Origin of the sequence: Rhizobium sp. CF122, from assembly GCF_000282035.1 — a bacterium.
Classification (GTDB): Bacteria; Pseudomonadota; Alphaproteobacteria; order Rhizobiales; family Rhizobiaceae; genus Rhizobium.
On record NZ_AKKA01000068.1, the window covers coordinates 1 to 53,817 of the forward strand.

Genomic DNA, 53,817 nt, shown 5'->3' on the forward strand with positions numbered 1-53,817 from the left:
GGGCAGGTCGTGAAAAGCCGGTGTATTGGCTGGCCGGACGGCGCCGGAAATGTGGGAGATCCCCGACATTGCCACCGAGCACTATAGAATGATGCTCGAATTTTACGGCGAGGCAGTCGCGGTTCGCCATGCAAGGAAGCACCTTGGTTGGTATCTCGATCGCTTTGCGCCTGATATCGCGCCGCAGGAGAAGGCTGCGATCATGACCGCGCGGGAGCCCGACGACGTTGCTGCAAGGTTTTATGGTGCATTGATGGCTGCGGCATCGGACACGCAGACCCGGGAGGCTGCATGACGAATGATGTGCCATCGTCGATCGACAACGGCGGTAGCGCAGTTGCGATCGCTGTGCTCAACGCGATCCAGAATCCCGTTGTTATGGTCAACGAGGCCGGGCTCGTCGCTTTCGCCAATTGGGAGGCGGAGGCCTTCTTTGGTGCCAGCGCCGCCCACCTTGCTCGGTACAAGATCTCGACCTTTATCCCGTTCGGCAGTCCGCTACTGGCCTTGATCGATCAGGTTCGCGAAAGGCGGGCGCCGATCAACGAGTATCGAGTCGACTTGAGCTCGCCTCGCCTCGGACAGGACAAGCTCGTCGACTTATACGTTGCGCCTGTGGTCAGCGATCCGGGTTCGGTCGTGATCGTCTTCCAGGAGCGGTCGATGGCGGACAAGATTGATCGCCAGTTGACGCATCGTGCGGCCGCCCGCTCGGTCACTGGACTTGCTTCCATGCTGGCGCATGAGATCAAGAATCCGCTTTCCGGGATTCGCGGTGCAGCACAGCTGCTGGAGCAATCGGTCGTCGACGACGACCGCGCTTTGACACGGCTGATTTGCGATGAAACCGACCGCATAGTCTCGCTCGTGGATCGCATGGAGGTCTTCTCGGACGAGCGGCCGGTTGATCGGATGCCCGTCAACATCCACTCCGTTCTCGACCACGTGAAGGCTGTGGCAAAGGCGGGCTTTGCGCGGCACCTCCGCATCACCGAGAACTACGACCCGTCATTGCCGTCGGTCTACGCAAACCGCGATCAGCTTGTTCAGGTGTTCCTCAATCTCGTGAAGAATGCCGCCGAAGCGGTAGGCGATCGCCCGGATGGCGAGATCGTTTTGACGACGGCTTATCGCTCGGGCATTCGTTTGTCGGTCGCCGGTACGCGCGAAAAGATTTCGCTGCCGCTGGAGTTTTGTGTTCAGGACAACGGCCCAGGTGTGCCGGTCGACCTGCTACCGCACCTGTTTGATCCGTTCATCACGACGAAGACGAACGGTAGCGGCCTCGGGCTCGCGCTCGTCGCCAAGATCATCGGTGACCACGGCGGCATTATTGAATGCGACAGCCAGAACAACCGCACGACATTCCGCGTCTTGATGCCGGCCTCCAAGGACGCATCCATGGAAGACGCAACGACCATAACTCCCACAGGACCTACTCGATGACAGCAACGATCCTCGTCGCGGATGATGATGCGGCAATTCGTACCGTGCTTAATCAGGCTCTGAGCCGCGCCGGCTATGACGTGCGAATTACCTCCAACGCGGCCACGCTCTGGCGTTGGGTGTCGGCAGGCGAGGGCGATCTTGTCGTAACCGATGTCGTGATGCCGGATGAAAACGCGTTTGACCTGCTACCGCGCATTAAGAAAGCGCGCCCGGATCTGCCCGTGCTTGTCATGAGCGCCCAGAACACGTTCATGACGGCGATCAAGGCTTCCGAGAAGGGCGCCTACGATTATCTGCCGAAGCCGTTCGACCTGACGGAACTAATCGGCATCATCGGTCGTGCGCTCGCCGAGCCGAAGCGCAGGCCCGCCAAGCTCGACGAGGACATGCAGGACGGAATGCCGCTTGTGGGCCGTTCAGCAGCGATGCAGGAAATCTATCGCGTCCTTGCGCGCCTGATGCAGACCGATCTGACGCTCATGATCACCGGCGAGTCGGGAACAGGCAAGGAACTCGTGGCGCGAGCGCTGCATGACTACGGCAAGCGCCGCAACGGGCCGTTCGTTGCCATTAACATGGCGGCAATACCGCGTGACCTGATCGAATCCGAGCTTTTTGGCCACGAGAAGGGCGCGTTCACGGGCGCCCAGACTCGCTCCACTGGACGTTTCGAGCAGGCCGAAGGCGGCACGCTGTTTCTTGATGAAATCGGCGACATGCCGATGGACGCTCAGACGCGCCTTCTGCGCGTACTGCAGCAGGGCGAATACACCACAGTCGGCGGTCGCACGCCGATCCGCACCGATGTTCGCATCGTCGCCGCGACCAACAAGGATTTGAAGCAGGCAATCAACCAGGGTCTCTTCCGCGAGGACCTTTACTATCGTCTGAATGTCGTTCCGCTGCGGCTGCCTCCTCTGCGCGATCGCGCCGAGGATATTCCTGATCTGGTGCGCCACTTCGTCCAGCAGGCGGAAAAGGAAGGGCTCGGCTCCAAGCGCTTCGATCAGGAAGCACTCGATCTGATGAAGGCCTACGCGTGGCCGGGGAACGTGCGCGAGCTAGAGAACCTCATTCGCCGGCTGATGGCACTTTATCCACAGGATGTGATCACCCGCGAAATCATCGAAGCCGAGCTTCGGTCGGATGTTCCGGACAGCCCGATCGATAAAGGGCCGATCCGCACGGGCAACATGACGATTGCCCAGGCTGTCGAGGAAAACATGCGCGCATACTTCGCTGGTTTCGGCGAGGGCCTGCCGCCGCCGGGGCTGTACGATCGTGTGCTGACGGAAATGGAGTATCCGCTGATTCTTGCCGCCCTTACGGCCACGCGTGGTAATCAGATAAAAGCAGCTGATCTTTTGGGTCTGAACCGCAATACGCTGCGTAAGAAGATCAGAGAGCTTGGCGTATCGGTGTACAGAAGCTCCCGCACTGCTTGACAATGTGACTGGCGACGTTGCATTTTCGCCACAATGCGTTGCTTAGAAGTCACGCATGGGGTCCGGGTTTTCGCAGCTGTCTAAGAGCGTAGTGGCACTTGTTGTCGCATCGTGCAGGCGGGCTGGCGGTTTCCGCCCCTGTCGGCGGGGAGCGGCGGAGGCGATGGTCTGCCGCCAGGAGAATTAAGCGAATGGAACAGGATGCGATGCCGCCTGCGGCGGAAGGCGAAGCTGTCACGGCCGTGACCGATCGCCGCGCCCTGTTTGCGCTGCCGGGGCTGATCCTTGCTGGCGGTGCGCTTCTCTGCGCCACACTGACGCTTTTTGTGCTGCTTGGGCTGACCCCGATCGCACCGACCTACCACGTCGTCGTCACCTCGGTTGTCGTGAACTCGTTCTTCGTGCTCGGTTTGATGGCCCTCATCGCACGTGAGGTCTCTCGCCTGTTAAAGGCACGCAAACGCGGGCGCGCGGCGGCGCGGCTTCATATCCGTATCGTTGTGCTTTTCTCGATCGTCGCTATCACGCCGGCGATCCTAGTCGCCATTTTCGCCAGTATCACGCTGAACGCCGGCCTCGACCGATGGTTTGCCCTTCGTACGCAGTCGATCATCAGTTCCTCCCGCAACATCGGGCAGGCCTACATGATGGAGAATGCGAGCTATCTGCAGGGCCAGACCGTATCGATGGCGAATGACCTCGAACGCAACAGAGCGCTGTTCAATCTCGATCGCACGGGTTTTTCCGATTTGATGACACGACAGGCGCGGGGCCGCGGGCTGCTGGGCGCCTTTCTCGTCCAGCCTGACGGCTCGGTGATTACCCAGGCTGATATCAAGACCGAGAAGCCGTTGCCGGCAATTCCTCAGGACGCCTTGGACAAGGCCGCTGCCGGGCAGCCCACCTTGATCCCGCCGGGTGTAACGAATTTGGTCGGTGCCATCATCAAGCTCGATGCGATCGACGGAGCGTTCCTCTACACGGTCCGCGCGGTGGATCCCAAGGTCATGGGCGCGATGCGCCTCATGGAGGAGAATGCGACCGAATACAAATCCATGGAGGCTGGGCGCTTCTCGTTGCAGATTGCCTTCGCGGTTCTTTACATCGGCTTCGCCCTGATCGTTCTGCTGGCTGCCATCTGGACGGCGATCGCCGTTGCCGACCGTATCGTGCGCCCAATCCGCCTGCTGATTACGGCGGCGGATAGTGTGGCTTCGGGCAATATGGATATTGTCGTGCCCGTCCATGCGGTTGACGGCGACGTTGCAAACCTGTCGCGCACCTTCAACAAGATGATCTCGGAAATCCGCACGCAACGTGACGAGATCCTGGAAGCAAAGGACGAGGTGGACGACCGTCGTCGTTTCATCGAAGCCGTTCTTTCCGGCGTGACTGCCGCGGTCATCGGTGTCGAGCACGACCGCAGGATCACCATCGTCAACAGTTCGGCGGAAGTGCTGATGGCATTGCCAGCGTCGGACATGGTCGGCAAACAACTCTCCGCGATTGCGCCCGAGGTGGATCAGGTTTTGACCGAAGCTGCCTCCCGCTATCGCGGCGATTTCCGCAAGCAGATTGCGCTTGTGCGGGCAGGGACCGTACGGACCCTCAGCGTCCAGGTGACGCGTGAGGAGGTTCGCGACATGAGCGAATCCTATGTCATCACGCTCGACGACATCACCGATCTCGTGATTGCACAGCGCTCGACGGCATGGGGCGACGTCGCTCGTCGTATCGCTCACGAAATCAAGAATCCGCTGACGCCGATCCAGCTGTCGGCGGAGCGCATCCAGCGCCGCTATGGGAAACAGATCGACCAGAACGACCGGGGTGTCTTCGACCAGTGCACGGAGACCATCATCCGACAGGTGGGCGATATCGGCCGCATGGTCGACGAGTTCTCGTCATTCGCTCGGATGCCAAAGCCGATCAAGGAGCCGAGCGATCTCCGGAAGATCCTGCACGACGCGGTGTTCCTGCGCGAGATGGGCAACAGCCACGTTAGCTTCCAGCAGGAACTGGGCGATCAGCCGCTGGAAGGACAATTTGATAGTCGCATGCTCGGTCAGGCATTCGGCAATCTGATCAAGAACGCGGTGGAAGCGATCGAAGCCGTGCCGAGCGGTGAGCGCGACCAACGCAAGATCCTGGTTCGTGCTTCGCTCGATCCGGTACGCGACCGCTTTACTGTCGATGTGATCGACAACGGTCGCGGCCTGCCGGTCGAGAACCGCCATAGCATTCTCGAACCGTATACGACGATGCGCGAGAAGGGCACTGGACTTGGTCTGGCGATCGTCAAGAAAATTATTGAGGAACATGGCGGGCAGCTCGAATTGCATGACGCGCCCGCTGATTTCGACCAGGGAAGAGGGGCCATGATCCGCGTGCACCTGCCACGTCTGGAAACCGTACCTTCTGCCCCGGCCGCAAGTGACAAGGAAAGTGTTTATGGCCTCTGATATTCTGGTCGTCGATGACGAGCACGACATCCGCGAGATCGTCTCCGGTATCCTGTCTGATGAGGGACATGAGACCCGCACGGCACACGACAGCGACAGCGCTTTGGCTGCGATCTCCGATCGTGCGCCGCGGTTGATCTTCCTCGACATCTGGATGCAGGGGAGCAAGCTCGACGGCCTATCGCTGCTCGACGAGGTCAAGACGCGCCACCCGGATATCCCCGTTGTCATGATTTCCGGTCACGGCAACATCGAGACGGCTGTGTCCGCCATCAAGCGCGGTGCATTCGATTTCATCGAGAAGCCGTTCAAGGCCGACCGGCTGATCCTCATCGCCGAACGCGCGCTCGAGAATTCGAAGCTGAAGCGCGAAGTATCGGAACTCAAGCGCAAGGCTGGCGATCCGGTCGAACTCATCGGCACGTCGGTCGCGGTCTCGCAACTGCGCCAGACGATTGAAAAGGTTTCGCCCACCAACAGCCGTATCATGATCTTCGGCTCGTCGGGTTCCGGCAAGGAGCTCGTCGCCCGGATGATCCACAAAAAGTCGGCGCGGGCGAACGGCCCCTTCGTGGCGCTGAATGCCGCCAATATCACGCCGGACCGTATGGAGATCGCGCTATTCGGCACAGAAGGTTCGCCCGGCCAGGCGCGCAAGATTGGCGCGCTGGAAGAGGCGCACCGAGGTATCCTCTATCTCGACGAAGTCGGGGAAATGCCGCGCGAGACGCAGAACAAGATCCTGCGTGTTCTTGTCGATCAGCAGTTCGAGCGCGTTGGCGGCTCCAAGCGGGTGAAGGTCGATGTCCGCATTATCTCGTCGACGGCCTACAATCTCGAGAACCGCATCGCCGAGGGTTGGTTCCGCGAAGATCTCTACCATCGTCTAGCCGTGGTACCGGTGCGCGTGCCGGCGCTTGCGGAACGCCGCGAAGACATCCCGTTTCTGGTCGATCAACTGATGCGGCAGATCTCCGAGCAGGCCGGCATCCGCCCACGCCGCATCGGCGACGATGCGATGGCAGTGCTCCAGGCGCATGATTGGCCGGGCAACATCCGCCAGTTGCGCAACAATATCGAACGGCTAATGATCCTTGCTCGCTCCGATGGCCCGGACGCGCCGATCACGGCCGAAATGCTGCCGACTGATCTCGGCGACATGCTGCCGAAGGTTTCCGCGAAGAACGATTACCACATCATGACGCTGCCGCTCCGGGAGGCGCGCGAAATGTTCGAGAAGGACTATCTGATTGCGCAGATCAATCGCTTTGGCGGCAATATCTCGCGCACGGCGGAGTTCGTCGGCATGGAGCGTTCAGCGCTGCACCGCAAGCTGAAGTCGCTCGGCGTCTGATACAAGGGGCGGTGCGGTGCGCCGTCCATCATCTCCCGCTTATTCCCCACGCACAGGTTCTCCATGCCCAGAATAGCCTATGTGAACGGCCGCTATATCACGCACTCGAACGCGATGGTCCACATCGAGGATCGAGGCTATCAGTTCGCGGATGGCGTCTACGAGGTTTGTGAAGTCCGCCATGGCTATATCGTCGATCTTACGCGTCACCTGAACAGGCTGGACCGCTCGCTTGGCGAGTTGCGCATCGCCTGGCCGATGAGCCGCAATGCGCTGGCCCGCGTCATTCGCGAAACGCTGCGACGCAATCGAGTCCGCAACGGTCTCTTCTACCTGCAGATCACGCGCGGCGTTGCCCGTCGCGATCATGTATTTCCGGCAGAGGGAACGCCGCCCTCCCTGGTCGTCACCGCCAAGAGCACCGATCCTTCGATCATCGCCAAGAAGAACGCGACAGGCATCAAGGCGATCACCGTTCCCGATAATCGCTGGGATCGCGTCGATATCAAGTCCGTTGGTCTCCTGCCAAACGCTATGGCGCGCCAGCAGGCAAAAGAAGCTGGCGCCCAGGAAGCGATCTACGTGGACGCCGAAGGCATGGTGAAGGAGGGGGCCGCCACCAATGTCTGGATCGTTGATCGCAACGGCACGCTTATCACGCGCCCGGCCGAACATGGCATTCTCCGCGGCATTACCCGCACGACGCTGATCGATGTCGGAGCCAAGCTGGGGCTGAAGATCGAAGAGCGAAAGTTCTCGGTCGCAGAGATGCTTGCTGCACGCGAAGTCTTTATCACGGCCGCCACGAGTATCTGCTTTCCGGTTGTGTCGATCGATGGTCAGACGATCGCTAACGGCCATCCGGGCAGCGTCTCCCAGAAAATTCGGGAAGCCTTTTTCGACGTTGCGGAAAAGATTGCGATTTGATACCAAGGCTTTCTGGGCAGAGGGGATGAGGGTTGTCAGCTGCCTGCAGGCGAGGTTCATTAGTATTCCACCGGCAAAACAAAGCCGGCAATAAAGAAAGAAGCGGCGCGATGGCGGAACGTTCTCAGAATCTGCAGGACTTATTTCTCAATACTGTTCGCAAGCAAAAGATTTCACTGACAATTTTTCTGATTAACGGCGTTAAGCTGACGGGCGTAGTGACGTCCTTCGACAACTTCTGTGTTTTGCTTCGCCGTGACGGCCATTCGCAACTCGTGTATAAACACGCAATCTCGACCATCATGCCCGGCCAGCCGATGCAGATGTTCGAAAGCGAAGAAGCCGCTTCCTAACAGGACCTGCAACTATTTCGACACGCGATACCAAGAACGATTCGATCATCCCGGAAGCAGCAAAGCACCGGGATGATATGCGTGCGACCGTCGTCGTGCCTGTGCTCAAGCAGGCACGTGCCGCACGCGGAGCGGGTGATGCTGCGCCGCTGGTTACCCGCACGCCCGAGAGTCGTCTGGAAGAGGCAACCGGTCTCGCGCAGGCAATCGACCTCGACGTGGTGAACGGCACCGTCGTTACCGTCAACGCTCCGCGGCCCGCGACGCTGATGGGCACCGGCAAAATCGACGAGATCAAGGCGACGCTGGATGCGAACGACTCCGGTCTCGTCATCGTCGACCATCCGCTGACGCCGGTGCAACAGCGCAATCTCGAGAAGGAATGGAACGCCAAGGTCATTGACCGCACGGGCCTCATACTCGAGATCTTTGGCCGCCGCGCTTCCACCAAGGAAGGTACGCTGCAGGTCGATCTCGCGCATCTCAATTACCAGAAGGGCCGTCTGGTCCGCAGCTGGACGCACTTGGAGCGTCAGCGCGGTGGCGGCGGTTTCATGGGCGGTCCTGGTGAGACCCAGATCGAAGCCGACCGTCGCATGCTGCAGGACCGCATCATCAAGCTCGAGCGCGAGCTGGAGCAGGTCGTGCGAACCCGCCAACTCCATCGCGCCAAGCGCAAGAAAGTACCGCACCCGATCGTGGCGCTGGTCGGCTATACCAATGCCGGCAAGTCGACGCTGTTCAACCGTATCACCGGCGCCGGCGTGCTCGCGGAAGACATGCTCTTTGCGACGCTCGATCCGACGCTTCGCCGGATGAAGCTACCGCATGGCCGCACCGTGATCCTTTCCGATACCGTTGGGTTCATTTCGGACCTTCCGACCCATCTCGTGGCGGCTTTTCGCGCCACGTTGGAAGAAGTTTTGGAGGCCGACCTGATCCTCCATGTCCGCGATATGTCCGACGTCGACAACCAGGCGCAGAGCGTAGATGTGCTCCGTATCTTGAAGGACCTCGGCATTGACGAGGAAGAGGGCGACAAGCGGATCATCGAGGTCTGGAACAAGATCGATCGCCTTGAGCGGGAAGCACACGATGCCATCGTGCAGAAGGCAAGCGGTGCCGAGAACGTGGTCGCGCTATCTGCAATCAGCGGCGAGGGTATCGATACGCTGATGGGAGAGATCAGCCGCAGGCTTTCTGGCGTGCTGACCGAAGCGACCGTGCGCCTGCCTGTCGACAAGTTGGCGCTGCTGCCTTGGCTCTATGACCACGCGATTGTCGACAACCGCGAAGACAACGAAGACGGCTCGATCACGCTCGACGTGCGCCTCTCTGAAACCGAAGCGGTTGAACTGGAGCGCCGTCTCGGCAACGGACCGAAATCAGGCAAAGAGGACTGGGAGCGCTAAGGGCGCTCTTCTGCAACGGGCGTTTTGTCTGACGCGCGCAATTGCGCTTCCAGCAAGGTGAGGTTCAGCTATCGGCTCAACCCAGTTGCCGCTCGATTGCCTTTGCCGCCTGCCAGATTTCCTCCATCCGCTCCAGGCTCGCCGCTTCCAGCGTTTCGCCTTCCGCATCAAGAACAGCTTCGATATGATTGAAGCGTCTACGAAACTTCGTATTCGTTCCGCGCAGAGAATCTTCTGGATCGGCCTTCACATGCCTGCCGATGTTGACGACGGCGAAGATAAGGTCGCCGAGCTCATCGCTGACCTTCGCGTGATCGCCTTCGGCCAACGCAACGCGCAGTTCACCGATCTCTTCCTCGATCTTGTCGAGGATCGGCTCGGGTGCTGACCAGTCGAAGCCCACCTTTGCAGCACGCTCCTGCAGCTTCAATGCTTCCGTCAGGGCGGGGAAGCTCCGCTGAACCGATCCCAGGAAACCGGCCTTGAAATCCTCGCTGACACCGCGCTTGGCTCGCCGTTCGGCGCGCTCACGCGTTTCGGCGTGCTTGATGTCGTCCCACTGCTTCTTCACCGCGTCGGGCGTATCGGCGTCTGAACGCGCAAAAACGTGCGGATGGCGGCGGATCATCTTGCGGGTAATCGCCTCGACGACATCGCCAAAGGAGAATTCACCGGCTTCCTCCGCCATTCGTGCGTGGAACACGACCTGCAGCAGCAGGTCGCCCAACTCATCGCAGAGGTCGTCCATGTCGTGGCGCTCGATCGCGTCGGAAACCTCGTAGGCCTCCTCGATCGTGTAGGGCTTGATCGTTTCGAAGGTCTGGACGATGTCCCAGGGGCAGCCGGTTTGCGGATTGCGCAGCGCGGCCATGATCTCGATCAGGCGCGAAATGTCTTTAGAGGCTTCCATGGTCACTCAGTTCAGTGGAATGTCGTTGTCGCTCTTGGATGCCTGATAGCTGTCCGAGAGCGTGTCGTAACGCGCCTTGATGCGCGCCGTCTGCGCCTTCAACTCAGCCTTCAAATGCTCGTCCTCTGTCTCGACGAGATCGGCGATAGCAAAGCTGTTCCAGAACGCGTTGCTGCGCCGGTAGCCGCCCGGCTCCAGACCGAAGACTTCTTTCAGGATCCTCAAGTCGTGGGGAATGGCGAAGGCGTCGCGCGAATCTTCGTGGCTGAAAAAATAATAGAAATTGTCGAACCCGGCCCAGGTGATCGCCGACATGCACATGGTGCAGGGTTCGTGGGTCGACAGAAAGATCAGATCCTTCGTGGCGGGCTTCCCGCTAAGCTCGTAGAAGCGCTTCAGCGTGTGCACCTCGCCATGCCACAGCGGGTTTTCAAGCTCGTTGTTGGTTTCCGCAATGACGAGCGAAAGATCGGATTTGCACAGGATCGCGGCGCCGAACACCTTGTTGCCGGCCGCGACGCCGCGCTCGGTCATCGGCAAGATGTCTTGTTCCATGACGTTGAGCAGGCGGGCGGCGAGGGTCTTGTCGGGCATGGCTTTCTCCTTGGAGGCCGCACTTTACCGCCAGCGGCAGTCAACGCAAATGCCGATCAGGCAGCGCGACCGGATTTGTCACAGCCTTCTGTTGCGGTGCGGCGGATCAGGCTGTGTCCGCTGCGCCGCACCGGTGACTTTTACTCAAATCACCGGAACACCGAGTAAAAGAATACGCGCCCGCAGAGGCTTTCGAATTTCTGTTTCTTCAATTCCTTGGCTCGACGGTGCATATTCCGGCAACTTCGAAATGGATTGATGATGCCTCCCAAGACTGAACAACTGTCGGTATTTCCTGCTTTCTTTCGCGTTGAAGGCAAGATTGCGGCTGTCTTCGGCAATGGCGACGAGGCCTTTGCGAAGGTTCGTCTGCTCTCGAACACGCAGGCGCGGGTTGTCGCCTATACCAACCGCCCTGAGGCCGATTACCACGCCTACCTGATCGCCAATCGGATCGAGACGGTGCGCGCCGGCCTTGCGGCCGAGCAGGTCCGTGGTGCAATGCTCGTCTTTGCGGCGACCGGAGACGCGGCACAGGATCGCGCCATCGTCGAGGCAGCCCGTGCCGAAAAGGTGCCCGCCAATGCCGTCGATCAGCCGGAGTACTGCGATTTCTTCACGCCGGCTCTTGTCAACCGTGCGCCGGTAGCCGTCGCGATCGGCACCGAAGGCGCCGGGCCGGTGTTGGCCCAGATGATCCGCGCTCAGGTCGACCAGCTTCTCGCACCGTCGCTCGGCCGGTTGGCGGATCTCGCGATCAGCTACCGCAAGACGGTTGAGCATGTCGTCCCCAAGGGCGCTGCACGCCGTCTTTTCTGGCGCCGCTTCTTCTCCGGCGCGGTTGCCGATGCTGTCGCCAACGAGAACCTACCGCAGGCGCGTCGTGCTGCCAATGGCCTGCTACAGTTTGCTGAGCAGGTCGAGGGCCATGTCTGGCTCGTCGGTGCCGGTCCGGGTGCCGCGGATCTCCTTACTCTGCGCGCCCAGCGCGTGATGATGGAAGCCGATGTCATTGTCTATGATGCCCTCGTGCCGCAGGAGATTGTCGACATGGGTCGCCGTGACGCCGAGCGTCTGTCGGTCGGCAAGCGCAAGGGATGCCATTCGAAGTCGCAGGAGGAGATCAACGATCTGCTCGTGTACCTCGGTCGCGAAGGCAAGCGCGTGGTTCGCCTGAAGTCCGGCGATCCGCTTGTGTACGGTCGAGCAGGCGAGGAGATGGCGGCAATGCGCGCTGCGGGCATTTCCTATGAAGTGGTTCCGGGCATCACCTCGGCTTTCGCCGCTGCCGCCGATTTCGAGCTGCCGCTGACGCTGCGTGGCGTGGCCTCCTCGCTGGTCTTCACGACCGGCCACGATCTGACGGGCGATGTTCTGCCGGATTGGGCAAGCCTTGCTGTATCCGGCGCGACGATCGCCGTCTATATGGGCCGCACCGTTGCCGCGTCCGTAGCTGAACGCCTGATGCAGGCAGGCCTTGCCGCGGAAACGACTGTTGCCGTAGTTGAGAACGCCAGCCGCTCCGATCGCCGCCTGTTACATGGGATTTTGCGGGATCTTCCCGACCTGCAGCACCGTTACGAGTTGACCGGCCCGGTCATGGTCATTATCGGCGATGCGGTCGCAGGCGCCAATTTCGAACTGTCGGAGCCGCTTGTGCGCGAACGCGCCCGATCCGAGGAATTTGCAAGGAGCTGAGCATGGTAGACAAGGTTCTGACCGCCAACCGATTGACTGATGGTGTCGCGGTTTGGCTGAACGCCAATGGCGAATGGGTTACCTCGCTGCAGGAATCTCTCGTTGCTCGCCATGCAGAAGCCGTCGCGGCGCTGGAGGCGATTGGCAAGAAGTCCTATGCCGACAACCAGGTCGTGGACGTTGCCGTCGTCGAGGTTCAGGAGACAAACGGCGTACTCTGGCCGCTGCGTCTTCGCGAGCGCATTCGTGCCCAGGGGCCGACCATGGAATACGCGCCGGGCTACAAGCCCGCCGACCCCGCATTCATCGCAGTCTGAGGAAGCAGATGTATCGTTACGACGAATTTGACCATGCTTTTGTCGCCGAGCGCGTCGAGCAGTTTCGCGACCAGGTGCAGCGCCGCCTTTCCGGCGAACTCGCCGAAGACGCTTTCAAGCCGTTGCGCCTGATGAACGGCGTCTATCTGCAGCTTCACGCCTACATGCTGCGTATTGCCGTTCCTTATGGCACGCTGAGCTCGCGCCAGATGCGTATGCTCGCTCATGTCGCGCGCACTTATGATCGCGGTTATGGCCACTTCACCACGCGCCAGAACCTGCAGTTCAACTGGCCGAAGCTCTCCGACATGCCGGATGTGCTGGCTGAGCTTGCGACGGTCGAGATGCATGCGATGCAGACCTCGGGCAACTGCATCCGCAATGTCACGGCCGATCACTTCGCCGGCGCTGCCGCGGATGAAGTCGCCGATCCGCGTCCCTATGCTGAAATCCTGCGCCAGTGGTCGTCCGTGCATCCGGAATTCTCGTTCCTGCCGCGCAAGTTCAAGATTGCCGTTACCGGCGCCGAACGTGATCGCGCTGCGATCCAGGTCCACGACATCGGCCTGCATCTGAAGAAGAATGAGAAGGGCGAGATCGGCTTTGCCGTCTATGTCGGTGGCGGCCAGGGCCGCACGCCGATGATTGCCAAGCTGATCCGTGACTTCCTGCCGGAAGAGGATCTGCTGTCCTACACGACCGCAGTCATGCGCGTGTATAATCTGCATGGCCGTCGTGACAACAAGTACAAGGCTCGTATCAAGATTCTCGTGCATGAAACGGGTGCGGAAGAGCTGGCACGTCAGGTCGAGGCCGAGTTCGCTGAACTCAAGGACTCCGAACTGAGGCTGCCGGAGAAGGACGTCGAAGCCATCGCCGCCTATTTCGCGCCGCCGGCTCTGCCCGATCGCGCGGAAGGATGGGAGAACCTCGCTCGTTGGAAGAAGGCCGATCCGGCTTTCTCCCGCTGGGTGCAGCAGAACGTGCAGCCGCACAAGCATCCCGACTACGGCATGGTGACGATCTCGCTGAAGCCGATCGGTGGTATTCCGGGCGATGCTTCGGACAGCCAGATGGATGCTGTTGCTGATATCGCCGAGGAGTATGCCTTTGACGAAATCCGCGTCAGCCATGAGCAGAACCTGATCCTGCCGCATGTGGCGCTAGCCGATCTCGAAGCCGTTTATCGCGGTCTGGTTGCCATCGGTCTTGCCGAAGCCAATGCCGGTCTCATCACCGATATCATTGCCTGTCCCGGGCTGGACTACTGCGCGCTCGCAAACGCGCGCTCCATTCCCGTTGCGCAGGAAATCTCAAGGCGCTTCGGCGATCCGGTTCGTCAGGCTGAAATCGGTGAGCTGAAGATCAAGATCTCAGGCTGCATCAACGCCTGCGGCCATCACCATGTCGGCCATATCGGCCTGCTGGGCGTGGAAAAGAAGGGCGCCGAGCTCTATCAGATCACGCTCGGCGGTTCGGGCGACGAGCACACCTCGATCGGCGAGATCATCGGCCGTGGCTTCGAGCCCGACAAGGTGACTGACGCGATCGAAACGATCGTCAACACCTATCTGGCAATCCGCAAGGAGCCCTCCGAAATCTTCCTCGACACCTATCGTCGCGTTGGTCCGCAGCCGTTCAAGGATGCGCTGTATGGTTCGGCGGCGGAAGCGGCGTAAGGAGACGAGGATGACCAAGATCTGGAGAGAAACCGGCTTCGTCGAGAACGATCCCTGGGTGATCGAGACGGAAGAGGTGAAGGCAGCTGAGGGGGAAAAGCCCCTACTTGGCCTGGATGAGCTGATTGCCAAAGCAGACGAGAGCAATGAAGTCGGGTTTGGCGTGTTGATCAAGCCGGCGGACGATGTTCGCAAGCTCGAGCCCTACCTTTATCGGCTTGAGATCGTCGCTGTCGCCTTTCCGGCGTTCAATGACGGCCGTGCGTTCAGTCACGCTTCCCTGCTGCGCGACCGCCTCGGATACACCAACGAACTGCGCGCCGTCGGCGACGTGTTGATCGATCAGATTCCGTTGATGCAGCGTGTCGGTATCGACAGCTTTGCAGTCACCAACGAGACTGCGATAAAGCGTCTCACGGAGCACCGCCTGCCGGGAATTCCGCATCATTATCAACCGGCTGTGCGTGACGCGGACGCCGGCAAGGGCTATAGTTGGCGCCGTCAGGCGAAGCCGGCTGCATAAGCACCGGATCGCCGTCAAAGAATTGACGGAACGGTGCAATGAAGACTTTTGAAATAGCGGTGATCGGTGGCGGGCTTGCCGGCATGATCGCCGCCGTCGCCTTGGCTCGCGGCGGACGCAACGTGGCTCTCGTCGCGCCACCTTCTCCCAGTCAGGACCGGCGCACGACTGCGCTTATGGATCAATCGATCCGTTTCCTCGACAGGCTGACGCTTTGGGAAAGGCTGCGCCCGGCTGCCGCTGCGCTTTCCACCATGCGCATCATCGACGGTACGAATCGTCTGCTGCGTGCGCCGATCACCACCTTCCGTTCCATCGAACTCGATCTTGAGGCGTTCGGCTACAATTTCCCGAACAAGGCATTGATGGAGGTGCTGGACGCTGCGATTGCGGCTGAGGGCAACGTCACGTGTTTCACTTCGTTTGCCGATGCGATCGATATCGGCGCGGAATCGGTGACCGTCACGCTCGCCGACGGCGAAGTCCTTTCGGCGACGTTCGCGGTTGGTGCTGACGGACGCAAGTCGAAGCTCCGTGAAACAGCCGGCATCGATGTGCGCACATGGTCCTATCCGCAATCGGCCATGGTGTTGAATTTCGAACATTCGCTGCCGCATGAGAATATTTCGACGGAGTTCCATACGGAAAGTGGGCCGTTTACCCAGGTTCCGCTGACGGGCAATCGCTCCAGCCTCGTCTGGGTGCAGAACCCCTCGGATGCGGTTGCGCGCAACGAGCTCTCGCTGGTTGAGTTGAGCAATGTGGTCGAGGAGCGAATGCAGTCGTTGCTCGGCAAGGTGACTGTTGAGGAAGGTGTGCAGCTTTGGCCGCTTTCCGGCATGGTGGCCCATCGCTCCGGCAAGGGGCGGATCGCCCTCATCGGCGAAGCCTCTCATGTCTTCCCGCCGATCGGTGCACAAGGGCTCAATCTCAGCCTGCGCGATGTCATGGCGCTTTCGGAGATTCTTTGCACGCGGTCCGAACTGCCGATCGCTGCCGATGCCGGCGACCGGTTCGATCGCAAGCGCCGCGCCGATATCATGACCCGCACGGCAAGCGTCGATCTTCTCAACCGCTCGCTGCTGTCCGATTTCCTGCCTGTTCAAATGATGCGTGCTGCTGGCCTGCATATCCTGTCGGCACTGCCGCCGCTGCGCAGCATTGTCATGCGCGAGGGCATCGAGCCCGGTCGCGGCTTCCGGGACATTCCCGATGCCATCAAGGAAAAGCTAAGCCGGAAGAAAGCCTGATTTTATCGCAATCAGGATGAGCGAGACGGTCACGACGGAAAGCGCCGTCGTGATCAGGATCGTCGCCGAAGCACGCTCCTGCCAGACGCCGTATTGTTGCCCGATGACAAAGACATTGGTCGCCGTCGGCAGGGCGGCGAGCAGTACCGCGGCATAGATCCAAACCGGATCGAAGCCGCCGACGGCCGTCAGCGCGAAATAGACGACAAGCGGGTGCACGATGAGCTTGGCCGGCACGATATAGCCGATCTCGGCAGGTATACGCTTCAGCGGCCGAAGGGCCAGCGTGACTCCCATCGCAAACAGCGCGCAGGGCGCAGCAGCCTGCGCAAGGTAATCGACGAAGCGCTTGAAGGGCAGCGGCTGGTCGATATGGAAGCCGGCGACAACAAAGCCCAGCGCCGTCGACAGGATGAAGGGGTGAAGGGCCACTTTCCGAGCAATATCGATCGCTAGCCGCCCGGCGGATCGCCGATCATCGCCGGCTGCCGCCATGAGCGCCGGTGCGACGATGAAATGCAGCGCGTTCTCCAGGCAAACGATCAGCGCGACCGGCACGGCCGCACCTTCGCCCAGCGCCAGCAAGGCGAGACCTGGCCCCATGTATCCGATATTGCCGTACGCGCCGGCAAACGACTGAACGGTGCAGTCAGCGAGTGAATTGCCCCGGATCCCGCGAGCGATCGCAAACAGGACAATGAAGATCGAATACGTCGCAGCGAGATCGGTGGCGATGAAATCGATGCGTGTCAGATCCTCGAAGGGTGTACGTGAGACGAGTTTGAAGAAAAGCGCGGGCAGCGCGGCATAGATGATGAAGGTGTTCATCCAGCCGAGCGCGGCGGCCGGCTGCTTCGTCACTTTCCCTGCGATATAGCCAATGAGGATCAGGCCGAAGAACGGCAGAAGCAGACTGACGATATCGGACAACGGCTGCTGCTACTATTCCAATGCAAATTCTTGGGAGTGATCCCGGCTTAGCCGATTTTCATCAGGATTGGAAAGGTCTGCTGGAACCAGATTGCGACGTCACTGACGAAACCGAACATGAAAGCGAGGCCGGTCAGAATCAGGAACGAGCCCATGACTTTCTCGACCGTTCCGAGATGTCGGCGGAAGCGCGTCAGAAAGCCCATGAAGGCACCGGAAAAGCCCGCGGCAATCCAGAACGGGATGGCAAGGCCGAGGGAATAGACGGCGAGGAGCCCGGCGCCTGAACCGACTGTCTCCCGCGAGGCCGCGACGCCGAGGATTGCACCGAGCACCGGGCCGATGCAAGGTGTCCAGCCGAAGGCGAAGGCCAGCCCCATAATATAGGCACCCGTCAGCGTCGCCGGCTTGCCGCTGCCTTGAAAGCGTGCCTCGCGGGCCAGAATTCCAATCCGGAAGACCCCGAGGAAATTCAAACCCATGACTATGATAATGAGGCCGCCGATCTTTGCCAGGAGATCGAGATGCTGGCGAAGCGCCATGCCGATGCTGGATGCACCAGCCCCGAGCGCCACGAAAACGGTCGCGAAGCCGAGTGTGAAGAAAAGCGCTGAGAACAGGACGCCCCGCCGCGTATCCGGAGCGACAGCAACCGCGCTGCCGCCGCGGAACTGCTCGACGGAAATGCCGGCCATATAGCAGAGATAGGGCGGAACGAGAGGCAGCACGCAAGGAGACAGGAACGACAGCGCGCCCGCAAATAGGGCGCTCAATAAGGAAATATCGGCAATCGACACTTAGGGACTCCGGCGGCAGGCAATCATGGGCGAAGTCCTATCGCAGCCCAGGCATCGGGGCCAATCACCTTTTCGCGCTTTGGGAGAATAGGTAGGTGTCGGAGTGTACCCGCAGCACATGCTGCATTGAATTGGAATGGCGCGCCGTTCGTGCGCGCCATTGCCCTGCAATTGAAGTCATCACTACACGACGGATTAGCGATCGCGGCAGACGGTCCTGTATTTGGTGATGTAGTGGTGATGGCTCTTCTTCTGGTAGGGCTGCTCCCAGCACACCTGTCGCGCGTAGCGCGGACGATAGTAATCATCGTCATCATCGTCGTAGACATAGCGTGGCTCGTGTCTGTAATAGCGGGGCGGTGGCGGGTCGTCATAGTAACGCGGTCCGGAGCCGAATTCGAAGTATACGCCGTCCGCGAAAGCCGGTGCGCTCACAAGCAGCGTCGCAAGTCCGGCAGCTGCAACAATAAGCTTTCTCATGATCGGTCTCCATCTGTATCTGCTGACGTAACGCCTTTGGAGCGCTGTTGGTTCGACAGATTAGATGTGGCGAATGAATGCGCACTGAAACCGGCGTTCATGTTCCAGTCATGTGCGAGATGATCGCAGAGTTGTGATTCGATGGAGCTTGCGCCACACGGTCGGGCGTTAAACGCATCGAGACTAAATGCAGGCGAAAGACAGCCGCTCGCAATTTCAGCAACGTGCAGGATCACATGCTGCCAAAATAGAAGTCTCGGCGGTCCGCCGAGGCAGACAAACGCCGCGGTTCAATGATCAGCATCTGAAACATGGGGAATATGTAGTATCTGGCCATCGAGCAAAAGGAGGAAATGTTCCTCATCAAGCCGATTCACGATCTCGCCGTCCTCCGTCATATAATCGGTCTTGGGCGAAGCCGCGTTCTGGCCAGAAATCCTGATCTGCTGAATGACAACGTAGGTTTTCCCTCCGTCGTCCTGACACCGAAACCGCCTTTCCTCTCTGTAGTTCGACATGGCTTGGCCTCCATCGCATCAAGAGGAATCTTTGCCGCCATCAACGCGATTTCAAGGCCCACCGACTATTTCGGACGATTTGACGCCATTTGAGACGTCGGGTGCGGAGCACAGTTTGGGGACCTGCCAAGGACGACGTCGGCAGGCTTCCGCCCGGAAGCATAAGGCGCCGCCCAATAAAGTGACTGCGAGGCCGTTAACGAGATTAACGGGACGCAGCGTTCGCTACGCGATTGCCGGCGTTCTGGGTCGCATTGACGGTATTGGCCGCATCGCGTCCAAAGCCCTTGATGGTGTTTGCGCACGAACTCAATGCAATGAGCACGCACAAGGCAGTAGCAACTTTGGCGATGATCGTCATTTTCCTGTCTCCTAGTTGGAGTCGATAGGTAATGCGCGAGACCGCAAGTTGTTCAAAGCGAACCACAATTGCGTCAAGCCAATGCAAGATTTTGTGGAAGAGAGTGTCAAAAAGAAAAAGCCCGGCGGGATAGAATCCACCGGGCCTTTTTGCGGACCTACATAGGCGATGCTGGTCCGGCAGCGCGGATTTCAAACGCTGCAGCTATTTAACGGACAGCGCGAGCAAAGGTTCCCACAAATATTGGCTATTTCGCGATCCAAGCTCGTGCCGCATCAGGCGGCTTGAGCGGATGCCGGCACCAGCGCCTGTACCCCGGTCGTATTTCAACATGCGGCCGGCCATGGTCTGGCTATTACTCGCTGCCTCGCAGGCTTTGTCCAAAAAGGCTTGCAAGCGCTGCGGAAGCCAAGCTGCCGCGATGGCTTGCTTGAGGGGCATCGAATTTCACGCTTCGTCCTCACAACGGAACGTCATTTCTTTTGTTCACTAATTTTATAGACAATATTTGATGCAACAACGAAGGAGAGATATATGTCGCTGCGATTGGTGGGCATTGCCGGTAGCTTCAACCGTCCGTCCAAGACCTATGCCCTGGTCGAGCATATTGCCGGGCTTGCCGCTGCAAACTATGGCTTTTCCTCGAAGATCTACGATCTCAAGGACGTCGGCCCATCATTGGGCACTGCCCTGTGGCGCAGCGAGCTGGATGAACAGGCCAGCCAGGTTCTCGATGATATCGTCAAGGCGGATGTCCTAGTCGTAGGCTCGCCGACCTACAAGGGATCTTATCCCGGCCTGTTCAAGCATCTGATCGATCTTATCGAGCCGAGCGAACTCCGCTCCAAGCCGATCATCATCTCTGCGACCGGTGGCGGGGATCGCCATGCCCTGATTGTCGAGCATCAGCTACGGCCGCTGTTCGGTTTCTTCATGGCCCACACGCTGCCGACGGCCGTCTATGCCTCGGACCGCGATTTCGTAGACTACAAGGTCGCCTCGGAGTCGCTGTCTGGCCGCATCGGCTCTGTCGTCGATGAGCTGGCCGCGTTCTCTTTCCTCCCGTCGGCAAAGGCCACGCTTCAGGCCGCCGAGTGAGCTCGGGAGGGGCGACATGGATAGTGCGGAGAAGACGTCAATGGGAAGCGAGCTTTGGAGCGTCTTCGACTTTGCTCGCCGTTATCGGCTGACGGTGCGCGAGCAAAACCGTCTGCTGATGCTGTTCGGCCCGGTCGCCAGCGCCGCGGACTTACTTTCGAATGCGAGGCGCAACCAGTTGATCTGATAAGGTAAGCAAGAAGAAACCGATGCTGCATTCTCTTCTTTTATGGCTCCGGTGGGCCGTCCGCCTCGGGCCTTCCCAACTGGCGGCGGGCGCACCGCGGATCGAGCTGCACAGTGACGGCGAGCCGACGGCCCGCGACTATGAAATCTACTATTGGAACCCATCTCCGGGGCCCTGGTACTGAGGATCGTCATGGCTGTTTTCGATGATCGCCGCATCGCTCCGCGAAACCGGCTTGTAGGTGTTTTGGCGGATGTGGCCTCTTCTGCGGCTACAGTGCTCGCCTTCGGGTTCCTCTTCGCGATCACTCTCGGCGTTCTCTAGGAACAGATAGCTCGGTCACGCGACGCGATAAGGATTGATGATGACGCCAGTACTTATTCTTCCCGGGCTCTTCGGATCAGAAGATGCGCATTGGCAAACCGCCTGGCTGCGGGATCATCCCGAAAGTCGCCTCGTCCATCAGGACAACTGGGATCATCCGCACTTGAGTCTCTGGCGGGCAACGCTCGAGGCCGCGCTCGAAGAGGCCGGCGAGGCCTACATCGTGGCCCATAGCTTAGGATGTCTGCTGGCGGCGAGCCTTGCCACGAGGCCTGCGGCGGCACGGGTGAGGGGAGCGCTGCTCGTGGCGCCATGCGATCTGCCGGCGACCGAGAAGCTTCATCCCGGCCAGATTGCTTTCGGCACGATGCCGACGGCAGAGTTGCCGTTTCCCAGCATCGTGGTCGGTAGCCTGAACGATCATTACATGTCGCTCGATCGCCTGACACTCTTTGCTCGCCTCTGGGGCAGCGAGTTGCGCAACGCCGGTTTGGCCGGACACGTCAATGTCGCCAGCGGCTATGGCCGTTGGCCAGGCGGCTACCGTGTTTTCGAAACGCTGAAAGCCAGAACTCGCCATCTCGATAAAATACCGCAGAAAAAGCCGTCTCTCGGCAGAGAGGCTTCGTCCGCGTGGTAGAGGATCTCATGGCGTCGCCAAGCCGATTATCGACGATATCGGGTGAAACTCGCCGGCGAACACTTCGTCGGCTTGTGTGGGTTCTCCTTGAATTTGCGGATGATCTGGGCGACCAATCTGACGCGCCGAAGATCGAGAAGCTCTGTCAAATCATCGACAGAATGAGCGTGGATATTGCTGCGGCTGATAAGGCAAGCTTTGCCGCTATCCTTCATCAGGCGACCGTTTTGACGCAGGTGCTTGAACAGCGGCTGAAAACGGCTAGACAATTCACCCGTCATTGAAAACCAACGCCATTTCACCAGCAAGGATCAACGCTCATGAGCCTCCGCATCAACGATATTGCACCTGATTTCACCGCCGACACCACGCAAGGTGCCATCCAATTCCATGACTGGATCGGTGATGGCTGGGCAGTGCTCTTCTCGCATCCGAAGAACTTCACGCCGGTTTGCACGACCGAGCTTGGCGCGATGGCAGGACTGGAGCCCGAATTCCGCAAGCGCGGCGCCAAGATCATCGGCATCTCCGTGGATCCGGTGGAAAGCCACGGCAAGTGGAAAAACGACATCAAGACGGCGACCGGTTTCGATGTCGAATACCCGCTGATCGGCGACAAGGACCTGAAGGTCGCCAAGCTTTACGACATGCTGCCCGCTGGAGCCGGGGAAACGTCGGAGGGGCGCACGCCGGCGGACAATGCGACCGTCCGTTCCGTCTTCATCATCGGCCCGGACAAGAAGATCAAGTTGGTCCTCACCTACCCGATGACGACTGGGAGAAACTTCAACGAGATCCTTCGCGCGATCGATTCCATCCAATTGACGGCAAAGCATCAGGTTGCGACGCCGGCGAACTGGCAGCAGGGTGAGGACGTCATCATCACAGCTGCCGTCTCGAACGAGGACGCAGCAACCCGCTTCGGTTCGTTTGACACAGTGCTTCCTTACCTGCGCAAGACCAAGCAGCCGCAGGCGTAAACGCTCGGGCAAGGGGTAGGGTATCGGACGGGAGCGCTTGATGGCACAGGAGCGACAATTGCACCTTGGGGCATTCATGCGCCCTGTCAGCCTGCATACTGGAGCCTGGCGCTACCCCGGCGCCTATCCCGACGCGAACTTCAACTTCAAGCACTTGAAGGAGTTTGCGCGAAAGCTGGAGGCGGCGAAGTTCGACGCCTTCTTCATGGCGGATCACCTCGCCGTGCTCAACATGCCGGTGGAGGCTCTAAAGCGAAGCCAGACGGTAACCTCCTTCGAGCCGTTCACGCTGTTATCGGCTCTTGCCGCAGTCACTGACCGGATCGGCCTCGTTGCGACGGCCTCGACGACCTTCGACGAGCCCTATCACGTTGCCCGCCGCTTCGCTTCGCTCGACCATATCAGCGCCGGGCGCGCGGGCTGGAACATCGTGACGACCGCCAATCCCGATGCCGCGCTGAATTTTGGCCTCGAGGAACATGTCGAGCATGGCGAGCGCTACCACCGTGCCCGGGAATTTTACGACGTCGTCACCGGCCTCTGGGACAGTTTCGCCGACGACGCTTTTACGCGCGATGTGGAAAGTGGCCAGTTCTTCGATCCCGCCAGAATGCATGTCCTCAATCACAAGGGCGAGGAGCTTAGCGTGCGCGGCCCGCTCAACATCGCCCGCCCGCCGCAGGGTTGGCCGGTGATCGTGCAGGCGGGGCAGTCCGAACCGGGACGCCAGCTCGCCGCCGAGACGGCAGAAGTGGTGTTCTGCTCGCCACGCGATCTCCGCGCGGCGCAGGCGCTCTATGCCGATATCAAGGAGCGCATGTCCGCGATTGGTCGGGATCCCGATAGCCTCAAGATTCTGCCGGCCGCCTTCATCGTCATCGGCGACAGCATTGAGGAGGCGCGCACGAAGCGGGCGCATCTCGATAGCCTCGTGCACTATGACAGCGCCATCGCCTCGCTCTCGATCGCTCTTGGTCACGATGCTTCGGGCTTCGATCCGGATGGGCCGCTACCTGATATAGCGGAGACGAATGCCAGCAAGACCGGTCGCGCGCAGGTACTGAAGCTTGCCCAGAAAGAGCAGTTGACTGTTCGGCAGCTCGCGCAGCGCTATGGTGGCTACTCCGGCCTTGCCTTTGTCGGCACGCCGGAGACGATTGCCGATGAGATGGCGCAATGGCTGGAGGAGCGAGGCAGCGACGGTTTCAATGTCGTCTTCCCGTATCTTCCTCAAGGTCTCGACGATGTCGTCGATCGGCTCGTACCCGAACTGCAGCGGCGAGGGATTTTCAGGCAGGACTACGAGGGCACGACGCTGCGTGAGCATCTCGGCCTTTCCCGGCCGACCAACAGGTTCTTTGCAAGTCCCTGAGCCGAGATATGTCGCGGAAGAGATATCGGATGGCTTGGTATTTACTGGTGCCCGGGGAGATGGCGCTGACTTACTGGAATTAGCCTGCAACCTACCAGACATAGCCCGTGCAAGAGTGGCGTGCACACATTTACATTATCCAATTTCAAGATGATGCTTCCCTAGGCAAATTGGCGGCGGTCATGCAGTGGGTTACTCAAAACGCGGTCCCGTTGATTGGCGCCGCAGTCATCATCATCACGGTCATATTCATAGCCGTCGGCCGAACTGTAACAAATGGGCATGCAATCGTACTGGCAGCTGGTGCAATCTTGCTGGCATTGCCATCCGTGGCGAACTTCGAATGGTCATCCGGAGTGCTCAAATATACCCGCAGGGGAGAGACGCTCGACTTGACCGCCAAACTAGAGAAGCTTGCGCAAGACAATGCTCAAGCCAACGCGGCTTTGACGACAGTCAACGAGGCATTGAAAGTCGCGAACGAGCGAATTTCTCAGCTTGAGACAATGGCTAGTAAACGAGGCGACGGGTCAACCGGAAGTGCCTTGCCAAACACGTCCAACTGGGGCGTTTTTTCCCAGCCGGCGTTCTACGAAAAGCTCGTGAAAGGCAGCCAAGCTGCGACAACCACGAGCAAAGAGAACCTCGACAGCATACAGGAGTTCAGGAATTCGCTAAGCAATTGGCCACCATCGAGCGACTCCTCTAAGTTCCGCTGCGGACCGAGCAATCGCTGCTAGCCGCGAAGCTTGAGGGAAGATATTCCCGATATGCGCACGACAGTCAATGATAGGAGGACGCTCATCGCGACCACTCCTGGCCCCGCATTGCAGGGCATAAGTAGCGCGAGCGTTCGTCGGCGGTCATTTATTTCCACTTCCTTGCGTAACGCCCCTCGCATCTACCTAATGGTGCGATACATTGCTGCCTGCAGCGTAGCCGCCCTGGCGAGGAGAAGCAAAGATGAGCAGATTTCGTGCCTTAGTAGCAGCCGGAGCGATGATTAGCCTTTCAGCGCTCACATCGGCCTGCTCGACTCCACCGAATTCAATGGGCTCGGCATCAGGCTATCAGCCCGGAGATTCAATGAATCGAGCCTGCGCGGATGGCTTCAGACCTAGCAACGGCCGCTCGTGCAGTTACTGACGGGCGGTAGCGCAGGTAAGTAGATACTGGCGCATCACTGATCTCGCCCATCCGCTTTCTTGATGTCTTCCCAATACGGATAATGCTCGGCACACCACCATCGCGTTTCTACGCCCTTGGAAGAGGCGTGGCCGAAGCCTCCCCATTTCCCGCATCCCGCCACACAGCAGTAGTGGTTTACGTGAATGTTGGCGCCAGGCGCCTTCGAGTGGTTTTCGATGCTCATCGCGACAGGTTCCTACCATCAATCGCGCGCCTTTATGGCCGCATTTGCATCGCATGAAACCTGCGACCTGGCCTAGCGTCAATCCTCTTCGAAACTTCCTTTGTATCTCCCACCGGTCGATGGGTTTGCGCCGCTTGCAATGGGGCATAGGCGAACAACGCCTCATACGGCGCAACTTCGCCAAGCGTTCGTTCCCGGTCAGGCTTCGGCGCTGGAGGAGGCGCCAAGTAGGACAGCAGCCTCGCGCATGAGGTGAGCCACGACCGAAGCCGGATCACAACGACAAAGGGAGTGGGAAAAAGTCGGGAAGCCTATTTTTCTTTGAAATAATCAGCAAAGTCATTCAACGCTCATACGGGACTGGTGGATCATCCGATGTGTGTCTGCTCTTGCTGCCGCGGTTTCTCCCGCAAGGCATCCAGAGCCGGGGAACGGTGTTCCGGGCGCCAGATCAGATGGGTGCGTACCCGAGCGACCTTTGGCGGCAACGGCAGCGCCTGCACGTCACTTTCCGCGTGGACCGCGCGCAAGCACCGAGCGGGGCATGATCGCGACGCCCGAGCCGGCCGCCACGCAGGCTACAATCGCGTGGTAGGACGCCAGTTCCAACACCCGCTCGGGCACCACTTTCGACATCGATAACCAGTCTTCCAGGATGCGTCGGTAAGAACAACCGGTGGCAAACGCGATCACCGTGCGATTCCGCAAGTCCCGCGCGCCTTTGATGGGGGCCATGGTTTTCGGCGCTCTCAGCGCCAGTTCTTCGGTAAAGGCTTCCTGTGCCTCCAGCCCTTCTGCACAGAAAGGCTCCGAGATGAAAGCAGCTTCCACATCGAAACTCCTGACGCGATGCAGCAGCGCGGTGGACTCTCCAGTGACGAGTTCTATCTGCACATCGGGGTAACGCTCGTGATAGGTCGAGAGCAGTGGCGGCAGGCGCGCTGCGGCCGTGCTTTCCAGTGTGCCGCGCGGCGCACCGGGCCGAAGTGCGGCTTCGGCCTCCGATGACAGGCGCAGCAGACGCTCGGCATAGGCGCTCTTCACGCCCCGAGGAAAGAACTCCTCATGGCAAATCGGCGTGTGATGCGACAAGATAGGACTGCAGCTCATCCTCAAGCTCGACGCAGAATCGCTCGCACTCCTCTAGGAGCGTCTTGTCGCCAGCCTCAGCAATTAACTTCTCGCGAAACCGGATGGCGTCGCCGTAATTCTCGACATCTTCGATCCGCCGGTGCGCGATAAGGGCATAGGGACGGAGATGCGGGTGTCGCATCAGAAGGGCCGCCAACCCATAGCGAAATCTGTCGAAGCGTGCGGGTTCCATGTTCCAAGAACCGTTCTAGAATGAAACTCATGCAGCTCTAAATGCAAGCTATGCGAGAATACTAATACGGAGCTTGCTTATTTGTTCCGCAAGGTTGCAAAAAATACGTCACGCGGGTGTTCAGGACGATGTCACAGAAATGAAGCCAGTGACCGAGGATGTGAAGCGTTGGAAGCTGATGGGCCTTGGCGCGCTTGGCGTTATAGGTGTCGGTAGCATGGCATTAGGGGTCACCTTTGCCGACGTCATACGACGAATTTTCATTGCGGTGTTTGGTCGCTAGCTCCGGCCTTGGCGGCTTCACTTGGTCGGCGCCATCGCCTTCACCAGCGCGGTTGGGGCGATCAAGATATTTTTCATGTCGGGGAGCGCGCCGAAGTAGCGCTGGGCAATAGGCGCCCGGTGTCATGTTCGCGGACGTCATCCGGCGAGTTGTGATGGCTATTTGGGGACGGTAGCGGATTGAGTAGAAGCGGCACCAACCTGCCGCCCATTTTAGTGGAAGACATCCCACCAGTCCTTCTCTTGCGCTTCGTTCATGGTCTCCAGAGCCTCGATTATCTCGATCAGCTTGGCGGCTGTCATTTCTTGAACCTCAGAGATTCCTTCCTCGCCGACAATCATAACCGTCCAAGTACCATCAGAGTACCGGAAAGCGAGGAAAGCGGGTTTGGCGTCGTTCATAACTGTCTCTCCTTTGTGACTTGCGGGATGACAGCAAGACAGCAGGCCAGATCACGGATATCCACTCGCAAAAGTGCGAGCCTCAACGGGCAGTTCCCGGATACTGCGGAGGGTCCGTCCGCCATATCCGGGCTGCATCGTATCCTTGGGAATGAGGATGCCGGAAGCATACGGGGCGCTGTGTGATCTGGCATCACCCGAAGGTCGCACGATTGAATGGACTTAGGTCCAAGCGAAAAGACCCCCACATAGCGCGCGGCGAACGGCGCAACCCGGGTTCCGGAAGGCTCCGAGGGGTGTGGCACGCGAGGGGCGCGCCCGGAGCATTCCGGTGTCCGATGGGGTTGGGACAGCACGAATTATGCAGGACAGGGACGGCTTGAACAGTCGGACAAAGGTCCTGAAGGCGCCCGAGCCGAAGTCCGATCAATCTCGGACTTAGGTCCGATGTTCAGAAACAACGCTAATGACGTATTAAGGACCCGAGGCGTGAGACACAGCCGAAGAGATAGGCGGACATCCGGACAGCAGCCCAGCCGGAAATCATCCGCTCGCAAAAGTGGGAGTTCGCGCCGCAAAGAAAGCCCCGCTTGGTCGGCGGGGCAAGGTCAGGGCTCCTGAGTGTCACATCGTAGGACGTGAGCGAAGCCTAAAACGCCGAACGCTGTGCCTTGGTTCCATCGCGGTTGAGATCGAGGCCGCGTGCGGCATCGACGATATGCTTCAGGTGGCCAACGTCGCGCACGTCCTGCTGATAAAGCTCGATGGTGATTGCAGCAACGCGATCCGCCTCCTCGGAGCCAGGCTCTATTCCGAACTCTTCGCAAATGGCATCTAGAACTACGTGGCATTTCCGTAGGTCGTCAGAATCCAGCGGCGCATCGTGGCGACTGAATTGTTTGCGAGACATCACAACATCCTCCATGAAGAACATCTCTCTTGCCATCCCTAGAGACCCACCAGAACAGCGGGGCCAGAGCTGGGACATAGGAAGGGTCGAGGCGAATGCCTCTGGCGGCTAAATGCGATTGCCGGTCTTTTGTTCCAGCTTCGTCACATTCAGAAATGTCGATGAACGGTTGGCGAAAAATGTTGGCCGTTCGGCCGCCTGTTACCGCCTCGAATCGCAAGGCCCGCCTCTAGGCATGCCGCGAGGAAGAGCTCTTTGCTTACTGCTGGAGGGGTCTGTCGCCTAAGGGCATTCCGACAGCTGACTACGGCTGCATCGTGATAAGCACCGTGGGCTTTGGGCCATTCGTTTTCGAGGAAGTCCAGGGTGTCGTGAATACTCTCGAAAGACTTTTCAGTGCCATTCTGAAGTCGAACATTTACAGGGGTGTTCCAAAGGACATCCGGCGTCGGCATTTTTTCCTCCTTAATCGACCAACGGCAATGTGATTAAAATCTAATATTTGAGGCGCGCGTGCAAGGGGTGATATCCGGCTGTTTACCTAGCTTGCTCATAGCCAGCTACAGCTAGTCTCGCGACAGATGCCTCAACATCAATCGCGCACCCTTATGTCCGCATTTGCACCGCATGAGGCCAGCGAGGCCGCCGGTCAAGTACGAGGGGCGACGAAAGAAGCTGGTGTGGGTGCCGCCGACCATCATTGCGAGATCGAGTATCGAGCGTGGACGCACGACCGGAAGCTTCGGCACGCGTCATATAAGGGGCTGCGTGAGGTGCAGGATAGTACGCGTTGATGTCGATCGTTGAAGAACTGCCCGAAGACGTTCAGCAGCGAATGATTGAAAAGCTGCTCGGCAAGGTGAATGCAGAGCGCATCAAATCGGCGGCCAAAGGCTTCCGGCCCACACCTGTCATCGTCGCCTACGAGTACTACCAGCTGCCAAAGCAGCTTTTCAGGAACTGGCGGATCGATCGCATCGAGAACGGCCGAAAGGATCAGCACCTCGCAAACTTGGACAAGGAGGCCTGCCTCATTGAGGTGAAACCCTTCGCCGAAAGGGTTTCACCGTCAAGCAGGTGGCGATCGGTCTCCAGCCTACGAAGGCTCAACGCGAGCAAGCCCGCGTCGCCGGCAAGAACCGACGGAACTCCATCATGGACAAACTGAAGGATGTACGGATTTGACCATGCAAAGCACCAGTACGAATGACTTAGCGCGCTGCCGCGAGCTGAACGGCGGCCTTGGCGTCTTCAGCCCTCATCCGACCCTCGATGACCGCTCGGCAAGCTTGCCATGCTCGTTGCCATTTGGCCGTGCTCTGGTTTGGCTCATGGATGAGCCAGGTCAGGGCCTCCTCGGGGGAGCCGACAACGATTCGGATGCGGCTATCTCCGAGCACAAGGGGCTTTTTCCATCGGTGTACCAACATGGCTACGCTCCAATCGCGGGGTGTTCCGTTCTCAACGGCATCGGGCAGCGTTCCGCCTCCAGATAGATGGGTATCCGCAGCCCGCAATGAAAGAGAAGAAATGGGGAACCGGTCGCTGAGTGGCCACCTCAATTCAATCGTCGACAAGCTGAAGGATATCAAGATTTGAACATGCAGACCCTCAATCGAGCCTTCAATCCGTACAACGAAGATCAGCTGGCGAGAGAGACGTGCACCGAGGAACTGCGGTTTCGGGCGGCTCGCCACGGCGAAGGCGAGAGCGGCCACTGGAACCCGGCGACCGAGCTATGGTTTGCGATCAAGGCCGCGCCAGGTGCGTAGCGCTCCCAATCAGCGCTGGCCAGTGACGACAGAGATCCGAGGCTGAGCCTCATCGAGCGCAACCTTGCCAATGCCGGCTTCGAATCCTTCATGCCGACTTACCGTATTGTCGTTAAGCATCACCGGAACAAGAAGCTGATTGAGCGGCGCTTTCCGATCTTCACCGGGTATGTTTTCGTCAACCTGCCAACACAGCGGTTCGTCCCGGTCGAGGCCGTCGAAGGTGTCGGGAAACTTCTGAAGTACAGCCGGATCTATGGCGATGCTCCCGAGCCATTCAGCTTTCCGCAAGAGGTGATTGATCGACTCCGCTACATGGTCTGGGAAGAAGACCAGAAGTTCTTGCTGGATAAGGCTTGGTGTATGCGTCAGGGAGGTCAAAAAGGCTGCGTCGAGAGCCAGCCGCAAGATCCGGAACGCCCAGTATTCGGAGTTGGCCGGCGGCCTGGCGCCTGCAGCCTTAAGGCGCCTTCATCCCGCGCTTTGGTTATGCAAACGATGGATCAGTTGTTGAGATTGAGCTGATTCGCTTGCTAAGCCATAACCGTATAGTAATATACGCTCACTGATTTGCTGGATGTACAGTGCGCAGAGCGACGGTCCACCGCGGCCCCTAAGGGGTAAGCCGCACGATGGAAGAAATGCGTCTTCAGCAAGATTGGGCTTGGTCGGGTGGTGGTGGCCCAAATGAACCTACCCAAAAACAGAATGCCGCGAAGTATTTTGTCGCAATCCGGCTGTAGGACCCTAGTTCCTTCTTCAAAGAAGGAGCGTCAACTTGGAAAATCTTAGAGAATTTGCTTCGAGCACAAACGGCGATCGGTGGTTCTTAGGCACGGATGACATATCCAATTCGGAGGTCGTCCTTCACCGCGGCAATCCGTCGTCGGGCGGACATGAAACGGTAATGGCCGTATCTGATTTTTTGGATCGGCGACCATTTGGGCCGGAACGCGGTGCTTTGGTAATGCTGCTCGCGGACAGTCTTCCAGGCGAAAGCGGCGAGGTTCCCGTCAAGCCGGTATGACACCCCAACCTCGATTGGGTAGCACGGCACCAAATCGAGGCAATGCCTAAGTCCGTAGGTGTGCAGGCACTGCTGGGTGGCAGAGCGCCAGGAGCCTAGCTGAGCTTGGAGAGGCGCGTGGCTACCGTGACAGCAAACGATAACTTCATTGAGGCGATGGAATTGGCGAAATACGCTGCCGAAGATTAGGCGAGGAAGTTTCTCGCAGTTCATACACCTACAAAGGTGAAGGGGCCAATGCCCCCCACCTTTCCGGACGCACAGATTGGTTGCGACGGACGCTCGGCAGCGATGAGCCGGGTGTAACTCTACCTAGCCCTAGTTCGACGCGTCACGTTGTTGGCGAGTTCGCCGGTTGTGGCGAACTGACCGAACAGTGCGGTGAGCTTGGCTTCCTCATTGCGATCCAGACGGTGCAGCGAGCAGAAGTCCGCGATGCACCAAACCTTCGTTGCGGCGATAGGTTCGGCTGCGGTCGAATCGATGTGTTGCATAGTTTGTCCTCCCACGAGGACGCTACCGCAAATTAGCTCGCAGTGAAATAAAACAATCACTCCAAAATTGTAGTTCCCGTCACCTGGCGCTGCCTCCTCCAGCGACGGGCGATCGTGCGGCAGGTCGAGATCCGGACGGATAAACCGGTAACCTCCGTGCCGCGCTTGCTATTTGAGCCGGTTGGCTGCTTTGTCGCAAGAATCCCGATCCGAGCCGTGCGTATTGATAATCCGCTTTGCGTCCGCGGTTGCGATACCGTGCTTCTTTGCAAACAGAGCGACCTCGTAGGGTTCCCGCGCTGATAGCCCGCCACGATCTGCTTTGCCGCGCCTCTGCTTGTGGTTTGACACTGTGGTCTCCTAATTGCATGGGCAAGTCATGGCGTATTCTGTTTCGGACCAAAGGTCCAGCGAAGCTAAAGCCTACCGCAAATGGTATCGCCTCAAGGCGTGGAAAACTGCACGTGCCGTGCAATTGGCGCAGCAACGGCTTTGCGAGCGATGCCTGCAAGATGAGGTCATGACTGAGGCAACGGTCGTTCGCTCTGCCTGGGTGGAGACAGGCAAGGGCACGCGAAATCACCATGGATGGCTGCTACCGGCCTATACATAGGCGGCTGGTACGGTGTTAAGCGCGCCGAGATGTATTCGATCGGTCAGGACCGAGCGACCGCGAACGTTCTGTTCAAGGACGCTGGCGATGTGCTGGGCGCCTATGCCAATCTGCAGCCTGTATACGCAGAGGAAGAGCTTCCGGACAACAACGAGGAAGTGATTGCCTTTCTGAACCCACCGCCGCCCCCGGTTATGAGCGTGTCAGCCAGGCAGTTCAAGCTCCAGCTTCTCGCGGCGGGCCTCCTCGATAAGGTCGATGCTTGGATCAACACACAGTCGAAGGCGGTCCAGATCGCGTACGAATACAGCGGCACCTTTGTCCGGACTGAGCCCATGATGGCGGCAGGCTTTGCTGCCATGGGCTTCACTGAAGAGCAGATCAACGCATTCTTCACGGCTGCCGCAAACCTCTAAGGCTTCAAAACATGTTCCGGAAAGTCTTCCAGCTCGCGCCGCTCTCGGTCGCAGCGCACTCGCGGATCAAAATTCGAAGGTCTTGTCGTCCTTGGTGTAGCTTTTGCGAAATTCTTCCTCCCAAGGGTCGAAGAACTTCTGGCTCTCGGGCAGCGGTGCGCGTGCCGGCACTTCGTCGCTTTCGTGTTGATTTTCAGAATCGCGCATATCTTCACCTCTAGGCGCCCTACTAACCAGGTGAACGTCCGAAGTCTACTTTAGGTCGAACACTTATCTGTGGCCGTTGAGAGATTACGTGAGAGATCTCAACCGCGACCAAGTCGCACCAAGCTCGATGCCAAAGCCTTTCTGAAAAACCGAGGCCGCGGCTAGTGTCGCGGCCTGGCCGTAGACAGAGGCACACAAGACCGGGCAGGGGTTCCACTGGCCTTATGTGTTGACCCTGCTCACAGAGGAACTGCGAGCCATTTCAGAGTAGCCGATCAAGGCAAAAAGCAAGATGCCTTCGTTCGAACAGGTGAGCTTAGCCATTCGGTGAGGATCGGGATAGGCGAGGCCCGCAGGGGTGTACGCGGACCTCGGGGCACTGTCACAGCAAGTTGGCCGCATTTTGGGGCCGCGCTCATAGAAGCACAACCGACCATCGATCGCATGTTCGCCAATGGTGGTATTTCGGCCCGCGCCTTGACGGACTAGAACGTGGTTTCCTGTACCAGCCACCACACAGGAAGAAATGCCAGCGCAATCGCTGCCAGCCAGACCGAGGCGAACTTGACCAGATACTGTCGTCTCGCTTTCGCTTCGTCCCATTCGTAGTACATCGCCAACTCCCAACTTTAGGCTTCGCTACTTGAAACACCGCTCAAGCAGCGAGTCGAGTGCGGAACTGCAACTCCTTCCAACAATCTGGAGCCATCCATGACGGACTTCCGGTCCTCCAAGGGCGCAGCCACGCGCCCACCCGCAATTTGCTACGCTATCTCGCCGGGGCGCTTATTGCGGCCGGCTATCGCGACACGACGATGGGGAATTCGATCGCGAATGACCCAGGTCGCTGATAAGGCGCTGCGGACCTCAATCACCAAACGCAATGTTTCTCGAGATGCTCTGGCGGAAGCGTGGAATAAGTTCAGTTTCGGTTGGGAGATAAGGGTCGTCATGCGCGAGTTCGTTGACACCTACGAGAATTTCTATGGGATCAGCGAAGCGCTCTATCAGGGTTGGGCGAACGGGCAGGCGGACATCCGGAATGTCCTGCTAAAATCTCTTCGCAACCTGGTACTCATTCTCTTCCCAGGATCGGAGTTCGCCAGCTTCGCAAGTGTAATTCTCGTCCGTCTCGTCCAGTCCGATGCCAATGCCGTCGATGTTCGGATCGTCGAAGGTGACGAGAATCCTCGACTTGGGGATTTTTCGCTCCTGAAAGTCCTTCAGTATGAAAGCGAGACATTGAACATTCTTCTTGGTGTTGCTGGTCTGAATGTGACTCTCAATTTTGCGATTAATCTTCGAAAGCGGAAGCGTGTCCGCCCGAGCTGCTTCTGATACCGGCAGCGCCAGCAAACCTAGAATGAAGATCCTTCTCAAACGCAATTTCATCATCTCAGAGTCCTCGTCTGCTATTACCAAGTCAGTCTCGCGACAAAGTCGCCACCATCAATTGTGCGCCCTTGTGGCCGCATTTGCATCGCATGAGGCCAGCGAGTTGCCTCAGCGTCAATCCCTTCCCAAACTTCCGCTGTATCGCCCACCGATCGATCGGCTTCCGGCGCTTGCACTGCGGGCACAGGGCGAACATCGCCTCATATTGCGCAAGCTCACCCAGAGTTCGCATACTCTCGGACTTCGACGCCGGCTGAGCTATTCCAAGCGTTTCTTCGGCGGTCTGGTGGTAGTGCAATCGGCATTTGTCGTTGAACTGCGCGTCCGGCCCGCGTTCGCAACCAAGCTCCCTTGCTAAGCCGTTGAGAGCTGCATCTTTGGGCAGCGCGACAACATAAATCGACAGTCAGTGATCACGCCGAACACGGGACGCTTGGGCAGCAACGACCGCGGCAGAACCGGACCAGCCGATCTCAGATGCGGTTTCTACGGCCAGGGTCCGGGCGAAGAGCGTCGTGTTTCTCGAAGCGATCGCAATGCCAATTACAGTCCTGCGGCATCATCGGATGCGCGACCGCAAAACGCAGCTTTGGGCAATCGGGCGTCATGGTCGGTCAGGACCCTTGCCCGTCGTCACGGCTTGGTTGGGCAGCCCTTTGCCAGTCGAGATATCTGGTCTCGCGCCCCCGTGAGTTCAAAGCCGGTGCTGTATTCCACATCGGCCTTGACGGCGTACATGGTCGCGAAATCAGCGCCAGATGTAAGGGCGGCAAGCAGCTTCGGATGCTTTAAGAGAACAATCGTTCGCCGATCGGGACTGTTCCCGTCGAGGCGGATCGTCTCTTTGTACCTCCCAATCTCGAAGCGCGCCGATCGCACGCCCATCTCGCCAACAGTGGCATCGCCAATCTCGAAAATGAGACCGTTCTTGGCGTCGCACCGGACCATGTAACAAGCTTCGTTGTCGGTCGCATCAACGTTAGAGCATGTTCCGACCGCTCCGGCATGCGAACCGGTAAGCTTAACCCATGGAGCGGGCGGCTCGACTTCCTGTGCGAGTGCAGGCAATGCCGCAAGGCACGCGCCAAACACACAGGCTGCGACGCCAACCACGACTGCGACTGCCGGTCTGCTGAACCTCATCCTATCCTCGTTTTTCTACTACGTTGCGAGCCCGATAGCGTCTCGACATGGACGCGCTTGTCAAGGTCGATTGACAGGTGACGCAGACCAGCAGGCGGATGGCGCTTGTGATCGCCTCACTTGCCCTGAAAAGCCGGTCGACCGATCGCGGCAGGATCAACTGGTCATGGTAATATTTCTCTTTCTGCCGAGGCGTTCATCTTTCTGGATCGCCCATCAGCAGCCGGAATGATACGTGGAGTGACCTACGCGCTTACCGTTGAGAAGATCCGGCATTGGCGGGTTGCCGTATCAAGCAAGAGCATCCGCCGCGGACTGTGATCCACTGCGCCCGCACCTTTGGCATGAATAGCGAAGGTCGTGACCGATGAAGTCAGACGGGTAGTAGGCCATGCGCATAGCGCCTCTCCTTGAAGAGGTTGCCGACAGCCGCATGATGTCGAGGATTGAGTTTTCGCTTCCGCCCCGAAGCTGTGTGACAAATGGCCTTGGTCGGTGGCGGCGTCAAGACTGCCGCCATTGCGAAAATCTGTGGCTCACTTGAGGGATGGCAAAATCTCCGCGTTCAAAGCCCCTCCTTGCCGACGATAAGCCGCTCCGTTCTCGCGCCGAAAGCCGCGAGATCCTTCCCAGCCGCGACTTCCTTTCGATCCAATGCCTGACCGCGTCGAGCCCTGTCTCGCGCTCCTCTCTTGCTCTACCGGGCGAGTTTTTGAGTTTGGACACTGAATAAAAATGTGTGCTGTCCGCTGGTCAAGAACTCGCGCAATTCTTGCTGCGCATCGCGTTCTGAATGGCCTGCACTTTGCCCTTCGCGACGGCAACTTGGCCTTCTTTGTCGCCGCCAAAAGTGCTTGAAGTCGGGACACCAATTAGGAAGACGCCCACAGCATCACCTGTTGCTGCGTCATTTTGCGCCTTCGAAACCGCAGCTAGGTTTTCCTGCTCTTTGACCAGTTCGGCAGCAAGCACCGGGCACGGCGAGCCGGTATAGGCCGCCATGGGAATATCGACCGGTACGATCGCATCCGGACGTTTGGCGCAGGAAGTAGCTGCCAGCAAACTTGCCAGCACAACGTAACGAATTTTCATGAATGCCCCTTAGAAAGACTCTTAACCCGACCACGAAATATGCATGACGTGTCGTGGCTTGGAAGGAATAATTCAAAGTTGCGCGTGCTTTTCCACTACCGCAACCAATTGGAGTGACCAAAGGCAAAGAAAAAGGCCGACACCTCCCTCGGCGCCGACCTTTTTAATCTGTCTCAACAACAACTGCCAGTACATCCGTGGTCAGCCGTCAGAAACACGATGGGTTGAGTGTAGCTCATCTTGGCGAAGCGTCAAGCGCTGCTTATGGAACGTCAGTAATCCCAGTAATTCACCTCGGGTGGCGGGTCACCTTCTGGATCATAAAGAGGATCCGGATCGGCATACAGTCCGCGCTCCACCAGGGTATCCTGTATCTGTTCAACAGTAGTCTGCGCTTCCAGGTTTGCTAAGCGACACTCCGCCCATGCGATCATTCGCTGGTAGTCTGGCGGAAGATCTACCTCACGAGGAACAGCGTCGATAGTGGCTCTAAGATCGTCGACTTCGCGACGGGTCTTTGCGATCCAATCCAGATAAGCGAGCCGCTTCTCCTCGCGCTTTACCCTTTGCTCAGCAAGCTGGCGTCTGTGCCGCATAACCTGCCGGCGACGCTGCTTCTCCGCGTAAAGCCGGTCGCGCTCTACCTCGGCAGATATGATCAGCTTGATCCCATCAATGAAGGCATCAAGCATATTTTCCACGGCTTGTGTCTTGCCGTCACTCCAGGACTTCCGAAGCCCGTCGGCCGAGCCGCTACAAGCAAGCGTGAGTTTGCCAGTGTATATGACATCAAACTCTGGCCATGGCTCGGTGCGTCCAAAGGACCAAATCTCTCTTGCCCGTTCCTTCCGCCGTTTTGCAACGATCCTTTCGTGTTCAGCTTTCTCCACTGCTGTTGGAATGTGCTTCTCTCGCCGCCTTTCTTCAGAAAGTGCTATCGTCTCTGACCCACCACCAGATTTGAAAACCAGCCTTCCCCTTTCGTTGATCGAGAGACCTTCTCTCCGTGCTTCGCAGGACCTGGCCAGGTTGTGGAGGATAAGTATTGTTCGATCGCGGCTCCGCTCGTGAACGGTAACGCCGAGTGCGGTGACTAATCCATCCGCATCAGCTTTTGCCTTGCGCAACTACCTCACAATGGAGGCAATAGACCTCTGAGGCCGGTCGCCGGGCTCTTCGAGTGTCACGGTGGCGCCGTCTGCAGCAGTCTTCCGTCGTTCAGCCCTTCCTGCTTTCGCTTCGGACCTCGAAGCAGTCACGGCGGTCAATACCGTGTCGCTCAGAAGGCGCTCCTTGGTCGCCCCGATGTGGACCGTGTGCAGATCTTTGTTCTCGACTTCCCTCAGAGGTGTCTTGTTGACACTTTGACCAGCTTCGATCCTGGCCCAGTACCCGCGGGGTGGGACGGGCACGAGGTGTCTGGCGCAAGTCTTGGCCAACCCCTTGTCAGAGAGGCCGAACTCCGCGGCCAGCTTCTGCATCGGCGTTGCCCACACCAATTCGCGAAGTTCTTCCCTCGTGTATATTCTTTTCATTCTACCGTTCTCTGCGGCCGAAGAGGGGGTGGTCGAACGAGAGGGGCGTCATTTCTTCTTCCTCGCTTTACGAATGAGAAGGGCGAGGGCCTTTTCGGTGCTGATGGTGGCAGCTGCGTGATACACACGCTCACGCCTATCCTCTTTCGTCTCCTGCTTCAGAAGAAGCGGGATGTCGTCGATCGAGATGAGCATTGAGCGGCCGATCTTCTTCGCAATGCCGAGGCGCCTTGCTTTCTCCCAAACTGTGCGGCCCGTTAGGTTGATGCCGGTTGATGCCGTGATGCGCTCTGCGATCTGATCGGGCGTTCGTAGATTGCCGAGGAGTTGGTCGCTCATTTGGTTTTCTTCTCTTTGGCTGCTGCGCGACGCTCCTCATAGCGAGCCAGGAAGCCACCGCTGTCAGCGGACGCTCGCTCAATCGCAAGCTGATTTGCCGCTTGCGCGTCCCGTATCGCAACGTGGGGCTTGAGATAGGGAAATCCCGCTTCGTATGCCGCTTAATGAAGTTTTCGATCTCTTCCGGCGCGAATACGAGGCGGCTACGTTCAGTTCCGCGGTCGACTTTGACGTGAGCCAATTCACCATGCCGCACTAAGTCGCGGATTGTGGCGGTCGAGACCGCCATTAGTGCCGCAACTTCCTTCATGGGTAAGAGCCGACGGATCGGCTGCTCTTTCATGCCAGCCCTGAAGGCCAGTTGGATGTCTTCGGACTGCCACCCCTTGTCAGGGTCTAGCGGGCTCGTGAACCGCGCATAGTACTGGGCTGATTTTTGAATTTTGGGATCGTACAAGAGGTCACCACAAATGACATAGCAAGTGCTGCCGGCAGGATCGCCGAAAGCTGTGACTGTCCGGTGGTGGCGGAACGCATGCGGATTGGTCGCCGCGGTCAAAGGCTAGGTGAGTCGAGCGGGGGCGGTCAAGTGTTCGTGATTGCCCTCGCATCTGCTTGATAGCGCGGCATTTTCGCGTCTAGGACGCAAAGTAAATGGGGAGAACCACATGAGCAGATTTCAGGCATTTGTAGCAGCCGGAATGCTGATCGGTCTCGCCGCGATTACTTCAGCGTGTACGACGGCGCCGCGAAATCCAAATCCGCCTGATTTTCGATATCAGCCAAGGACTTCCGTGAACCCGGCTTGTGCGGATGGCTTCAGACCGACTAACGCGCTCTCGTGTGCCTACTGACCAAGTTAGGACTATTCTGCGGTGAGGGCGGTCAAGCTGGGGCTAAACAAGGGGCGGTCACGTGATCTCGTGACAGCGGCGTGACGTCAATCTGCCACCCGACCCCATTCTAAAGTTAATGGCAGTCGCGCCCGGTCGCAGCGTCTACATGATCCTGTGGCAAAGGGCAAAGGCGGTGTTCATCGGCGCTGCTCTCGCATCGAGGGGCAGCTGCGGTCAGCTGTGATTAACGCGCTTAATCCAAGATCGCTGGTGTCCTATACAATCAAAGCACGTATTCTCTAGTGAAACACTATTTGCGGAAGGTCGCGATGAAACGCGTAAATCTCCTTGAGTACTTCGAACTCGCAGAAACTCTTAAGGAGGCGAAGGCATCTCTTTCGACTTCCAATGGGAAGTCCACTGCTGCAGACATCTATTTTGGGGTCGCCGGCTTAGACGCTGTCGCTCGTCACTCTTTCTAGGCGCGCCGTTCGCGCCGGCCGCCATGATGGCGTGCCTCTTTTATTCACATTCACCTATGGCCGGCGCGGTCACCACCTGCGCCTACACAAGCAGCGCGCCGGCCGGTGTCTTTTTGGGTGTCCACGGCGCGCAGCCGTTCATCGGAGGTTAATGCTTATTAATCCAGAACAGCCTGAAAGGATGCGCCGATGATGAAGAAGCTTTTTCCCGCACTCGCAGCCGTAGTCTTGGCTGCGTCGTTCGCCCTGCCGCTAAACGCCACGCCGATCGTCGTGCCGAACGCAATACACATACACACCGCCGACGTCGAGCAGGTCAAACACCGCGGCCATGGCAATGGGTATGCGAATGGCCACTGGAAGAACCGGCGGTACGCTTACCGCGACTGCCGGTATTACGGCTCGTGCTACCGTCCTCGGTACTACGGCTATCCACGGTACGGTTATCGCGACTATTACCCCTATCAGCGGCGGTCGGGAGCCACCTTGTATTTTGACTTCTAGCCGGTAGCGCTCGCAGGTTAGGGAAAAGAGTCGCAACAATTGCGACTCTAGCAAACGCTCCAGAGCGCTTCACCCCTCAACGCGGCCGTTGCTCTCGATCGGGTGGCGGCTATTTCTTATGTTGTCACGGGCGGGCATCGGAACCCAAAAAAGACCGCCCCGGCTAAAATCGAGGCGGTCAACGCGGATTCGATATCCGCCGACCGCGATGGGAGGGAGGACACCGAAGCCGATAGATCGCCTCAGTGGGAGGGTGTTGAGGCGATAAGCTAACCTATCAGCAGCGCGCGCCGTGCGAAATTATACGTAGGTGTCGAAATCCTAGACCAATAGCTTACTCGGCCAGAGGTGTCGTTAGGCTGGCGTTTTAGGTGGCGTCGGCGCGAATGCCGGCGGGCTGCTCTTGGCCTGATCCGTGTCCGGTGGCTGCAGCTAACACCCGCAGGACCTCGCGTAAATTAGTAACTCCTTAACTTCCATGATGCAGTCTATCCCCGTCGCAGAAGTAATGGGTGGCGACAGGCAACATCGAATAGTCATTGAAATTAGTCCGTCTCTCTGAGGCGGACTTTTTTCGTCTTTGGAGAAAAAGAGCCCGGCGTTGGTCTGGCCGGGCTCCGGCACCACGGCCTGGCAGCATGAAAGCTGCAAGCCGTACGACACTACAGGAGAGGTGCCGCTGTTAAGTGAACTTTTGTGCCGTTGAAAGGTTCCGCGACGAGACGAGCAAAGCCCGGCGAGCTGGGGGCTGGCGCCGGGCCGATTGCGGACTTGCACTTGGGCGATGCATGGTCCCACAGCGTGTTGGAAGCGCTGCATAGTAAAAACAGACGGCGTAACGGAAAGTTCCAGTCGAGCCTAAAAATGCGTTATGAAAATCCGATATTTCCAACCAGATAACTCAATAAAATGCAATGAAATCAATGATTTTTGGCGGAAGAGGTGGGATTCGAACCCACGGTACGGTTTCCCGCACGCCGGTTTTCAAGACCGGTTCCTTAAACCACTCGGACACTCTTCCATCCGATTGATTAGATTAGCTTTTAGCTCTTCGCCTTTTGCCTGAAAACCGGCTTTGCTACCGATTTGTTACCCAATCACTCGACGGCTGGCTTTTTAACAGCTTTGATGGCCGCGTCAACTTGCTCAGCAGCATTTGCCTGCATCCCCGCCATAACATGCGAATAGAGGTCGAGGGTGATGCCGATCGTCGAGTGACCGAGGCGCTCGCTTGCGATCTTCGGATGCACGCCGGCAGCAAGCAATTGCATCGCGTGTGAGTGCGGACGTCATGGAAGCGGATGCGGGGCAGGTCGGTCTTTGCCAGCAGTCTGGTCCACTCGTGGGTATCTTCCCGATCGATCGCGAACTTGTTCTGATCCGCACTACGGACCCTGCCTGGACGTCAGGCATTGCGCGTGCGGCAAGTCAGCGCCTTCTATTCAACGCCTGGAATCCGATCGCCCGACGTCTGTTTAAGGCCAACCCCGCCGACTACGCCTATAGCGATCGGCGCGGAATTGTCGTCGAGATTGAGCAGGATCAGAGCTTCAGTAAGAGGTCCGATACCGATCTCAACCATGAGCATAAAAAAGCCCCACCAAGCATTTGTGCGTGCGAGATATCGCTTCATAGTGGCCGATCAGTCGCATGCCCTCTGGAAGGTATCGACGTGGCGCTCGTGCCTCCAACCCGGATAGCAATCATCCCACCCATTGTCGTGGAAACGGCGAAATCCTCGGTGGCGAAATCCGCCAAAGGTATGATTTGCACTTTCAGCAAAACCATCGTTGTGCTCGGCGAAATTCCCGTAGTCGTTTCTGAAGTTGTCGCTACCAAAGGCGCCGCCGTGACCACCTCCTCCATGACCTCCGCCGTGGCCGTGGGCCATGGCAGGAGTGGTGGCGACGATCGACGCGACCGCCAGGGCTGACGCGATCAATCCCATCGCTGCGGCTTTTCTGAACGTGGACATGGCATTCTCCAATGAAAACGATCTGCACCAACCAAAGGCGCGGACTATGGGTGAATGGTAACTCACAGCCGTTCTGGCGGAATCATACGGAGGTATAGGACGACCGATACAAAAGGCCCCTTCGAGCCTTTGGAGTGTGACGTGGAAGGCCGTTTTCACATCATCGTCGGTTCGGGATCAGGATCGATCCTCTCGATAACGTCCGCCGTATCGTTTTTCGGCGATCCGACTTTTCGGTCAATGGGCCACATCTTCATTTGTTCGGCCGGGTAGGGTTTCATCAGGTCGTCCGGGTCGAGCTCTAGCGATAGCCAGCGCTCGTAGTTGTCGCGATGCAGGACAACCGGCATGCGGTCGTGGATGTCTGCCATCATCTCGTTCGGTGGACACGTCACCACCGCGAAATTGCGAATGTCGGCGCCGGTGGCAGGATCTCGCCACGTATCCCAGATGCCCGCGAGCGCGAACGCGCTGTCATCAGCCATGGCAATCGCATACGGCTGCTTGTTCTTGCCAGTCCCATAAATGTCCTTCCATTCGAAGTAGCCATTGATCGGCACCAAGCAGCGGCGCGATCGGTACGCGGACTTGAACAGGCCGTTGGTCGCGATGCCTTCGCGACGAGCATTGATTGGCGGTGGACGCCCTCCGGGCTTCATCCAGGATGGCTGTAGGCCCCAACGGGCAGATACAAAGACTGGCCCCATGATGTCGGGTTCCCGCACCATGTCCCGGATGATGATGGGGTAGTAAAGGGAAGGGGCGCCGTTATATCGCGGGAACTGGTTGCTTAGGGCTTCCACATCGCCCCGTGCCGAGAACGCGAAGTTCTGTAGCATTTCCTCGAGCGTAGCCTTGATGTAGATTCGTCCGCACATTCCAGAACCCCGATCAATCCCGTGGCAGTTTCCCCAGAAGCAATCTATAGCCGAGCGGGCGACGGCGGAAAGTACGCCTCATAGAGGCGGGTTCAAGGTAAGCACATGATTGTCGCTCCTCGACGTATCACGCGACGATGGCCGCATTTCATCGCAATGACACTAGTGTCGTTCTTCCTTAATTGTGGATTGCCAAAGGCGGCAATCGCAGATCCCGTTACCGATGATGGTCGCGCCTTGATAGCGGCCATAGGGGAGAACGATTTTCTTAGCGCTCGCACTATTTTACGCCGCGGGAATGTCGACGGAAATGGATTTGCCGATGGGCGATTCAAGCGGAGCTTTGTGAAGGAAGCTCTGCTGGCGCAGGCTGATGATCGTCTGATTGACCTGCTGATGGAGAACGGCGCGGACCAAGAGGGATGGGACTATTTCGCCGGTCGTTCCTCGAGTGCTTATGCTGTCGCCGTCGGGGGAGTGAAAAGACGCGGTGCTGAATCTACGGTTCGGATCATAAAGGCGCTAAGGAGTAAAAAGTTCGAACATATCCGTGGGGTGAAAGAGAACATAAGCCTCCTTTCAGTTAACGGGCTTCCCTACCCAGACTTCCTCTCCATCGTTGACGAGTTGGCCGCCGATGGAATTGACCTGAAGGGAGAGTTTCGCAACGGGACGCTCAAGATGGTGCGAGTTTTCGATACTGGCTTGGAGGCCACTTGGCCGTATCTTCTTAAAATACTTGATGTGAATGAGGCCGATGCGTGGGGAAATACCATTACGAGCGTATACGCTGGGGCCAATTGCACGGTGGAGGGTTGGCAGGAGGACAATCCAATTTGGTTTTGCAACGAGGATCCTGCCAGGTTGAGGAAGATTGAAACCGCCGTCCATTCGCCGGGGTTTAAGGGAGACACCCTTCTTCAAAAGGCAGGAGGCTGGACCACGTTTGACTATCTGGGCTTCACATCTGGTCAAACGGGGAGTTGCTTCAGCATCCCACGCGACGTCAGTCCTATTCAGGATGAAATTCAGGACTTCGTGAAATCCACCTTCTCTAGAGAACTATCGCAGTGGAGACCTGTGAAAGACCCTTCATGTTCAGTACGCGGCTCGACTGTCATTTGCAAATGCCTGAGGCCGTAAGGCAGGTTTGCGAAGGATGCTCACCGCGACAAAGTCGCCACCAGCTGTGGCTCTTGCTGCTTTTGAGAAAAACATAGCCCCTCGTTTCCCTCTACTAAACTTCGCTTAATGCTTTGAACTCTTGCCCCGGTAAGCCTCTGGCGCTGGCAAAGCTTCGTGTGCCTTCGCCAGCGTCTCCAACCACGCAGCAAGTTCGGCCGGAACTTCCTCGTTCCCGGCTTCTAGCGCTTCGATCCATGACAGCTCGCACTGCAGCGCCGACGCGATATTGATCGGGGTCCATCGGATATGGAGCAGACATTCGCTAAATCGTTCGTTCGTCATGGCAACAGGCTCCTAGTCGGCGTCCGAATTGCACCAGCCTGTCATATAAGTTGCTGGAGTCAATCACTGCGGCTCGGCGCCTACTTCAATACCCTCCTGGACGGGACATCGCGCTTCGGTTGCCGCAGCGACTGCCATCAGCAGCCATGTCGTAGTTGGAATAGCAGTTTCCAGGGTAGCCCCGATACGATGGATACCACACCGCGGGCAATGCAAGCCTTCTGGGATGCGTCACCATCGATATGGAAGCAAATGGCGCCACCAAAGGCCACAAGATCGGCTTCATGAACACGATCAACGAGTATGCCATGGCAGGCGGGTTTGCATCTCGAATGACGACGTCGGTAGGGGTTTCGCCGTCGACGACCTCAGATCCACTTCTCCAAACCATTGGAGGATATCGGCGGGGAACGCGTGAGTTCGCAAAGTTGCCCGATTTCAGCACGCGCCAGGAAGAGGACGTTGTGGAGGCTCGTACGTTCCGGCCGTTCAATGAAGCGCTGAAGCACAGGAATAGCGGACTACGACGGCAAGGAAGCTCTCTTGCCGAACCGCCTGCTGGGCTGGGCGCCGAGCGCGTTGCCTAGAGCCTTAAATTAGCTATCTGTTAACCATATTAATTAGAATTGTCGCTATCTTGGCGAAATGCTTCGCAAATTTGCCACGAAAGCCACATGATTAAAGTCTCGTTAGGTTGGTGGGATTAGGGGTGTCTGGCCCAGATCGGGGCAGATTTCTTAACCATAACGGTCTTGAGCGGCGTGGGGCATATGAAACGAGACTACGGGGCGGCGTCATTCGCAACGGGAATGCGATGGGTTGGGCTGTCGCTCATCTGCGCAACGGTTACGGCTTGTGGCACCGCGCCGACGCCGACGAAGCGCTCCCACGGCAAGGAATATTTCTCGGAGAAGGAGTACGGCGTCAAGGCCAGTCCACGGGTTGCGTCCGGCAACAATATCCCGAAGGGCGGCGGTCGCTATATGGTTGGGGACGCATACGTGGTGAAGGGTAAGTGGTACTACCCGAAGGAAGATTTCTCGTACAACAAGGTCGGCATCGCATCCTGGTACGGCTCAGCCTTTCATGGTCGCTTGACGGCAAACGGCGAAGTCTACGACCAGATGCATCTTTCCGCGGCGCATCCGACGTTTCCTCTGCCGAGCTATGCACGTGTGACGAATACGGAAAACGGTTCGTCCATCATCGTGCGTGTTAACGATCGCGGTCCCTATCACGAAGGGCGCATCATCGACTTGTCCAACAAGACGGCGGATATGCTTGATCTGCAGCATAGCGGCACCGGAAAAGTCCGCGTTCAGTATGTCGGCCGTGCCCGCATGGATGGTCACGACATGCCCTATCTGATGGCCTCCTATGTGCCGAAGGGCAGTCGCATGCCGGGCATTAACCCGGGTGGCGGCCTGATCGCAAGCGGCGTCATGGTGGCCTCCAACAGCAAGCGCATAACCGCTGACCAGCTCCAGAGCTTTGGCGGCTTCACGCCTGAGCCGGAGAACGTCCCGGTGCCGGTCTCGGCGACGTCCTATGCCGGCTCGACCCCCAGCGCCAGCTACAATGCCGCGCCCGTTCCGACGCCAATGCCGTCACCGTCCGTTGGTGGCAGCGCACCGCTGGCAGAGCCTACGGCCGGGCAGATGGTCGTTCTGCCGGAATTTGGTCCTTTCCCTTATGAGCGTCCCTTTGGAGGGCCGCAGGGTTCTCTGGCAATGGGGTATCAGGAAGAGGGCGTAAAGACCGTCACGGACGAGCTCGCTTTCGATGCGGTGATGGTTCGCAACGATGGGCTCACGCAGGACGCCATCCTGGCATCCTTCAAACGGCAGAAGGCGGGAGCAGCGCGCGCCGAGTAAAGGCGGCCATTGCGTCGTTCTCGGTCCGCCGCTAGCATCTTCAAGGTCGCCCGAGCTGTGGGGTTTTCGGTGTTGAAGCGTCTCGTTCGCCTCTGTCTCTGTCTTCTGCCTTTTGCAACGGGCGCCGTTGCCGCAAGCAGTGACACCAACGCTTCCTTTGTGACCAAGGCGGCGCAAGCCTACATGATCGAGGGATCGACCGGCACGGTGCTTCTTGCCAAGAACGAGAATCAGACCTTCTCGCCGGCCTCACTTGCGAAGCTGATGACGGTGGACCTCGTCTTCGATGCGCTCGCAAAGAACCAGATCACCCTCGATACGCAATATTCCGTTTCGGAATATGCCTGGCGAACCGGCGGCGCGCCATCGCGCACGGCAACGATGTTTGCCGCACTCAAATCGAGTGTCCGCGTCGAGGATCTCATCAAGGGCGTTGCCATTCAGGGCGCCAATGACAGCTGCATCATTCTTGCAGAAGGGATGAGCGGTGGCGAGCCGGCCTTTGCGGAGGCCATGACGCGGCGTGCCAGAACGCTCGGAATGGAACGGTCTATCTTCGGGAACTCGACCGGGCTTCCGGACGGCAAGAGCAAGACGACCGCGTTAGACATGGTGACGCTGGCCGCAGAACTGCAAAAGTCCTACCCGAACCTCTACTCGTATTTTTCTCAGCCCGATTTCGAATGGAACAGGATCTTCCAGCGTAACCGCAACCCGCTGCTCGGTCTCAGCATGGGCGTTGACGGTCTCGCCATCGGGTTTGCCGAGGGAGAAGGGTATTCGATCGTTGCTTCGGCAGAGCGCGACGGCAGGCGGCTGTTCATGGCACTGGGCGGGATCGCCTCCGATAAGGAGCGCACTGAAGAGGCCAAAAGAGTGCTCGAATGGGGGTTGACTGCGTTCGAAAGCCGCCAGATTTTTGCCGATGCCGAAGTGATCGGCCAGGCCAGCGTATATGGTGGAACCTCGCGCAGCGTCGACCTCGTCGCAAAGACGCCTGTGAGTGTCTACATACCGATCAGCAATCCTGAGCGGCTGTCGGCGCGCATTGTCTATCGTTGGCCGTTGATGGCTCCGGTGGCGGCCGGTCATGAAATAGGGACGCTGCGCATCTTTGCGGCTGGCCGGCTGTTGCGTGAGGTGCCGCTCTATACGAGGGAGACCGTGGCGGTCGGCTCTTTGAGCAGCCGCGCCGTCGATGCTCTGATGGAGCTCGGCGAAACGTTGTTGTTCTCCTGGCTGTGGGACAAGCCCGAACCCATGTGATCGCCATATTCGCCGTTCAGGGTGAGAGTTGTCGTCGGGGCGGTTTCACTTTTCGCTGCCTTCCGCTAGATGTACGGCAGTGGTGCGGGCGAGCGCCGTAATGCAGGAAGTAGTCATTGCCATCCGGTACTGGATTGTTCGTAACGTTTGAAGGCGGGGAGGGCGCGGGAAAGTCGACGCAGATCCGTCGCCTCGCCGAGGCTCTTCGTGGTCGCGGCTACGACGTGCTGTTGACACGAGAGCCGGGTGGCTCGCCAGGCGCGGAAGCCGTGCGTCATGTGCTTCTGTCGGGTGCTGCCGAAGCCTTCGGAACACGAATGGAGGCAATCCTTTTTGCCGCAGCGCGCAATGATCACGTTGAGGAAGTCATCCGACCGGCTCTAATGAGCGGAAAGGTGGTCCTTTGCGATCGTTTCATGGATTCATCCCGCGTCTATCAGGGCGTGACCGGAAATCTGGAATCGGAATTCATCGAGGCGCTGCAGCGCGTGGCCGTCAACGGCATCGTCCCGGATTGCACGCTGATCCTCGATCTGCCGGCGTGGGCTGGTCTGGAGCGTGCCCGGAGGCGAGGTGCGGCCGGCGATGTGAGCCCCGATCGCTTCGAGAAGGAAGAGCTGGAAACCCACGAGAAGCGCCGGGAAGCCTTTCTAGACATAGCTGGTCGGGAGCCGGGCCGTTGCCACGTCATTGATGCGATGCAGACCGAAGAGGCCATCGCTGCGGAGATTGTCGAGATCGTCTGGCAGCGTCTGTCGCATCCGGCTGCGGCGAAGGTAGCGGAGGCAGCGCATGAGTGATGAACGGCCGGGATTGCTCGACGGCGCCATTTGGCCAGCCGAGAACATGAAGCTATTTGGTCACGAAGACGCCGAGGCATTCCTCGCGCAGTCATACCAGTCGGGCAAAGGCCACCATGCGATTCTAATCGAGGGGCCACCGGGCATCGGCAAGGCAACGCTGGCGTTCCGGTTTGCAAATCATGTGTTGACTCATCCTGATCCTGCCAGTGCGCCGGAGCTGCTGAGCGATCCCGATCCGGCCTCGTCTGTCAGTCGCCAGATTGCCTCTGGCGCGTCGCATAACCTGCTTCACCTGGCACGGCCCGTTGATGAGAAAACAGGCAAGGTCAAATCTGCCATCACGGTCGATGAGGTCAGACGGGCAGGGCGCTTCTTCTCACAGACGTCGGGCACCGGCAATTGGCGCATCGTCATCATCGATCCTGCCGATGACATGAACCGCAATGCCGCGAATGCGATCCTGAAAATTCTCGAGGAGCCGCCGAAGCGTGCGTTGTTCCTGCTGATCTCGCATGCGCCGGGGAAACTGCTGCCAACAATTCGCTCGCGCTGCCTGCCGCTGAAGCTTGCGCCGCTTGAAGACAGCACCCTCGGCGCGGCGCTCGCACATCTCGGTATCGAGGCTGCCGATCGCGACCTTCTTGCGGCCGCGAACGGCAGCGTCGGAGAGGCGCTGAAGCTGGTGAACTATGGCGGCGGCGAGATCATCGCCGCCTACAACGAGGTTCTGCAAGCGCAGGGACCATCAGCCCGGCGCGCGATGCACCGGCTAGCGGATGCGCTTTCCGGCAAGGACAGTGACACGATCTTTGAATTCTTCACCAGCCATGTCGGCGAAGATCTGATGCGCAAGGCACGGGCCGCAGCGATTGCAGGGCAGGTTGCGGTCGCCGAGCGGCTGGCCCGCCTACATTCCGACATCGGCGAGCGGCTGACGGTTTCGGATGCCTACAATCTGGATCGCAAGCAAACGATCCTCAGCATCCTCGGAGACATCAAACAACCTGGTCCTTGATCAGGTCGCGAGCAGCTTCCACGCGACGACGGCAAGCGTTAGCGCCAGCACGATGCGGATTGTCCGTTCATGGAGCTTCGGTGCGATCAGGCTGCCGGCGATGATCCCGGGGATAGAGCCCACCAGAAGTGCAAAGAGCATTCCCCAGTCGATCTCGCCGATCATCCAGTAGCCCATACCACCGATCAGCGTCAGCGGAACGGCGTGGACGATGTCGGAGCCGACGATCTCGCGAACATCAAGGCGCGGGTAAAGCACTAGCAGCACGGTCACGCCGAGCGCTCCTGCGCCCACCGACGTCAGGGTCACGAGGATCCCGAGCACCAGGCCAAGCACGGTCGTCCAGATGGCGATCGTGATCGGCTTGGGCGGAGAGCGCTCTCCAATGGAGCGAAGCGCAAGTGCTAGCGCCTGCTTGCGAAAGACCAGCATGAATGCGGTCAGGACAAGCAGCCAGCCAAGGGCTGTCGTGATCGTGTGGGCGACGTCGACGCTCTTGCGGTCGACACCTGCCATGAGCCAGAGCATCAGCAGGGCGGCCGGAACGCTACCGGCGGCAAGACAGCCGACAACGCGCCAGTTCACTCTGCCGTGCATGCCGTGCACTGCCGTTCCGGCCGTCTTGGTAACAGCGGCGTAGAGCAGATCAGTTCCGACGGCTGTGGCTGGATGAATGCCGAAGACAAGCACCAGCAAGGGCGTCATCAGTGATCCGCCGCCGACGCCTGTAATGCCGACAAGAGCGCCGACGAGAAGCCCCGAGAGGGAATAGAGGGGATCGAAACTGGAAAGGACGGTCAAACAGCCGACCTCGAGCCTGCGCGTGAAATGATGCTGCCGAGTGCTGGAGATGTCACGTCGCTGATGCCCCGCCTTTGAGTTTTCTTTGGGTAGAATGCGCCTAAAATCGAGTCAAGTGCAGCACGCCCGCGATCGCCAAATCGCCGATGCTTTCAAAACTTGGTGTTTCGCTTCGCCATGACATGCGCTAAGAGCGGCTGACAAATTTTATAGAGTAAGCCGGACAAGAATGGCCGCCATGACAGACAAGACACCCTTCTACATTACCACCGCGATTTCCTACCCGAACGGCAAGCCGCATATCGGCCATGCCTACGAGCTGATCGCGACGGATGCCATGGCGCGCTACCAGCGCCTCGACGGCAAGGATGTCTTTTTTCTGACCGGCACCGACGAGCATGGCCAGAAGATGCAGCAGACGGCGCGCGCCGAAGGCATCTCGGCGCAGGAGCTTGCCGATCGCAACTCCGGCGAATTCGAGTCGATGGCGAAACTTCTCAACGCATCGAATAACGATTTCATTCGCACGACGCAGGAGCGTCACCACCAGACATCCCAGAACATCTGGAATCTGATGGCCGACAATGGCGACATCTACAAGGATTCCTATGCCGGCTGGTACTCGGTGCGCGACGAGGCCTACTATCAGGAAAACGAGACCGAGCTGCGCGCCGATGGCGTGCGCTACGGTCCGCAAGGCACGCCTGTCGAATGGGTGGAAGAGGCGAGCTACTTCTTCAAGCTCTCTGAATACCAGGACAAGCTGCTGGCGCACTACGAAGCCAATCCGGATTTCATCGGGCCGGCCGAGCGTCGTAACGAGGTGATCTCGTTCGTCAAGTCAGGGCTCAAGGATCTCTCGGTCTCGCGCACGACGTTCGACTGGGGCATCAAGGTACCGAACGATCCTGCCCATGTGATGTATGTCTGGGTCGACGCGCTGACGAACTACATTACCGCGACCGGCTATATCGAAGATCGGAGTGGCCCTCGAGCCAAGTACTGGCCGGCGGATGTGCACATCATCGGCAAGGACATCATTCGTTTCCATGCGGTCTATTGGCCGGCATTCCTGATGTCCGCGAAGCTGCCGCTGCCGAAGCGCGTCTTCGCGCATGGCTTCTTGCTCAACAAAGGCGAGAAGATGTCGAAATCGCTCGGCAACGTCGTCGATCCGGTCAATCTCGTGAACCATTTCGGCCTTGATCAGGTGCGCTACTTCTTCCTGCGCGAGGTTTCCTTCGGCCAGGACGGCAGCTACAGCGAAGAGGCGATCGGCACTCGCATCAATTCCGACCTAGCCAACGGGATCGGCAACCTTGCCAGCCGTTCGTTGTCGATGATTGTCAAGAACTGCGACGGCAAGATTCCGGAATGTGGTTCGCTGACGGACGAGGACAAAGCCATGCTGGCGCAGGCCGACGCGCTGCTCGCGTCGACGCGTGACGACATGGGCAAGCAACTCATTCATCGTGCGGTGGCCGCGATCATAGCGGTCGTTTCCGAGACCGATCGCTATTTCGCAGGCCAAGAACCGTGGGCGCTGAAGAAGACCGATCCGGCGCGCATGGGCACTGTGCTTTATGTCACGGCCGAGGTCGTGCGCCAGATCGCCATCCTGCTGCAGCCCTTTATGCCGGAATCGGCCGGCAAGCTGCTCGATCTCGTGGCTGCTCCCGCTGAAAAGCGCGACTTCGCAGCGCTGGGCGAGGCCGGTCGTCTGGTTTCCGGCACGCCGCTCGAAGCGCCGAAGCCGGTCTTCCCGCGCTACGTCGCGCCGGAAGCGTGAGGATGTCATGCTGATCGATACGCATTGCCATCTGGATTTTGCCGACTTCGAGGAGGAGCGCGACGAGATCGTCAAGCGCGCGCACGACGCGGGCGTCAAGCAGATGGTGACGATCTCGACGCGCGTGCGCAAGCTCGACGGGCTGCTCGCGATCACCGAGAAATATCCATCCGTCTTCTGTTCCGTCGGCACCCATCCGAACAATGCCGGCGATGAGCTCGACATCCAGACGGACGATCTCGTGCGGCTGGCCAATGCCCACGAGAAGATCGTCGCGATCGGCGAGGCCGGTCTCGACTACTTCTACGACACGCAGAAGCCGGAAGACCAGCAGACCGGATTGCGGCGCCATATCGATGCGTCGCGTGAGACACAGCTGCCGCTCGTGATCCATAGCCGTAGCGCCGACGAAGACATGGCGGCGATCCTGACCGAGGAAACGGGCAGGGGGGCGTTCCCCTTCATCCTTCATTGCTTCTCGTCGGGCGCCGAACTCGCAAGCGTCGGCGTTGAACTCGGCGGCTACGTCTCCTTTTCCGGCATCCTGACCTTCCCGAAGTCGGAGGAGCTTCGCGACATCGCCAAGACGGTCCCGCACGATCGCCTGCTTGTCGAGACGGATGCGCCCTACCTCGCGCCGAAGCGATGGCGGGGCAAGCGCAATGAGCCGTCCTATGTCGTGAACACAGCCGAGGTTCTGGCCGAGACGCTCGGCCTCAGCTATGCCGAGATGGCACGGATCACGACGGAAAACGCATTTCGCATTTTCTCAAAGATGCCGAGGATCTGACAGCGTGGGCTACAGACGGCGTTTCACCATTCTCGGCTGTTCGTCGTCGCCCGGCGTTCCACGCATCACCGGCGATTGGGGCGCATGCGATCCGACCAATCCGAGGAACCGGCGTACGCGTGCTGCCTTCATGGTGCAGCAATTTGATGACAACGGTGGCGCTACGACGGTCGTTGTCGACACCGGACCGGACTTTCGCGAGCAGATGATCGCGGCTCGCGTCACGCACATTGACGCGGTTCTCTATACGCATCCGCATGCAGACCACATTCATGGTCTCGACGACCTGCGCGGCTATTTCTATGGATCGCAACAACGCGTCCCTATCCATGCCACCAAGGAGACGATGGATCGCATTCGCCAAGGATTCGGCTATTGCATGGAGACGCCGCCCGGCAGCAACTATCCGCCGATCGTCGAAACCAAGGTCATTGAAAGCATTGATGTGCCACTGCGGATTGCCGGCGCCGGAGGCACGATTTCATTCCACCCACATACACAGCAGCATGGTGATATAACGTCCCTCGGATTCCGCATTGGTGGTGTCGCTTATTGCAGCGATATCAGTGACTTCCCTCCGGAAACTGTAACAAAACTTCAGGATCTCGATGTCCTGATCATCGACGCGCTGCAATACCGGTATCATCCCAGCCACCTGTCGCTGGAACAATCTCTGGATTGGATCGACCGTCTGAAGCCGAAGCGGGCTATCCTGACCCATATGCATACCCCGCTGGACTACGATACTGTTATGGCCGAGACGCCGGACCATGTCGTACCGGCCTATGATCAAATGAGCTTCGATATCGAGTTGGCGGAGCTGGAAACCGCCTGACGAGCCATCAGGCGCCTGAGGTTTGCGCGCAGATCAGCCCGCGCTTCGCGCCCTCTGCTCGGCCTGCGCAGCCACATAGTTGCGCCAACCGCCATAGTCGGTGATATCGGTCGCCGCGG

66 protein-coding genes, 1 tRNA gene and 4 pseudogenes (1 of these 71 only partly in view) are annotated in these 53,817 nt (G+C 58.6%); 43 read left to right on the forward strand and 28 right to left on the reverse strand.

Annotated features, from left to right (window positions below; translation table 11 throughout):
* Positions 1-16: 16 nt before the first annotated feature.
* From PMI09_RS11605 to hflX, 8 genes and pseudogenes are all read left to right on the forward strand, one after another.
* Positions 17-295 (forward strand): annotated as a pseudogene (locus PMI09_RS11605) (tRNA-dihydrouridine synthase); the annotation flags it as partial.
* Positions 292-1,446 carry a two-component system sensor histidine kinase NtrB gene (locus tag PMI09_RS11610; protein ID WP_007793321.1) on the forward strand — a complete coding sequence of 385 codons (1,155 nt, stop codon included), beginning with the start codon at positions 292-294 and terminating at the stop codon, positions 1,444-1,446. The pseudogene PMI09_RS11605 and the gene PMI09_RS11610, both read left to right, overlap by 4 nt.
* A complete protein-coding gene (gene ntrC, locus PMI09_RS11615; RefSeq protein WP_007793323.1) occupies positions 1,443-2,894 on the forward strand; it encodes a nitrogen regulation protein NR(I) in 1,452 nt (483 codons plus the stop codon). The genes PMI09_RS11610 and ntrC overlap by 4 nt, the downstream gene beginning before the upstream one ends.
* Before the next feature lie 191 nt (positions 2,895-3,085).
* Positions 3,086-5,356, forward strand: a complete 2,271-nt coding sequence (locus tag PMI09_RS11620; protein ID WP_007793325.1) for a sensor histidine kinase NtrY-like — start codon at positions 3,086-3,088, stop codon at positions 5,354-5,356.
* Complete coding sequence (ntrX, locus tag PMI09_RS11625; RefSeq protein ID WP_007793327.1) at positions 5,346-6,710, forward strand: nitrogen assimilation response regulator NtrX; 1,365 nt, start codon at positions 5,346-5,348, stop codon at positions 6,708-6,710. Before PMI09_RS11620 ends, ntrX begins: the two co-directional genes overlap by 11 nt.
* A 63-nt stretch (positions 6,711-6,773) precedes the next feature.
* Positions 6,774-7,637 (forward strand): D-amino-acid transaminase, encoded by an 864-nt coding sequence (locus PMI09_RS11630; protein WP_007793329.1) that lies wholly within the window; start codon positions 6,774-6,776, stop codon positions 7,635-7,637.
* 110 nt (positions 7,638-7,747) lie between these two features.
* A complete protein-coding gene (gene hfq / locus PMI09_RS11635; RefSeq protein ID WP_003539403.1) occupies positions 7,748-7,990 on the forward strand; it encodes an RNA chaperone Hfq in 243 nt (80 codons plus the stop codon).
* A gap of 77 nt (positions 7,991-8,067) precedes the next feature.
* Positions 8,068-9,402: a GTPase HflX gene (hflX, locus tag PMI09_RS11640; RefSeq protein ID WP_007793333.1), complete on the forward strand. Its 1,335-nt coding sequence runs from the start codon at positions 8,068-8,070 to the stop codon at positions 9,400-9,402.
* 76 nt (positions 9,403-9,478) lie between these two features.
* On the opposite strand, the gene mazG is transcribed toward hflX, so the two are convergent.
* Positions 9,479-10,312: a nucleoside triphosphate pyrophosphohydrolase gene (gene mazG, locus PMI09_RS11645; RefSeq protein WP_007793334.1), complete on the reverse strand. Its 834-nt coding sequence runs from the start codon at positions 10,310-10,312 to the stop codon at positions 9,479-9,481.
* Positions 10,313-10,318: 6 nt separating this feature from the next.
* Positions 10,319-10,906: a deaminase gene (locus PMI09_RS11650; protein ID WP_007793335.1), complete on the reverse strand. Its 588-nt coding sequence runs from the start codon at positions 10,904-10,906 to the stop codon at positions 10,319-10,321.
* Positions 10,907-11,167: 261 nt separating this feature from the next.
* Here PMI09_RS11650 and cysG point away from each other — a divergent pair, with 261 nt between their 5' ends.
* From cysG to PMI09_RS11675, 5 genes are read left to right on the forward strand one after another with little or no spacing between them, the layout of a single operon-like run.
* Positions 11,168-12,604, forward strand: a complete 1,437-nt coding sequence (gene cysG / locus PMI09_RS11655) for a siroheme synthase CysG (protein WP_007793336.1) — start codon at positions 11,168-11,170, stop codon at positions 12,602-12,604.
* 2 nt (positions 12,605-12,606) lie between these two features.
* Positions 12,607-12,921 carry a DUF2849 domain-containing protein gene (locus PMI09_RS11660; protein ID WP_007793337.1) on the forward strand — a complete coding sequence of 105 codons (315 nt, stop codon included), beginning with the start codon at positions 12,607-12,609 and terminating at the stop codon, positions 12,919-12,921.
* An 8-nt stretch (positions 12,922-12,929) separates the two neighbouring features.
* Positions 12,930-14,600, forward strand: a complete 1,671-nt coding sequence (locus PMI09_RS11665) for a nitrite/sulfite reductase (RefSeq protein ID WP_007793343.1) — start codon at positions 12,930-12,932, stop codon at positions 14,598-14,600.
* Between the two features lie 10 nt (positions 14,601-14,610).
* Complete coding sequence (locus tag PMI09_RS11670) at positions 14,611-15,123, forward strand: DUF934 domain-containing protein (RefSeq protein WP_007793346.1); 513 nt, start codon at positions 14,611-14,613, stop codon at positions 15,121-15,123.
* Positions 15,124-15,161: 38 nt separating this feature from the next.
* A complete protein-coding gene (locus PMI09_RS11675; protein ID WP_007793347.1) occupies positions 15,162-16,373 on the forward strand; it encodes a UbiH/UbiF family hydroxylase in 1,212 nt (403 codons plus the stop codon).
* On the opposite strand, the gene PMI09_RS11680 is transcribed toward PMI09_RS11675, so the two are convergent.
* The 5 genes from PMI09_RS11680 to PMI09_RS11700 form a co-directional block, all read right to left on the reverse strand.
* Positions 16,353-17,303, reverse strand: a complete 951-nt coding sequence (locus PMI09_RS11680; RefSeq protein ID WP_007793350.1) for an AEC family transporter — start codon at positions 17,301-17,303, stop codon at positions 16,353-16,355. The genes PMI09_RS11675 and PMI09_RS11680 overlap by 21 nt on opposite strands.
* Before the next feature lie 47 nt (positions 17,304-17,350).
* Positions 17,351-18,100 (reverse strand): cytochrome c biogenesis CcdA family protein, encoded by a 750-nt coding sequence (locus tag PMI09_RS11685; protein ID WP_007793352.1) that lies wholly within the window; start codon positions 18,098-18,100, stop codon positions 17,351-17,353.
* 195 nt (positions 18,101-18,295) lie between these two features.
* Positions 18,296-18,580 (reverse strand): hypothetical protein, encoded by a 285-nt coding sequence (locus PMI09_RS11690; protein ID WP_007793355.1) that lies wholly within the window; start codon positions 18,578-18,580, stop codon positions 18,296-18,298.
* Between the two features lie 290 nt (positions 18,581-18,870).
* The gene (locus tag PMI09_RS11695; protein WP_007793359.1) at positions 18,871-19,098 is read right to left on the reverse strand and encodes a hypothetical protein; all 228 of its coding nucleotides are present in this window, start codon (positions 19,096-19,098) and stop codon (positions 18,871-18,873) included.
* A 205-nt stretch (positions 19,099-19,303) separates the two neighbouring features.
* Positions 19,304-19,459 (reverse strand): hypothetical protein, encoded by a 156-nt coding sequence (locus PMI09_RS11700; RefSeq protein ID WP_007793362.1) that lies wholly within the window; start codon positions 19,457-19,459, stop codon positions 19,304-19,306.
* A 534-nt stretch (positions 19,460-19,993) separates the two neighbouring features.
* Here PMI09_RS11700 and msuE point away from each other — a divergent pair.
* The 9 genes from msuE (at position 19,994) to PMI09_RS32160 (ending at position 25,206) form a co-directional block, all read left to right on the forward strand.
* Complete coding sequence (msuE, locus tag PMI09_RS11710; protein WP_007793364.1) at positions 19,994-20,557, forward strand: FMN reductase; 564 nt, start codon at positions 19,994-19,996, stop codon at positions 20,555-20,557.
* Between the two features lie 16 nt (positions 20,558-20,573).
* Positions 20,574-20,744: a hypothetical protein gene (locus PMI09_RS31725; RefSeq protein WP_007793367.1), complete on the forward strand. Its 171-nt coding sequence runs from the start codon at positions 20,574-20,576 to the stop codon at positions 20,742-20,744.
* A gap of 192 nt (positions 20,745-20,936) precedes the next feature.
* Positions 20,937-21,068, forward strand: a complete 132-nt coding sequence (locus PMI09_RS32525) for a hypothetical protein (RefSeq protein WP_274533076.1) — start codon at positions 20,937-20,939, stop codon at positions 21,066-21,068.
* Positions 21,069-21,108: 40 nt separating this feature from the next.
* Positions 21,109-21,708 carry an RBBP9/YdeN family alpha/beta hydrolase gene (locus PMI09_RS11715; protein ID WP_007793370.1) on the forward strand — a complete coding sequence of 200 codons (600 nt, stop codon included), beginning with the start codon at positions 21,109-21,111 and terminating at the stop codon, positions 21,706-21,708.
* A gap of 8 nt (positions 21,709-21,716) precedes the next feature.
* Positions 21,717-21,992, forward strand: coding sequence for a hypothetical protein (locus PMI09_RS11720; protein WP_007793373.1), 276 nt, complete (start codon positions 21,717-21,719; stop codon positions 21,990-21,992).
* Between the two features lie 36 nt (positions 21,993-22,028).
* Complete coding sequence (locus tag PMI09_RS11725) at positions 22,029-22,688, forward strand: peroxiredoxin (protein ID WP_007793375.1); 660 nt, start codon at positions 22,029-22,031, stop codon at positions 22,686-22,688.
* Between the two features lie 40 nt (positions 22,689-22,728).
* Complete coding sequence (locus tag PMI09_RS11730; RefSeq protein ID WP_007793378.1) at positions 22,729-24,060, forward strand: LLM class flavin-dependent oxidoreductase; 1,332 nt, start codon at positions 22,729-22,731, stop codon at positions 24,058-24,060.
* A 182-nt stretch (positions 24,061-24,242) separates the two neighbouring features.
* The gene (locus PMI09_RS11735) at positions 24,243-24,800 is read left to right on the forward strand and encodes a hypothetical protein (protein ID WP_007793381.1); all 558 of its coding nucleotides are present in this window, start codon (positions 24,243-24,245) and stop codon (positions 24,798-24,800) included.
* Positions 24,801-25,023: 223 nt separating this feature from the next.
* The gene (locus PMI09_RS32160) at positions 25,024-25,206 is read left to right on the forward strand and encodes a hypothetical protein (RefSeq protein ID WP_081499062.1); all 183 of its coding nucleotides are present in this window, start codon (positions 25,024-25,026) and stop codon (positions 25,204-25,206) included.
* 34 nt (positions 25,207-25,240) lie between these two features.
* On the opposite strand, the gene PMI09_RS30275 is transcribed toward PMI09_RS32160, so the two are convergent.
* From PMI09_RS30275 to PMI09_RS11745, 3 genes are all read right to left on the reverse strand, one after another.
* The gene (locus tag PMI09_RS30275; protein WP_007793384.1) at positions 25,241-25,432 is read right to left on the reverse strand and encodes a hypothetical protein; all 192 of its coding nucleotides are present in this window, start codon (positions 25,430-25,432) and stop codon (positions 25,241-25,243) included.
* A gap of 504 nt (positions 25,433-25,936) precedes the next feature.
* Positions 25,937-26,476, reverse strand: a complete 540-nt coding sequence (locus PMI09_RS11740) for a LysR substrate-binding domain-containing protein (RefSeq protein WP_202801603.1) — start codon at positions 26,474-26,476, stop codon at positions 25,937-25,939.
* A gap of 19 nt (positions 26,477-26,495) precedes the next feature.
* The gene (locus tag PMI09_RS11745) at positions 26,496-26,756 is read right to left on the reverse strand and encodes a hypothetical protein (RefSeq protein ID WP_007793389.1); all 261 of its coding nucleotides are present in this window, start codon (positions 26,754-26,756) and stop codon (positions 26,496-26,498) included.
* A 118-nt stretch (positions 26,757-26,874) separates the two neighbouring features.
* Between PMI09_RS11745 and PMI09_RS30280 the strand changes: the two are divergent.
* Positions 26,875-27,039: pseudogene (locus PMI09_RS30280) on the forward strand (DUF1515 family protein); the annotation flags it as partial.
* Between the two features lie 212 nt (positions 27,040-27,251).
* Here PMI09_RS30280 and PMI09_RS11755 read toward each other — a convergent pair.
* From PMI09_RS11755 to PMI09_RS30285, 3 genes are all read right to left on the reverse strand, one after another.
* Positions 27,252-27,440 (reverse strand): hypothetical protein, encoded by a 189-nt coding sequence (locus tag PMI09_RS11755; RefSeq protein WP_007793395.1) that lies wholly within the window; start codon positions 27,438-27,440, stop codon positions 27,252-27,254.
* A 649-nt stretch (positions 27,441-28,089) separates the two neighbouring features.
* Positions 28,090-28,350, reverse strand: a complete 261-nt coding sequence (locus PMI09_RS11760; RefSeq protein ID WP_007793416.1) for a hypothetical protein — start codon at positions 28,348-28,350, stop codon at positions 28,090-28,092.
* Between the two features lie 149 nt (positions 28,351-28,499).
* Complete coding sequence (locus PMI09_RS30285) at positions 28,500-28,805, reverse strand: DUF982 domain-containing protein (protein WP_007793418.1); 306 nt, start codon at positions 28,803-28,805, stop codon at positions 28,500-28,502.
* A gap of 187 nt (positions 28,806-28,992) precedes the next feature.
* Here PMI09_RS30285 and PMI09_RS32165 point away from each other — a divergent pair.
* Positions 28,993-29,144 (forward strand): annotated as a pseudogene (locus PMI09_RS32165) (ATP dependent DNA ligase); the annotation flags it as partial.
* Positions 29,144-29,518: a hypothetical protein gene (locus PMI09_RS11765; protein WP_007793419.1), complete on the forward strand. Its 375-nt coding sequence runs from the start codon at positions 29,144-29,146 to the stop codon at positions 29,516-29,518. The pseudogene PMI09_RS32165 and the gene PMI09_RS11765, both read left to right, overlap by 1 nt.
* 43 nt (positions 29,519-29,561) lie before the next feature.
* Here PMI09_RS11765 and PMI09_RS11770 read toward each other — a convergent pair whose 3' ends face one another.
* The gene (locus tag PMI09_RS11770; protein ID WP_037082833.1) at positions 29,562-29,780 is read right to left on the reverse strand and encodes a DUF982 domain-containing protein; all 219 of its coding nucleotides are present in this window, start codon (positions 29,778-29,780) and stop codon (positions 29,562-29,564) included.
* A 165-nt stretch (positions 29,781-29,945) separates the two neighbouring features.
* Between PMI09_RS11770 and PMI09_RS31315 the strand changes: the two genes are divergently transcribed.
* The 3 genes from PMI09_RS31315 to PMI09_RS31320 all read left to right on the forward strand — a co-directional run bounded on the left by PMI09_RS31315 (position 29,946) and on the right by PMI09_RS31320 (position 31,149).
* A complete protein-coding gene (locus tag PMI09_RS31315) occupies positions 29,946-30,122 on the forward strand; it encodes a hypothetical protein (RefSeq protein ID WP_157213367.1) in 177 nt (58 codons plus the stop codon).
* 51 nt (positions 30,123-30,173) lie between these two features.
* Complete coding sequence (locus tag PMI09_RS30295; protein ID WP_274533077.1) at positions 30,174-30,647, forward strand: transcription termination/antitermination NusG family protein; 474 nt, start codon at positions 30,174-30,176, stop codon at positions 30,645-30,647.
* Between the two features lie 253 nt (positions 30,648-30,900).
* Positions 30,901-31,149, forward strand: coding sequence for a hypothetical protein (locus tag PMI09_RS31320; protein WP_007793428.1), 249 nt, complete (start codon positions 30,901-30,903; stop codon positions 31,147-31,149).
* Between the two features lie 308 nt (positions 31,150-31,457).
* Here the strand turns inward: PMI09_RS31320 and PMI09_RS11785 are convergent, their stop codons facing one another.
* Positions 31,458-31,643, reverse strand: a complete 186-nt coding sequence (locus PMI09_RS11785) for a hypothetical protein (RefSeq protein WP_007793431.1) — start codon at positions 31,641-31,643, stop codon at positions 31,458-31,460.
* Positions 31,644-32,231: 588 nt separating this feature from the next.
* On the opposite strand from PMI09_RS11785, the gene PMI09_RS32170 reads away from it, so the two are divergent.
* Positions 32,232-32,672 carry a hypothetical protein gene (locus PMI09_RS32170; RefSeq protein WP_007793438.1) on the forward strand — a complete coding sequence of 147 codons (441 nt, stop codon included), beginning with the start codon at positions 32,232-32,234 and terminating at the stop codon, positions 32,670-32,672.
* 66 nt (positions 32,673-32,738) lie between these two features.
* Here the strand turns inward: PMI09_RS32170 and PMI09_RS31730 are convergent, their stop codons facing one another.
* Positions 32,739-32,879 carry a hypothetical protein gene (locus tag PMI09_RS31730; RefSeq protein WP_007793441.1) on the reverse strand — a complete coding sequence of 47 codons (141 nt, stop codon included), beginning with the start codon at positions 32,877-32,879 and terminating at the stop codon, positions 32,739-32,741.
* A gap of 485 nt (positions 32,880-33,364) precedes the next feature.
* Positions 33,365-33,493, reverse strand: a complete 129-nt coding sequence (locus PMI09_RS32530; protein WP_007793444.1) for a hypothetical protein — start codon at positions 33,491-33,493, stop codon at positions 33,365-33,367.
* 337 nt (positions 33,494-33,830) lie between these two features.
* On the opposite strand from PMI09_RS32530, the gene PMI09_RS31330 reads away from it, so the two are divergent.
* Entirely contained in the window at positions 33,831-34,217 is a 387-nt protein-coding gene (locus PMI09_RS31330) for a hypothetical protein (protein ID WP_157213368.1), read from the forward strand.
* 25 nt (positions 34,218-34,242) lie between these two features.
* Positions 34,243-34,632, forward strand: a complete 390-nt coding sequence (locus PMI09_RS31335; protein WP_037082846.1) for a hypothetical protein — start codon at positions 34,243-34,245, stop codon at positions 34,630-34,632.
* 275 nt (positions 34,633-34,907) lie between these two features.
* On the opposite strand, the gene PMI09_RS11810 is transcribed toward PMI09_RS31335, so the two are convergent.
* Positions 34,908-35,417, reverse strand: a complete 510-nt coding sequence (locus tag PMI09_RS11810) for a hypothetical protein (RefSeq protein WP_007793452.1) — start codon at positions 35,415-35,417, stop codon at positions 34,908-34,910.
* Between the two features lie 547 nt (positions 35,418-35,964).
* Between PMI09_RS11810 and PMI09_RS32175 the strand changes: the two are divergent.
* Positions 35,965-36,107: pseudogene (locus PMI09_RS32175) on the forward strand (non-homologous end-joining DNA ligase); the annotation flags it as partial.
* Between the two features lie 63 nt (positions 36,108-36,170).
* Here the strand turns inward: PMI09_RS32175 and PMI09_RS11815 are convergent.
* From PMI09_RS11815 to PMI09_RS11830, 4 genes are all read right to left on the reverse strand, one after another.
* On the reverse strand, positions 36,171-36,509 hold the full coding sequence (locus PMI09_RS11815; RefSeq protein WP_007793456.1) for a hypothetical protein: 339 nt from the start codon (positions 36,507-36,509) through the stop codon (positions 36,171-36,173).
* Between the two features lie 272 nt (positions 36,510-36,781).
* Positions 36,782-37,636 (reverse strand): hypothetical protein, encoded by an 855-nt coding sequence (locus PMI09_RS11820; protein WP_037082849.1) that lies wholly within the window; start codon positions 37,634-37,636, stop codon positions 36,782-36,784.
* Positions 37,637-38,044: a hypothetical protein gene (locus PMI09_RS11825; protein ID WP_007793461.1), complete on the reverse strand. Its 408-nt coding sequence runs from the start codon at positions 38,042-38,044 to the stop codon at positions 37,637-37,639.
* Positions 38,045-38,092: 48 nt separating this feature from the next.
* Positions 38,093-38,383: a hypothetical protein gene (locus tag PMI09_RS11830; RefSeq protein WP_007793464.1), complete on the reverse strand. Its 291-nt coding sequence runs from the start codon at positions 38,381-38,383 to the stop codon at positions 38,093-38,095.
* Positions 38,384-39,051: 668 nt separating this feature from the next.
* Here PMI09_RS11830 and PMI09_RS32185 point away from each other — a divergent pair.
* Both PMI09_RS32185 and PMI09_RS30330 read left to right on the forward strand, forming a co-directional pair.
* The gene (locus PMI09_RS32185) at positions 39,052-39,237 is read left to right on the forward strand and encodes a hypothetical protein (RefSeq protein ID WP_081499064.1); all 186 of its coding nucleotides are present in this window, start codon (positions 39,052-39,054) and stop codon (positions 39,235-39,237) included.
* A 656-nt stretch (positions 39,238-39,893) separates the two neighbouring features.
* Positions 39,894-40,205, forward strand: coding sequence for a hypothetical protein (locus PMI09_RS30330; RefSeq protein WP_081499069.1), 312 nt, complete (start codon positions 39,894-39,896; stop codon positions 40,203-40,205).
* Positions 40,206-41,136: 931 nt separating this feature from the next.
* Here PMI09_RS30330 and PMI09_RS11835 read toward each other — a convergent pair.
* Positions 41,137-41,226 (reverse strand) — tRNA-Ser (locus PMI09_RS11835).
* A 76-nt stretch (positions 41,227-41,302) separates the two neighbouring features.
* Complete coding sequence (locus tag PMI09_RS31340; RefSeq protein ID WP_007793469.1) at positions 41,303-41,476, reverse strand: hypothetical protein; 174 nt, start codon at positions 41,474-41,476, stop codon at positions 41,303-41,305.
* Between the two features lie 20 nt (positions 41,477-41,496).
* Between PMI09_RS31340 and PMI09_RS11845 the strand changes: the two genes are divergently transcribed.
* Entirely contained in the window at positions 41,497-42,138 is a 642-nt protein-coding gene (locus tag PMI09_RS11845) for a hypothetical protein (RefSeq protein WP_007793473.1), read from the forward strand.
* 197 nt (positions 42,139-42,335) lie between these two features.
* Here PMI09_RS11845 and PMI09_RS11850 read toward each other — a convergent pair whose 3' ends face one another.
* Positions 42,336-43,058 carry an SOS response-associated peptidase gene (locus PMI09_RS11850; protein WP_007793474.1) on the reverse strand — a complete coding sequence of 241 codons (723 nt, stop codon included), beginning with the start codon at positions 43,056-43,058 and terminating at the stop codon, positions 42,336-42,338.
* 156 nt (positions 43,059-43,214) lie between these two features.
* Here PMI09_RS11850 and PMI09_RS11855 point away from each other — a divergent pair, with 156 nt between their 5' ends.
* Entirely contained in the window at positions 43,215-44,201 is a 987-nt protein-coding gene (locus tag PMI09_RS11855) for a hypothetical protein (RefSeq protein WP_244423759.1), read from the forward strand.
* A gap of 105 nt (positions 44,202-44,306) precedes the next feature.
* Here PMI09_RS11855 and PMI09_RS11860 read toward each other — a convergent pair whose 3' ends face one another.
* Positions 44,307-44,525: a hypothetical protein gene (locus tag PMI09_RS11860; protein WP_007793480.1), complete on the reverse strand. Its 219-nt coding sequence runs from the start codon at positions 44,523-44,525 to the stop codon at positions 44,307-44,309.
* Between the two features lie 770 nt (positions 44,526-45,295).
* On the opposite strand from PMI09_RS11860, the gene PMI09_RS11870 reads away from it, so the two are divergent.
* The 4 genes from PMI09_RS11870 (at position 45,296) to PMI09_RS11885 (ending at position 49,483) form a co-directional block, all read left to right on the forward strand.
* Positions 45,296-46,399, forward strand: a complete 1,104-nt coding sequence (locus PMI09_RS11870; protein ID WP_007793483.1) for a septal ring lytic transglycosylase RlpA family protein — start codon at positions 45,296-45,298, stop codon at positions 46,397-46,399.
* Positions 46,400-46,468: 69 nt separating this feature from the next.
* The gene (locus PMI09_RS11875) at positions 46,469-47,665 is read left to right on the forward strand and encodes a D-alanyl-D-alanine carboxypeptidase family protein (RefSeq protein ID WP_037082898.1); all 1,197 of its coding nucleotides are present in this window, start codon (positions 46,469-46,471) and stop codon (positions 47,663-47,665) included.
* Positions 47,666-47,781: 116 nt separating this feature from the next.
* Complete coding sequence (gene tmk / locus PMI09_RS11880; RefSeq protein ID WP_007793489.1) at positions 47,782-48,465, forward strand: dTMP kinase; 684 nt, start codon at positions 47,782-47,784, stop codon at positions 48,463-48,465.
* Positions 48,458-49,483 carry a DNA polymerase III subunit delta' gene (locus tag PMI09_RS11885; RefSeq protein ID WP_007793494.1) on the forward strand — a complete coding sequence of 342 codons (1,026 nt, stop codon included), beginning with the start codon at positions 48,458-48,460 and terminating at the stop codon, positions 49,481-49,483. The genes tmk and PMI09_RS11885 overlap by 8 nt, the downstream gene beginning before the upstream one ends.
* On the opposite strand, the gene PMI09_RS11890 is transcribed toward PMI09_RS11885, so the two are convergent.
* On the reverse strand, positions 49,484-50,284 hold the full coding sequence (locus PMI09_RS11890; RefSeq protein WP_007793497.1) for a sulfite exporter TauE/SafE family protein: 801 nt from the start codon (positions 50,282-50,284) through the stop codon (positions 49,484-49,486).
* Between the two features lie 238 nt (positions 50,285-50,522).
* Here PMI09_RS11890 and metG point away from each other — a divergent pair, with 238 nt between their 5' ends.
* From metG to PMI09_RS11905, 3 genes are read left to right on the forward strand one after another with little or no spacing between them, the layout of a single operon-like run.
* On the forward strand, positions 50,523-52,073 hold the full coding sequence (gene metG / locus PMI09_RS11895; protein ID WP_037082901.1) for a methionine--tRNA ligase: 1,551 nt from the start codon (positions 50,523-50,525) through the stop codon (positions 52,071-52,073).
* 7 nt (positions 52,074-52,080) lie between these two features.
* Positions 52,081-52,863, forward strand: a complete 783-nt coding sequence (locus tag PMI09_RS11900) for a TatD family hydrolase (RefSeq protein WP_007793504.1) — start codon at positions 52,081-52,083, stop codon at positions 52,861-52,863.
* A gap of 4 nt (positions 52,864-52,867) precedes the next feature.
* Entirely contained in the window at positions 52,868-53,698 is an 831-nt protein-coding gene (locus PMI09_RS11905) for an MBL fold metallo-hydrolase (RefSeq protein ID WP_007793506.1), read from the forward strand.
* A gap of 33 nt (positions 53,699-53,731) precedes the next feature.
* On the opposite strand, the gene atzF is transcribed toward PMI09_RS11905, so the two are convergent.
* Positions 53,732-53,817 carry the end of an allophanate hydrolase gene (gene atzF / locus PMI09_RS11910; RefSeq protein ID WP_007793507.1) on the reverse strand. Its footprint extends 1,744 nt past the window's final position, so only the last 86 of its 1,830 coding nucleotides appear in the window; its start codon lies beyond the right edge, outside the window — the gene reads right to left on this strand; its stop codon occupies positions 53,732-53,734.

Coding starts and splice junctions, on each gene's coding strand:
- PMI09_RS31725 (WP_007793367.1), top strand. CDS start 20,574: ATGGATAGTGCGGAGAAGACGTCAATGGGAAGCGAGCTTTGGAGCGTC.
- PMI09_RS11690 (WP_007793355.1), bottom strand. CDS start 18,580: ATGAGAAAGCTTATTGTTGCAGCTGCCGGACTTGCGACGCTGCTTGTG.
- PMI09_RS11650 (WP_007793335.1), bottom strand. CDS start 10,906: ATGCCCGACAAGACCCTCGCCGCCCGCCTGCTCAACGTCATGGAACAA.
- PMI09_RS11745 (WP_007793389.1), bottom strand. CDS start 26,756: ATGGAACCCGCACGCTTCGACAGATTTCGCTATGGGTTGGCGGCCCTT.
- hfq (WP_003539403.1), top strand. CDS start 7,748: ATGGCGGAACGTTCTCAGAATCTGCAGGACTTATTTCTCAATACTGTT.
- PMI09_RS11665 (WP_007793343.1), top strand. CDS start 12,930: ATGTATCGTTACGACGAATTTGACCATGCTTTTGTCGCCGAGCGCGTC.
- PMI09_RS11815 (WP_007793456.1), bottom strand. CDS start 36,509: ATGAAAATTCGTTACGTTGTGCTGGCAAGTTTGCTGGCAGCTACTTCC.
- PMI09_RS11900 (WP_007793504.1), top strand. CDS start 52,081: ATGCTGATCGATACGCATTGCCATCTGGATTTTGCCGACTTCGAGGAG.
- PMI09_RS11670 (WP_007793346.1), top strand. CDS start 14,611: ATGACCAAGATCTGGAGAGAAACCGGCTTCGTCGAGAACGATCCCTGG.
- ntrX (WP_007793327.1), top strand. CDS start 5,346: ATGGCCTCTGATATTCTGGTCGTCGATGACGAGCACGACATCCGCGAG.
- hflX (WP_007793333.1), top strand. CDS start 8,068: ATGCGTGCGACCGTCGTCGTGCCTGTGCTCAAGCAGGCACGTGCCGCA.
- PMI09_RS32160 (WP_081499062.1), top strand. CDS start 25,024: ATGAGCAGATTTCGTGCCTTAGTAGCAGCCGGAGCGATGATTAGCCTT.
- PMI09_RS11850 (WP_007793474.1), bottom strand. CDS start 43,058: ATGTGCGGACGAATCTACATCAAGGCTACGCTCGAGGAAATGCTACAG.
- PMI09_RS32530 (WP_007793444.1), bottom strand. CDS start 33,493: ATGTACTACGAATGGGACGAAGCGAAAGCGAGACGACAGTATCTGGTC.
- PMI09_RS32185 (WP_081499064.1), top strand. CDS start 39,052: ATGAGCAGATTTCAGGCATTTGTAGCAGCCGGAATGCTGATCGGTCTC.
- PMI09_RS30275 (WP_007793384.1), bottom strand. CDS start 25,432: ATGAGCATCGAAAACCACTCGAAGGCGCCTGGCGCCAACATTCACGTA.
- PMI09_RS31730 (WP_007793441.1), bottom strand. CDS start 32,879: ATGCGCGATTCTGAAAATCAACACGAAAGCGACGAAGTGCCGGCACGC.
- PMI09_RS11855 (WP_244423759.1), top strand. CDS start 43,215: ATGACACTAGTGTCGTTCTTCCTTAATTGTGGATTGCCAAAGGCGGCA.
- PMI09_RS11785 (WP_007793431.1), bottom strand. CDS start 31,643: ATGCAACACATCGATTCGACCGCAGCCGAACCTATCGCCGCAACGAAG.
- PMI09_RS11845 (WP_007793473.1), top strand. CDS start 41,497: ATGGAAGCGGATGCGGGGCAGGTCGGTCTTTGCCAGCAGTCTGGTCCA.
- PMI09_RS11810 (WP_007793452.1), bottom strand. CDS start 35,417: ATGAGGTTCAGCAGACCGGCAGTCGCAGTCGTGGTTGGCGTCGCAGCC.
- PMI09_RS11770 (WP_037082833.1), bottom strand. CDS start 29,780: ATGTTGGTACACCGATGGAAAAAGCCCCTTGTGCTCGGAGATAGCCGC.
- PMI09_RS11830 (WP_007793464.1), bottom strand. CDS start 38,383: ATGAGCGACCAACTCCTCGGCAATCTACGAACGCCCGATCAGATCGCA.
- PMI09_RS11695 (WP_007793359.1), bottom strand. CDS start 19,098: ATGTCGAACTACAGAGAGGAAAGGCGGTTTCGGTGTCAGGACGACGGA.
- PMI09_RS32170 (WP_007793438.1), top strand. CDS start 32,232: ATGGCTGCTACCGGCCTATACATAGGCGGCTGGTACGGTGTTAAGCGC.
- PMI09_RS31330 (WP_157213368.1), top strand. CDS start 33,831: ATGCGCGAGTTCGTTGACACCTACGAGAATTTCTATGGGATCAGCGAA.
- PMI09_RS11870 (WP_007793483.1), top strand. CDS start 45,296: ATGAAACGAGACTACGGGGCGGCGTCATTCGCAACGGGAATGCGATGG.
- PMI09_RS11860 (WP_007793480.1), bottom strand. CDS start 44,525: ATGACGAACGAACGATTTAGCGAATGTCTGCTCCATATCCGATGGACC.
- PMI09_RS11700 (WP_007793362.1), bottom strand. CDS start 19,459: ATGACGATCATCGCCAAAGTTGCTACTGCCTTGTGCGTGCTCATTGCA.
- cysG (WP_007793336.1), top strand. CDS start 11,168: ATGCCTCCCAAGACTGAACAACTGTCGGTATTTCCTGCTTTCTTTCGC.
- PMI09_RS11765 (WP_007793419.1), top strand. CDS start 29,144: ATGTCGATCGTTGAAGAACTGCCCGAAGACGTTCAGCAGCGAATGATT.
- PMI09_RS11885 (WP_007793494.1), top strand. CDS start 48,458: ATGAGTGATGAACGGCCGGGATTGCTCGACGGCGCCATTTGGCCAGCC.
- PMI09_RS32525 (WP_274533076.1), top strand. CDS start 20,937: ATGGCTGTTTTCGATGATCGCCGCATCGCTCCGCGAAACCGGCTTGTA.
- PMI09_RS11760 (WP_007793416.1), bottom strand. CDS start 28,350: ATGTCTCGCAAACAATTCAGTCGCCACGATGCGCCGCTGGATTCTGAC.
- msuE (WP_007793364.1), top strand. CDS start 19,994: ATGTCGCTGCGATTGGTGGGCATTGCCGGTAGCTTCAACCGTCCGTCC.
- PMI09_RS11755 (WP_007793395.1), bottom strand. CDS start 27,440: ATGAACGACGCCAAACCCGCTTTCCTCGCTTTCCGGTACTCTGATGGT.
- PMI09_RS11730 (WP_007793378.1), top strand. CDS start 22,729: ATGGCACAGGAGCGACAATTGCACCTTGGGGCATTCATGCGCCCTGTC.
- PMI09_RS11630 (WP_007793329.1), top strand. CDS start 6,774: ATGCCCAGAATAGCCTATGTGAACGGCCGCTATATCACGCACTCGAAC.
- PMI09_RS11720 (WP_007793373.1), top strand. CDS start 21,717: ATGGCGTCGCCAAGCCGATTATCGACGATATCGGGTGAAACTCGCCGG.
- PMI09_RS11825 (WP_007793461.1), bottom strand. CDS start 38,044: ATGAAAAGAATATACACGAGGGAAGAACTTCGCGAATTGGTGTGGGCA.
- PMI09_RS11735 (WP_007793381.1), top strand. CDS start 24,243: ATGCAGTGGGTTACTCAAAACGCGGTCCCGTTGATTGGCGCCGCAGTC.
- PMI09_RS31340 (WP_007793469.1), bottom strand. CDS start 41,476: ATGCAATTGCTTGCTGCCGGCGTGCATCCGAAGATCGCAAGCGAGCGC.
- PMI09_RS11610 (WP_007793321.1), top strand. CDS start 292: ATGACGAATGATGTGCCATCGTCGATCGACAACGGCGGTAGCGCAGTT.
- mazG (WP_007793334.1), bottom strand. CDS start 10,312: ATGGAAGCCTCTAAAGACATTTCGCGCCTGATCGAGATCATGGCCGCG.
- metG (WP_037082901.1), top strand. CDS start 50,523: ATGACAGACAAGACACCCTTCTACATTACCACCGCGATTTCCTACCCG.
- PMI09_RS11675 (WP_007793347.1), top strand. CDS start 15,162: ATGAAGACTTTTGAAATAGCGGTGATCGGTGGCGGGCTTGCCGGCATG.
- PMI09_RS11660 (WP_007793337.1), top strand. CDS start 12,607: ATGGTAGACAAGGTTCTGACCGCCAACCGATTGACTGATGGTGTCGCG.
- PMI09_RS30285 (WP_007793418.1), bottom strand. CDS start 28,805: ATGCCGACGCCGGATGTCCTTTGGAACACCCCTGTAAATGTTCGACTT.
- ntrC (WP_007793323.1), top strand. CDS start 1,443: ATGACAGCAACGATCCTCGTCGCGGATGATGATGCGGCAATTCGTACC.
- PMI09_RS31335 (WP_037082846.1), top strand. CDS start 34,243: ATGAAGATCCTTCTCAAACGCAATTTCATCATCTCAGAGTCCTCGTCT.
- PMI09_RS30330 (WP_081499069.1), top strand. CDS start 39,894: ATGAAGAAGCTTTTTCCCGCACTCGCAGCCGTAGTCTTGGCTGCGTCG.
- PMI09_RS11715 (WP_007793370.1), top strand. CDS start 21,109: ATGACGCCAGTACTTATTCTTCCCGGGCTCTTCGGATCAGAAGATGCG.
- PMI09_RS11725 (WP_007793375.1), top strand. CDS start 22,029: ATGAGCCTCCGCATCAACGATATTGCACCTGATTTCACCGCCGACACC.
- PMI09_RS11620 (WP_007793325.1), top strand. CDS start 3,086: ATGGAACAGGATGCGATGCCGCCTGCGGCGGAAGGCGAAGCTGTCACG.